The sequence below is a fragment of the Klebsiella sp. B345 genome, assembly GCF_051131735.1.
GTDB lineage: Bacteria > Pseudomonadota > Gammaproteobacteria > Enterobacterales > Enterobacteriaceae > Klebsiella.
The window spans coordinates 4756580-4814250 of sequence record NZ_CP180443.1 but is presented as its reverse complement, the minus strand read 5'-3'; the positions used below and the strand labels follow the sequence as shown (position 1 = coordinate 4814250).

General features: G+C 54.8%; 49 protein-coding genes, 1 tRNA gene and 1 pseudogene (2 of these 51 running past the window's edge). 26 read left to right on the top strand and 25 right to left on the bottom strand.

The genetic code is table 11. The features are described from left to right. Window positions 1–902 carry the 5' portion of an NAD(P)-dependent alcohol dehydrogenase gene (locus tag ACMYSO_RS22550; RefSeq protein WP_434668043.1) on the bottom strand. 148 nt of this gene lie to the left of the window's left edge, so the window shows 902 of its 1050 coding nt (coding positions 1–902); the start codon lies at window positions 900–902; its stop codon lies off the left edge, out of view. 103 nt (window positions 903–1005) lie between these two features. On the opposite strand from ACMYSO_RS22550, the gene ACMYSO_RS22545 reads away from it, so the two are divergent. The 5 genes from ACMYSO_RS22545 to ACMYSO_RS22525 all read left to right on the top strand — a co-directional run bounded on the left by ACMYSO_RS22545 (window position 1006) and on the right by ACMYSO_RS22525 (window position 5631). Then, window positions 1006–1404 carry a winged helix-turn-helix transcriptional regulator gene (locus ACMYSO_RS22545; protein WP_434668040.1) on the top strand — a complete coding sequence of 133 codons (399 nt, stop codon included), beginning with the start codon at window positions 1006–1008 and terminating at the stop codon, window positions 1402–1404. A 197-nt stretch (window positions 1405–1601) separates the two neighbouring features. After that, complete coding sequence (gene codB, locus ACMYSO_RS22540; RefSeq protein WP_434668038.1) at window positions 1602–2864, top strand: cytosine permease; 1263 nt, start codon at window positions 1602–1604, stop codon at window positions 2862–2864. A gap of 2 nt (window positions 2865–2866) precedes the next feature. Continuing rightward, the gene (locus tag ACMYSO_RS22535) at window positions 2867–4102 is read left to right on the top strand and encodes a PucR family transcriptional regulator (RefSeq protein WP_434668035.1); all 1236 of its coding nucleotides are present in this window, start codon (window positions 2867–2869) and stop codon (window positions 4100–4102) included. After that, a complete protein-coding gene (gene codA, locus ACMYSO_RS22530) occupies window positions 4099–5337 on the top strand; it encodes a cytosine deaminase (protein ID WP_434668032.1) in 1239 nt (412 codons plus the stop codon). Before ACMYSO_RS22535 ends, codA begins: the two co-directional genes overlap by 4 nt. A gap of 18 nt (window positions 5338–5355) precedes the next feature. After that, complete coding sequence (locus ACMYSO_RS22525) at window positions 5356–5631, top strand: putative quinol monooxygenase (RefSeq protein WP_434668029.1); 276 nt, start codon at window positions 5356–5358, stop codon at window positions 5629–5631. 92 nt (window positions 5632–5723) lie between these two features. Here ACMYSO_RS22525 and ACMYSO_RS22520 read toward each other — a convergent pair whose 3' ends face one another. From ACMYSO_RS22520 to ACMYSO_RS22505, 4 genes and pseudogenes are all read right to left on the bottom strand, one after another. Further along, window positions 5724–5924, bottom strand: a complete 201-nt coding sequence (locus ACMYSO_RS22520) for a hypothetical protein (RefSeq protein WP_434670859.1) — start codon at window positions 5922–5924, stop codon at window positions 5724–5726. 6 nt (window positions 5925–5930) lie between these two features. Next, a pseudogene (locus ACMYSO_RS22515) lies at window positions 5931–6458 on the bottom strand (SDR family NAD(P)-dependent oxidoreductase); the annotation flags it as partial. A 195-nt stretch (window positions 6459–6653) separates the two neighbouring features. Further along, window positions 6654–6741: transfer RNA gene (locus tag ACMYSO_RS22510), tRNA-Ser, on the bottom strand. Window positions 6742–6885: 144 nt separating this feature from the next. Beyond that, window positions 6886–8514 (bottom strand): ABC transporter substrate-binding protein, encoded by a 1629-nt coding sequence (locus ACMYSO_RS22505; protein WP_434668026.1) that lies wholly within the window; start codon window positions 8512–8514, stop codon window positions 6886–6888. A gap of 268 nt (window positions 8515–8782) precedes the next feature. Here ACMYSO_RS22505 and yccA point away from each other — a divergent pair, with 268 nt between their 5' ends. Both yccA and tusE read left to right on the top strand, forming a co-directional pair. Further along, window positions 8783–9442, top strand: a complete 660-nt coding sequence (yccA, locus tag ACMYSO_RS22500; RefSeq protein WP_123753653.1) for an FtsH protease modulator YccA — start codon at window positions 8783–8785, stop codon at window positions 9440–9442. An 88-nt stretch (window positions 9443–9530) separates the two neighbouring features. Continuing rightward, entirely contained in the window at window positions 9531–9860 is a 330-nt protein-coding gene (tusE, locus tag ACMYSO_RS22495; RefSeq protein ID WP_434585683.1) for a sulfurtransferase TusE, read from the top strand. Here the strand turns inward: tusE and yccX are convergent. From yccX to ACMYSO_RS22480, 3 genes are read right to left on the bottom strand one after another with little or no spacing between them, the layout of a single operon-like run. Continuing rightward, a complete protein-coding gene (gene yccX, locus ACMYSO_RS22490) occupies window positions 9857–10138 on the bottom strand; it encodes an acylphosphatase (protein ID WP_123753651.1) in 282 nt (93 codons plus the stop codon). The two genes, tusE and yccX, sit on opposite strands and share 4 nt — an antisense overlap. A 51-nt stretch (window positions 10139–10189) precedes the next feature. Then, window positions 10190–10978 (bottom strand): helix-turn-helix transcriptional regulator, encoded by a 789-nt coding sequence (locus ACMYSO_RS22485; RefSeq protein ID WP_434668022.1) that lies wholly within the window; start codon window positions 10976–10978, stop codon window positions 10190–10192. A gap of 30 nt (window positions 10979–11008) precedes the next feature. Next, window positions 11009–11563 (bottom strand): kinase inhibitor, encoded by a 555-nt coding sequence (locus ACMYSO_RS22480; protein ID WP_434668020.1) that lies wholly within the window; start codon window positions 11561–11563, stop codon window positions 11009–11011. A 190-nt stretch (window positions 11564–11753) separates the two neighbouring features. Here ACMYSO_RS22480 and rlmI point away from each other — a divergent pair, with 190 nt between their 5' ends. Both rlmI and hspQ read left to right on the top strand, forming a co-directional pair. Further along, the gene (rlmI, locus tag ACMYSO_RS22475; RefSeq protein WP_434668017.1) at window positions 11754–12956 is read left to right on the top strand and encodes a 23S rRNA (cytosine(1962)-C(5))-methyltransferase RlmI; all 1203 of its coding nucleotides are present in this window, start codon (window positions 11754–11756) and stop codon (window positions 12954–12956) included. A 59-nt stretch (window positions 12957–13015) separates the two neighbouring features. Further along, entirely contained in the window at window positions 13016–13333 is a 318-nt protein-coding gene (gene hspQ, locus ACMYSO_RS22470; protein WP_123753647.1) for a heat shock protein HspQ, read from the top strand. A 44-nt stretch (window positions 13334–13377) separates the two neighbouring features. Here the strand turns inward: hspQ and ACMYSO_RS22465 are convergent, their stop codons facing one another. Beyond that, window positions 13378–13791 (bottom strand): CoA-binding protein, encoded by a 414-nt coding sequence (locus tag ACMYSO_RS22465; RefSeq protein WP_123756208.1) that lies wholly within the window; start codon window positions 13789–13791, stop codon window positions 13378–13380. A 154-nt stretch (window positions 13792–13945) separates the two neighbouring features. Between ACMYSO_RS22465 and mgsA the strand changes: the two genes are divergently transcribed. After that, complete coding sequence (mgsA, locus tag ACMYSO_RS22460; RefSeq protein ID WP_123756253.1) at window positions 13946–14404, top strand: methylglyoxal synthase; 459 nt, start codon at window positions 13946–13948, stop codon at window positions 14402–14404. A 29-nt stretch (window positions 14405–14433) separates the two neighbouring features. Here mgsA and helD read toward each other — a convergent pair whose 3' ends face one another. After that, complete coding sequence (helD, locus tag ACMYSO_RS22455) at window positions 14434–16488, bottom strand: DNA helicase IV (RefSeq protein ID WP_434670858.1); 2055 nt, start codon at window positions 16486–16488, stop codon at window positions 14434–14436. Between the two features lie 247 nt (window positions 16489–16735). Between helD and ACMYSO_RS22450 the strand changes: the two genes are divergently transcribed. After that, window positions 16736–17182: a YccF domain-containing protein gene (locus ACMYSO_RS22450; RefSeq protein ID WP_123756207.1), complete on the top strand. Its 447-nt coding sequence runs from the start codon at window positions 16736–16738 to the stop codon at window positions 17180–17182. Between the two features lie 17 nt (window positions 17183–17199). Beyond that, on the top strand, window positions 17200–19335 hold the full coding sequence (yccS, locus tag ACMYSO_RS22445; RefSeq protein ID WP_434668013.1) for a YccS family putative transporter: 2136 nt from the start codon (window positions 17200–17202) through the stop codon (window positions 19333–19335). Here the strand turns inward: yccS and ACMYSO_RS22440 are convergent. Beyond that, entirely contained in the window at window positions 19323–19946 is a 624-nt protein-coding gene (locus ACMYSO_RS22440; RefSeq protein ID WP_434668010.1) for a TfoX/Sxy family DNA transformation protein, read from the bottom strand. The genes yccS and ACMYSO_RS22440 overlap by 13 nt on opposite strands. 466 nt (window positions 19947–20412) lie before the next feature. Between ACMYSO_RS22440 and sulA the strand changes: the two genes are divergently transcribed. After that, a complete protein-coding gene (gene sulA, locus ACMYSO_RS22435) occupies window positions 20413–20922 on the top strand; it encodes an SOS-induced cell division inhibitor SulA (RefSeq protein ID WP_434668007.1) in 510 nt (169 codons plus the stop codon). 352 nt (window positions 20923–21274) lie between these two features. Next, window positions 21275–22345 carry a porin OmpA gene (gene ompA / locus ACMYSO_RS22430; protein WP_434668004.1) on the top strand — a complete coding sequence of 357 codons (1071 nt, stop codon included), beginning with the start codon at window positions 21275–21277 and terminating at the stop codon, window positions 22343–22345. 107 nt (window positions 22346–22452) lie between these two features. Here ompA and matP read toward each other — a convergent pair whose 3' ends face one another. Further along, window positions 22453–22905 (bottom strand): macrodomain Ter protein MatP, encoded by a 453-nt coding sequence (gene matP / locus ACMYSO_RS22425; RefSeq protein WP_123756203.1) that lies wholly within the window; start codon window positions 22903–22905, stop codon window positions 22453–22455. A gap of 184 nt (window positions 22906–23089) precedes the next feature. Here matP and ACMYSO_RS22420 point away from each other — a divergent pair, with 184 nt between their 5' ends. Then, a complete protein-coding gene (locus ACMYSO_RS22420; RefSeq protein ID WP_434668002.1) occupies window positions 23090–24847 on the top strand; it encodes an AAA family ATPase in 1758 nt (585 codons plus the stop codon). 69 nt (window positions 24848–24916) lie between these two features. After that, on the top strand, window positions 24917–25435 hold the full coding sequence (gene fabA, locus ACMYSO_RS22415; RefSeq protein ID WP_434667999.1) for a bifunctional 3-hydroxydecanoyl-ACP dehydratase/trans-2-decenoyl-ACP isomerase: 519 nt from the start codon (window positions 24917–24919) through the stop codon (window positions 25433–25435). 67 nt (window positions 25436–25502) lie between these two features. On the opposite strand, the gene rmf is transcribed toward fabA, so the two are convergent. The 6 genes from rmf to rlmKL form a co-directional block, all read right to left on the bottom strand. Beyond that, a complete protein-coding gene (gene rmf / locus ACMYSO_RS22410; protein ID WP_004871568.1) occupies window positions 25503–25670 on the bottom strand; it encodes a ribosome modulation factor in 168 nt (55 codons plus the stop codon). Window positions 25671–25924: 254 nt separating this feature from the next. Continuing rightward, window positions 25925–26488 (bottom strand): membrane integrity-associated transporter subunit PqiC, encoded by a 564-nt coding sequence (pqiC, locus tag ACMYSO_RS22405; protein ID WP_434585696.1) that lies wholly within the window; start codon window positions 26486–26488, stop codon window positions 25925–25927. Further along, complete coding sequence (gene pqiB, locus ACMYSO_RS22400; RefSeq protein ID WP_434667996.1) at window positions 26488–28125, bottom strand: intermembrane transport protein PqiB; 1638 nt, start codon at window positions 28123–28125, stop codon at window positions 26488–26490. The genes pqiC and pqiB overlap by 1 nt, the downstream gene beginning before the upstream one ends. After that, window positions 28115–29383, bottom strand: coding sequence for a membrane integrity-associated transporter subunit PqiA (gene pqiA, locus ACMYSO_RS22395; RefSeq protein WP_434667994.1), 1269 nt, complete (start codon window positions 29381–29383; stop codon window positions 28115–28117). Before pqiA ends, pqiB begins: the two co-directional genes overlap by 11 nt. Window positions 29384–29397: 14 nt before the next feature. Then, complete coding sequence (locus ACMYSO_RS22390) at window positions 29398–31305, bottom strand: ABC transporter ATP-binding protein (protein WP_434667991.1); 1908 nt, start codon at window positions 31303–31305, stop codon at window positions 29398–29400. 12 nt (window positions 31306–31317) lie between these two features. Continuing rightward, window positions 31318–33423 (bottom strand): bifunctional 23S rRNA (guanine(2069)-N(7))-methyltransferase RlmK/23S rRNA (guanine(2445)-N(2))-methyltransferase RlmL, encoded by a 2106-nt coding sequence (gene rlmKL / locus ACMYSO_RS22385; protein ID WP_434585700.1) that lies wholly within the window; start codon window positions 33421–33423, stop codon window positions 31318–31320. Window positions 33424–33521: 98 nt separating this feature from the next. Here rlmKL and ACMYSO_RS22380 point away from each other — a divergent pair, with 98 nt between their 5' ends. Continuing rightward, window positions 33522–34631: a YcbX family protein gene (locus tag ACMYSO_RS22380; RefSeq protein ID WP_434667988.1), complete on the top strand. Its 1110-nt coding sequence runs from the start codon at window positions 33522–33524 to the stop codon at window positions 34629–34631. Between the two features lie 12 nt (window positions 34632–34643). On the opposite strand, the gene zapC is transcribed toward ACMYSO_RS22380, so the two are convergent. Beyond that, complete coding sequence (gene zapC / locus ACMYSO_RS22375; RefSeq protein ID WP_434667985.1) at window positions 34644–35186, bottom strand: cell division protein ZapC; 543 nt, start codon at window positions 35184–35186, stop codon at window positions 34644–34646. Between the two features lie 168 nt (window positions 35187–35354). Further along, window positions 35355–36365, bottom strand: coding sequence for a quinone-dependent dihydroorotate dehydrogenase (gene pyrD, locus ACMYSO_RS22370; protein ID WP_123756193.1), 1011 nt, complete (start codon window positions 36363–36365; stop codon window positions 35355–35357). Between the two features lie 250 nt (window positions 36366–36615). Between pyrD and ssuE the strand changes: the two genes are divergently transcribed. From ssuE to ssuB, 5 genes are read left to right on the top strand one after another with little or no spacing between them, the layout of a single operon-like run. Beyond that, window positions 36616–37191 (top strand): NADPH-dependent FMN reductase, encoded by a 576-nt coding sequence (ssuE, locus tag ACMYSO_RS22365; protein ID WP_434667982.1) that lies wholly within the window; start codon window positions 36616–36618, stop codon window positions 37189–37191. Beyond that, window positions 37184–38146, top strand: a complete 963-nt coding sequence (locus tag ACMYSO_RS22360; RefSeq protein WP_434667979.1) for a sulfonate ABC transporter substrate-binding protein — start codon at window positions 37184–37186, stop codon at window positions 38144–38146. The genes ssuE and ACMYSO_RS22360 overlap by 8 nt, the downstream gene beginning before the upstream one ends. After that, the gene (ssuD, locus tag ACMYSO_RS22355; RefSeq protein WP_434667976.1) at window positions 38143–39288 is read left to right on the top strand and encodes an FMNH2-dependent alkanesulfonate monooxygenase; all 1146 of its coding nucleotides are present in this window, start codon (window positions 38143–38145) and stop codon (window positions 39286–39288) included. Before ACMYSO_RS22360 ends, ssuD begins: the two co-directional genes overlap by 4 nt. Window positions 39289–39298: 10 nt before the next feature. After that, entirely contained in the window at window positions 39299–40090 is a 792-nt protein-coding gene (ssuC, locus tag ACMYSO_RS22350) for an aliphatic sulfonate ABC transporter permease SsuC (protein WP_434667973.1), read from the top strand. Beyond that, entirely contained in the window at window positions 40087–40860 is a 774-nt protein-coding gene (ssuB, locus tag ACMYSO_RS22345) for an aliphatic sulfonates ABC transporter ATP-binding protein (protein ID WP_434585707.1), read from the top strand. Before ssuC ends, ssuB begins: the two co-directional genes overlap by 4 nt. A gap of 53 nt (window positions 40861–40913) precedes the next feature. On the opposite strand, the gene pepN is transcribed toward ssuB, so the two are convergent. Continuing rightward, window positions 40914–43529, bottom strand: coding sequence for an aminopeptidase N (gene pepN, locus ACMYSO_RS22340; protein ID WP_434667971.1), 2616 nt, complete (start codon window positions 43527–43529; stop codon window positions 40914–40916). A gap of 329 nt (window positions 43530–43858) precedes the next feature. Between pepN and pncB the strand changes: the two genes are divergently transcribed. The 4 genes from pncB to ACMYSO_RS22320 all read left to right on the top strand — a co-directional run bounded on the left by pncB (window position 43859) and on the right by ACMYSO_RS22320 (window position 49829). Next, window positions 43859–45061 carry a nicotinate phosphoribosyltransferase gene (pncB, locus tag ACMYSO_RS22335; protein ID WP_434667968.1) on the top strand — a complete coding sequence of 401 codons (1203 nt, stop codon included), beginning with the start codon at window positions 43859–43861 and terminating at the stop codon, window positions 45059–45061. Between the two features lie 314 nt (window positions 45062–45375). Then, window positions 45376–46776 carry an asparagine--tRNA ligase gene (gene asnS, locus ACMYSO_RS22330; protein ID WP_434585710.1) on the top strand — a complete coding sequence of 467 codons (1401 nt, stop codon included), beginning with the start codon at window positions 45376–45378 and terminating at the stop codon, window positions 46774–46776. Window positions 46777–47366: 590 nt separating this feature from the next. Beyond that, the gene (ompK35, locus tag ACMYSO_RS22325; RefSeq protein WP_434667965.1) at window positions 47367–48452 is read left to right on the top strand and encodes a porin OmpK35; all 1086 of its coding nucleotides are present in this window, start codon (window positions 47367–47369) and stop codon (window positions 48450–48452) included. Window positions 48453–48638: 186 nt separating this feature from the next. Further along, a complete protein-coding gene (locus tag ACMYSO_RS22320; protein WP_434667962.1) occupies window positions 48639–49829 on the top strand; it encodes an amino acid aminotransferase in 1191 nt (396 codons plus the stop codon). A gap of 63 nt (window positions 49830–49892) precedes the next feature. On the opposite strand, the gene ACMYSO_RS22315 is transcribed toward ACMYSO_RS22320, so the two are convergent. The 4 genes from ACMYSO_RS22315 to mukB form a co-directional block, all read right to left on the bottom strand. After that, the gene (locus tag ACMYSO_RS22315; protein ID WP_174508505.1) at window positions 49893–50540 is read right to left on the bottom strand and encodes an MBL fold metallo-hydrolase; all 648 of its coding nucleotides are present in this window, start codon (window positions 50538–50540) and stop codon (window positions 49893–49895) included. A 13-nt stretch (window positions 50541–50553) separates the two neighbouring features. Beyond that, entirely contained in the window at window positions 50554–51105 is a 552-nt protein-coding gene (locus tag ACMYSO_RS22310) for a YcbK family protein (protein WP_123756250.1), read from the bottom strand. A 180-nt stretch (window positions 51106–51285) separates the two neighbouring features. Beyond that, window positions 51286–53076, bottom strand: a complete 1791-nt coding sequence (gene ldtD, locus ACMYSO_RS22305) for a L,D-transpeptidase (protein ID WP_434667959.1) — start codon at window positions 53074–53076, stop codon at window positions 51286–51288. Between the two features lie 183 nt (window positions 53077–53259). Further along, window positions 53260–57671 carry the 3' portion of a chromosome partition protein MukB gene (gene mukB / locus ACMYSO_RS22300; RefSeq protein ID WP_434667956.1) on the bottom strand. Its footprint extends 37 nt past the window's final position, so only the last 4412 of its 4449 coding nucleotides appear in the window; its start codon lies off the right edge, out of view; the stop codon is at window positions 53260–53262.

The following is a 57671-nucleotide window of genomic DNA, read 5'->3' as shown; positions in this document are numbered from 1 at the left end:
TGGGTCTCCTGGATGCTGCCGATGGAAGTGCCGCTGATGCTCAGGCGACGAAACACCAGCGGCGTGACATCCGGTGATGGGTGAGGACTGTCGGGGATCCCCACCAGCACCAGGCGGCCGTTGGTCTTCAGGGCCGCCAGATAGGGGTCAAGGTCGTGCGGCGCGGCGACGCAATCAAGAATGATATCAAGGCTGGCGACACTGGCTGCCATCTGTTGGCTATCGCGGGAAATCACCACCCGGCTTGCCCCGAGACGCCGCGCGTCTTCGCCTTTTTCCGGCGAGGTGGTAAACAGCGTGACCTCCGCCCCCAACGCGCGGGCCAGCTTGACCGCCATATGCCCCAGGCCGCCAAGGCCGATCACCCCGACCCGGTCTCCCGGTTTCACGTCGAAGTAGCGCAGTGGCGACCAGACGGTCACGCCGGCACACAGCAGCGGCGCAACGCCAGCCGGGTCAAGGTTTTCGGGAACGCTCACCACAAAGCGCTGGTCAACGACGATATTCTGCGCATAGCCGCCGCGAGTCAGCTCGCCGGTATAGCGGTCTGTGCCGTTATAGGTCGGCGTAAAGCCGCTGTCGCAATATTGCTCTTCCTGCTGCTGGCAAAAGGTACACTGCCCGCAGGAGTCGACCATCACCCCCACTCCCACCAACTGACCCGGCGAAAAGCGCGTTGCCGCCTTACCGCTCTGGCGAACCCGCCCCACAATTTCGTGGCCCGGCACCAGCGGATACTGGCTGACGCCCCATTCATTGCGCGCCATATGCAGATCGGAGTGGCACACGCCGCAGTAGAGAATATCGATCAGCACATCGTTATCCTGAACGTCGCGCAGGGAAATTTCCCCCACCCGTAGCGGCTGGTCGGCAGCGGTGGCCATCATTCCACGAATCTTCATCTGTACCTCAGGTCTGGCTGTAAAAAGGCCGCACACTATAGACAGGCGGTTTCCAGATTGGTAGTAGTTACCATTTGGTGACCATAAACAGAGAGGAGCAAAAATGCCGGTTATCGTCGAGGGGAAACTCTATTTCTATGCTGATTCCGCCCCGCGCAGGTTGATGGATCTTTTTTCGCTAAAGTGGTCTTCCATGGTGCTGCACGCGCTGTGGCACTGGCCGAACCATCGCTGCCGCACCGCTGAACTTCAGCGCAGCCTGCAGGGGATCTCAAAAAAGATGCTGATCCAGACCCTGCGCGAACTGGAGATGCGCGGCTTGATTAGCCGTCATGTTTACCCGGTGGTGCCGCCAAAGGTGGAATATACGCTGACCGATTTGGGCAAAACCTTCGCCCAGCCGATTGAGCAGATGTATCTGTGGGGGCTGGAGAATCAGGTCGCGCTGGATGAGATGGAAGCACATTACCAGGCGGCAACGGAAAAAAGCGCGTCGTCCTGAAAATCGCCACTCCGGAATTGCTCCACGACGGTGCAAAACTTTGCACTGTGCACACTATTCTGGCAAACACCTGCGGGTTAACGACTTTTTATGTGCACTGTGCACAGTGCATTGTGTTAACCCTGCCCCGATTTTATTGGCATACCTCTTGCTACCCCTCTGCATCGCCATTCGGATAGCCACTCAGAGGTTCCACTATGTCAAACAGCAATGATTTTCCGCTCGTCGAAGCGCCTGCCACCGGGCGCAAGGGCGTATTTTCGATCTCCATGGTCCTGTTCAGTTTCACCTTTTTTACCGGCACGATGTTCGCAGGCGGCAAGCTTGGCGTCTCTTTTTCCATCGTAAACCTGCTGTGGATTGCGGTTATCGGTAACTTTCTGCTGGCCCTGTACGCCGCATCGCTCGGCTGGATCGCCGCTCGCAGCGGGCTGAATACCGTGCTAATGGGGCGTTTTTGCTTCGGAGAAATCGGCAGCAAACTTGCTGATTTTATTCTCGGCTTCGCCGAGCTGGGCTGGTACGCCTGGGGGACGGCAACGGTCGCTATCTCACTGGTCAAAATCCTCGCCCTGCCCGAGGTCGCGACCATTCCGCTAATGATCCTGTTCGGGATCCTGTTCTGCGTGACCGCGCTGGTGGGCTATAAGGGGCTGGACGCGCTGTCGCGTATTTCGGTGCCGCTGATGTTTATTCTGCTGGTGGTGTCGATGTACCTTGCCGCCCATCATGCCGGTGGCTGGCAGGCGATGATTCACATCGAACCGAGCGAAACCATGACCTGGTCGGCCGCTATCACCATGGTGTTCGGTACCTTCGCCAGCGGCGCGACCCAGGCGACAAACTGGACCCGGCTGGCGAATTCCAGCCGCACCGCCATCATCGCCAGCATGAGCAGCTTCCTCGTCGGTAACGGGCTGATGATTGTGGCCGGAGCCTGGTGCGCCATCGTCTATCAGCAGGCCGATATCGTCGAAGTGCTGATTTTGCAGGGGCTTTCCGTTGCCGCGGTGGTGATGCTGTGCCTCAACCTACTGACGATTCAGGGACCGACAATCTATAACGTCTCTGCCGCCGCCTGCCATCTGCTGCGCAGCGAGCGCCGCCGTACGCTGACCGTCGCCGCCGCTGGCGTCGGGATTCTGCTGGCCATTGGCGGTATGTACGAAATGCTGATCCCTTTCCTGGTCCTGCTGGGCAGCATTATTCCGCCTATCGGCGGCGTGATCCTCGCCGACTATTGGTTTTATCGCGGCGGCCGCTACCCTCTGCTGCAAACCGCCCGTTTACCGCGCTTTAACTGGCTGGGGCTTGGCGCCTACGCCGTGGGTGCGGTGGTGGCTTACTTGTCGCCGTGGATTGCGCCGCTGGTTGGCATTACCGTTTCCGCGCTGGTCTACATCGCCCTGACGCGTCTGAGCAAGCGTCAACCCGCCGCTGATTCCGTCGCGGAGCAGTAACCATGAGCCTGACGGTCAGCGAAATCCTCGCCCTTGACGGCCTCTCCGCCATGCGCCTGCGAGCGGGCAAACAGGGGCTACAGCTGGCGGTTCGCTGGTACTACGTAGCGGAAAATGAAAATATCGCCGAGTGGATCATGGGCGGGGAGCTGGTGTTTATCACCGGGATCAACCATCCCCGCGATGAGGACAACCTGATCCATTTGCTGATGGAGGGTAAGCAGCGCGGGATCGCCGGGATGGTGATCCTCACCGGCGACGCCTATATTCAGGCGATCCCGCGGCGGCTGCTCGCCCTCGCCGACGAACTCGGTATTCCGCTGATCGAACAGCCCTATTTGCTGAAGATGGTGATTGTGACGGAACGCATCGGCACCGCGTTGGTACGTAGCGAGAATGCCCTGCAATCACAGCGCGATATTCTGATGCAGCTGCTCACCGGCGATTATCCCGACCTGCAAATCCTGCATCAGCGCGCGCTCCACCAGCAGCTGGATTTTACCCGTCCGCTGCGGGTCGCGGCGCTGCGCCTGGAGGGAATACAGCGGCTGTTTCGTCAGTCGCCACCTGAGCAGGCCGAAGCCTGGCTACAGCAGGCCCGCCGCACCGTGCGTCAGCGATTGCAGCAGCAACTCAACCAACAGGGCAACCCTTTCCCGCTGGTGGAGCGCAGCAATATGTTTCTGTTCCTGCTGCCGGATGAGGAAGGTGAGTTTTATCAGCAGAAAAAATGGCTAGAGCAGTGGTTGCTCGCGCTGGCACAAGGCAATGACGGGCTGTCGCTGCTGTGCGGCCTTTCCGCGCCGGTGCAGCAGCTACAGGGATATCAGCGCGCGCTCTCGCAGGCGCGTCAGGCGCTGGATCTCAGCGATAACCTGCGCCCGGCCCAGCGCATCAGCGACTATCAGCAACTGGGCTTTATCAAACTGCTTTCCGCCGTCAGCGATCCTACGCTGCTGAGCGATTTTATGCATGACACTCTCGGCTGCCTGATCGAACCCGACCGCAAAAGCCCGTGGCTGCTCATGGAGACGCTGGAAACGCTGCTTCAGGAGAACGGCAACGTGGTCAGGGCCGCCGAGCGGTTAGGTATTCACCGCAATACGCTGCATCAACGCATCCAACGCATTGAAAAACTGACCAGCTATCCGGTCAGTCATCCGCAATTTCATCTCAACGCCTCTGTCGCCTTAGCGATCTGGCGTATGTCGCAAAACCATTTACGGGAACAACCATGAAAATTATCAACGCGCGCCTGCGCCATAAAGCAGCACTGTATACCCTTGATTTACAGGATGGTGTGATTAAAAGCATCGTTTCGCAATCCGCAGCGCAGACCGCTGGCGCCAGCAATATCGACGCCCAGCAAAAGCTGGTGATCCCGCCGTTCGTCGAGCCGCATATCCATCTCGACGCCACCCTGACCGCAGGCGAACCGGAGTGGAATATGAGCGGTACGCTATTTGAGGGCATTACCCGCTGGAGCCAGCGTAAAGCGAGCGTCACGGTAGAAGACACGCGCCAGCGCGCGCTGAAAACGATCGGCATGCTGCGCGATAACGGCGTGCAGCACGTGCGCACACATATAGATGTCACCGATCCGTCTCTGACGGCCCTTGAAGCGATGCTGCAGGTGAAAAAAGAGGCGGCCCATCTTATCGACCTGCAAATCGTGGCCTTCCCGCAGGAGGGCATCGAATCCTTCCCCGGCGGGCGTGAGCTGATGACCCGCGCCATTGAGATGGGTGCCGACGTGGTAGGCGGTATTCCGCATTACGAAAACACCCGCGATAAGGGAGTCAGCTCGCTGGTCTTTCTGATGGACCTGGCCCAGCGCCACGGCTGCCTGGTGGATGTTCACTGCGATGAAATCGACGACCCGCAGTCACGCTTCCTGGAAGTACTGGCAGAAGAGGCCCGGGTTCGCGGCATGGGCGCGCAGGTTACCGCCAGTCATACCTGTGCGATGGGCTCCTACGATAATGCTTACTGTTCGAAGCTGTTCCGCCTGTTAAAGGCGTCGGGCATCAACTTTATCTCCTGCCCGACCGAAAGCATTCACCTGCAGGGGCGCTTCGATACCTGGCCAAAACGCCGCGGCGTGACACGGGTGGCGGAGCTGGATCGCGCCGGGATTAACGTCTGCTTTGCCCAGGATTCCATTCAGGATCCGTGGTACCCGCTGGGTAACGGCAACATTATGCGCATTCTTGATGCCGGCCTGCATATCTGCCATATGCTGGGGTATGAAGATTTGCAGCGCTGCCTCGACCTCATTACCGATAACAGCGCCCGGGCGCTGTGCCTGGGCGATAACTACGGTATTGCCGAGGGGCGTCCAGCAAATCTGCTGATCCTTGATGCAGAAAATGATTATGATGCGGTATGCCGCCAGGCTAAAGTGCTGACCTCCATTCGTCACGGCAACATCATTATGCAACGCCAGCCGGAGCAGGTTTGCTATTCAAACTGAATAAATAAAGGGATGCTAATGATTAAGCTGACGGGTCGTTTAGTGTGCAAAGATGCCGACGAGGCGGCGCTTGTGCGCCAGTACCTTCCGGAACACAAGAAACTGACAAAGGAAGAAAGCGGATGCGTGTCATTTGAGGTTACGGAAACGGCGGATCCTTTGATCTGGAAAGTCGAAGAGCTTTTTAGCAACCAGACGACCTTTGATGCTCATCAGACAAGAACCAGGGCTTCAGTCTGGGGAAGTGAAACCCGCGCGATTGCCCGGGAATATGACATCTCAGAGGTTGAATAGCCGTACCGCTGATGCCCTTTTCAACAAGCCGCCCATGGCGGCTTTTTACACCTGCAGCAAATTACACTTCCTCAATAGAATTTCAGGCCCTGTTATTGCAAATCTTCGCGAGTTGGTCCCTGAAAGTAGATGCTACTAATATGGCAGTGACGAGGTTGCGTCAGCACAAAACGAATCGTTTCCCAGACGGAACGGCCGTCCATTAGCCGCTCCCCCATTCTGCATTGTTCATCGCCAGGCGCGTCTAACCCAGTCAGTTCAAAATCCGGTGGATACAAACCGGTTACCCGGATGTTTTCTTTGGATAATTGTTTTGACAGTTTAGTAGTAAAACCGCTAAGCCCATGTTTACTGGCAAAAAATGCAGGATGGGCAATGGAATCTGTGAAATTCGCAATACCGCATACAGATATAATCGCAACGATGTCAGCGCGGTCCGAGTGCCTTACTCCTGGGAGCAACGCCTGTGTGAGTAGTATTGAGCCCGTCAGGCCTGAACTGATGGTATTGAGGATTTCAGTGTCCGGTTGCTCGTCTATTGTCCCTGACAACCACTGAGCAGCATTAAGGATTAAAATGTCTATGGGCTGGTCTGAATGTAAGAGTTGGGAAGCAAACTGGGCAATAGATTCAGGCTGGGTTAAATCACAGATATACCCTTTTGCAGCTCCACCTTCAGCTGTAATGATGCCGCAGGTTTTTTCAATATCAGCAAGGCGCCGCGCGCTAAACTCCACGTCGACCCCCTCTCGCGCCAACCACACGCACAATGCCTGACCAAATCCTCCGCCCCCACCAGTGATAACAGCCCTTTTACCCTTCAGCATAGTCATGCATCCTTTTTGCGATGTGTATGTATCGGGGGATATATAGCATGAGGCGGCGGGGTGACATCTTCCAGTTAGTGCCATTTGTCGCGGGATAAAAAACGCTGTCTGCCAGCTTTTTATCGTGTTCCTGGGGTGAGGAAATGTCAGAAATGAAAAAACCCCAGGATATTAACTATCCTGGGGTTTTATATTTGGCGGAAGCGTAGAGATTCGAACTCTAGAACCCTTTCGGGTCGCCGGTTTTCAAGACCGGTGCCTTCAACCGCTCGGCCACGCTTCCGGTATGGGGCGCACTATAAACACCTCTGCGTAGGCTGTAAAGCCCGATTTTGTTCAACTGCCGTAAAAACAAACAAAAATGCGTTATTCGTCTGAAATATAGGCATATTGCATAAAAAAAATACGCAAATCGGGCCGGCTACGGTCAATGTTTTTTGATGTACATATCTTTCGTGAAGTAGTACCCCAGCTTATCCGGTGTAAATCCGCCTACCCACGGCTTCACCAGGTGCGTTCTGACATAGTGATAGACCGGGATCGCGGGCACCTCTTTCCCCAGTAAATCCTCTGCCTGCTGGTAGAACTTGCCGCGGGCGACAACATCTGGCGCTTTGGCGGCGTTCTTCAACGCTTCGTCATAGGCAGGATTGCTGTACTGGCTGGTGTTTTCACTGTCGCCGGTGCGGAAGTTATTCAGGAAGGTGGCCGCATCATCGTAATCGGCAATCCACGCGTAGCGCACCGCATCAAAAGTATGCGTGTGCATGGTGTCGAGCATCGTCTTCCATTCCTGATTTTGCAGCTTCGCTTCCACGCCAAGGTTTTTCTTCCACATCGAACTGGCAGCAATCGCTACGCGCTGGTGCGATTCTGAGGTGTTGTACAACAGATTAAACACCAGCGGATGCGCATCGCTGTACCCGGCCTCAGTCAGCAGCTTTTTAGCCTCGGCAATCCGTTTATCCCGCGGCCAGCTGGCATAATCCGGGTTTTGCAGCTTTACGCCCCCAATGTCAGGCTGACTGATCAGCCAGGCCGGACGCTGCCCCTGCCCCAACACTTTTTCAGCGATGATGTCTTTATCCAACGCCATATTCAGCGCCAGGCGGACGCGCGGATCGTTAAACGGTGGTTTGGTCGTATTGAACTCGTAGTAGTAGGTCGCCAGCTGCGGCGAAACGTCCAACTGATCGCCCATGGTTTTTTTAAGCTGGGCAAACTGGTTGATCGGCACCGTATAGACAATGTCGATTTCACCGGCTTTATAACGGTTGACGTCGGCCGCTTCCGAATGAATCGGCAGATAGGTCACTTTGTTGATAACGGTATGCGCATTATCCCAATAGCGCGGGTTACGTTCAGCGACGATGCGCTCGTTAACCACCCACGCGGACAGCTTATAAGGACCGCTGGTCACCATATGCTGCGGTTTGGTCCACTGCTCGCCAAAACGGTTCACCAGCACTTTATCAATAGGCGCCAGCGAAGGGTGCGCCAGCATCGCCAGAAACGCAGCGTTCGGCTGCGTCAACGTCACTTCAAAGGTGTCATCATCAATTGCTTTCACGCCCAGCGTTTCCGGCGCTTTTTTCCCCTCGGCAATCTCCTGCGCATTCACGATGTGCATATTACCGGGATAGCTGGCGTACGGCGACGCAGTCAGCGGCGACACCAGACGTTGCCAGCTCCAGACAATATCCTGTGCGGTGATGGCGGTCCCGTCAGACCAGGTGATGCCAGGACGTAAATGGAAGGTCCAGACGGTGTTATCTTTATTATCCCACTTCTCCGCCAGACGCGGCTGAATCTCACCTGTCGGCGAGACGCTGACCAGCCCTTCGAACAGATCGCTGATGATATTAAACTCAACATCGCTTTCGACTTTATGCGGGTCCAGCGACGCCGGCTCGCTGCCGTTATTTCTGACCAGCTCCTGCTTTTCTGCCAGCACCGTACCCGGTGGCACCTGGGCGGCGAAAGCCGTTGCCGTCGAGCAGAGTAAACCGATAGCCAGTAATGCTTGTGTGATGTGATTGTATTTTTGTGATTTCATATCCCTTGCCTTTATTACGCTTCGTTTGTACCCTCTCCACACTTAGCCACAGAATGGCAATAACGCAATATCTTTCAGTGACCTATCAGATTCCGATCTGGTTCCTGATGCCAAACGCACAAACGCACCGCCTTAGCATCATTTATTAGAATAAAATGCTATGACATTGCGCTGTGAGGCAAAGTAAAGATGGGTAAAAGCACTATGGCTTCTGGCGTGGTTTTTTTATGCTTCGTTATTAATTACATCTGTCATAAGAGAGTGACTCATGGATCGTATAATTACGTCGTCGCGTGACCGTTCATCGCTGCTCAGCACGCACAAAGTTCTGCGGAACACCTATTTTCTCCTCAGTCTGACACTGGCATTTTCCGCTATCACGGCGACGGCCAGTACGGTACTGATGCTGCCCTCTCCGGGGCTGATTCTGACGCTGGTCGGGATGTATGGTCTGATGTTCCTGACCTATAAACTGGCCAACAAGCCGACCGGGATTCTGGCGGCATTCGCCTTTACCGGCTTCCTGGGATATATCCTTGGCCCGATGCTGAATGCCTACCTGTCCGCGGGCATGGGCGACCTGATCGGCCTGGCGCTGGGCGGTACCGCACTGGTGTTCTTCTGCTGCTCGGCCTACGTGCTGACCACGCGTAAAGACATGTCCTTCCTCGGCGGTATGCTGATGGCCGGCGTAGTGGTGGTGCTTATCGGTATGGTGGCGAACATCTTCCTGCAGCTGCCGGCTCTGCACCTGGCAATCAGCGCGGTGTTTATCCTGATTTCTTCCGGCGCAATCCTGTTTGAAACCAGCAACATCATCCGCGGCGGCGAAACCAACTATATCCGCGCTACCGTGAGCCTTTACGTGTCGCTGTACAACATCTTCATCAGCCTGCTGAGCATCCTTGGCTTCGCAAGCAGAGACTAACCTCTCGTACCGTAGTTCACAGGCCCTGCTTATGCGGGGCCTTATTTTTTGCTAAACTGCCGCCAGTCTGGACGGTATGTGAAGAATTATGTTTATCTTTGAAGGCAATGAAATAGAGACCGATAGCGAAGGCTATCTGAAAGATACCACGCTGTGGAACGAGGCAATGGCGGAGGTTATCGCCGAACAGGAAGGCATCACCCTCTCCGTTGAACACTGGGAAGTGGTGCGCTTCGTGCGCGATTTTTATCTGGAATTCAATACCTCGCCCGCTATCCGCATGTTGGTGAAGGCGATGGCCAATAAGTTTGGCGAAGAGAAAGGCAACAGCCGCTATCTCTACCGTCTGTTCCCGAAAGGCCCAGCAAAACAGGCGACTAAAGTTGCCGGCCTGCCTAAACCGGTGAAATGCATCTAGTACAGAATGGCAAATTTTTGCCATTCTCTGGTGGGTTGATGAGGTTCCGTATTCACCCTGTCAACCCGCGCACTACGCGGTCCGCCCGCCTGTAGCCACGTAATTAACGCCGCCACCTGTTCCTCTTCGCCGCAGGCCAGCACTTCCACACTGCCATCGTCAAGATTACGCGCGTAACCCGTCAGCCCTAAGCGTAGCGCTTCCCGCTGCGTCGAGTAGCGAAACCCCACGCCCTGAACGGAACCATAGACCCACGCCATGGTGCAGATTGTCGCCATGATTGCTCTCCTTTTGTGGCTACCTTTGATGCTGAGAATAGCAAACTTTTGCTAACGCACATGCTTCGGCAACAGGCCGTAATGCTGACGAAAGCGTGCGGTAAAACGAGAACCGGACTGATAGCCGCTGTTGCGTGCGATCTCGCCGATGGGCAGCGAGGTCGATTGCAGCTGGCCTAATGCGAAAGCCATTCGCACCTCCTCAACAATCAGGCGAAAACTTTGCGACTCCAGTTGTAAACGGCGGCGTAACGTCGATTCGCCGAGAAACAGCATCTTCGCCACCCGAGGCACGCTCCACTCGTCCGCCGGTGACAGCATAATAATTTGCCGCACCTGGCCCGTCAGATCCTGTTGCCGCTCATGCAGTAACGGCCCGGCGTAGCCCGCCTGCTGCAACGCCAGCAGCAACCCCATCGCCTGGTGATGTTGCAGCTCCGTCGATAATCCGCCGCGAACCACCTGCAGGACGTTCTGCCACATAAACGATAGTTCCGGCGTCACCGGCGCGCACAGGGACGTCAGTCGACCGGGCGGCGGCTCATTCAGATATCGCGTTTTAAAATCGGCCAACAGCTCAGGCGTCAAAGAGAGCAAATCGGAACAAAATAAGCCATTCTCCGGCTGATTAATCACTTCGAGTTCGATGTCAGCGGGCAGGATGATCAGCTGCTGCGGCGTCGCCAGCATCTGGCTGGCGCCCTGCACGATGATCTTGCTCCCACGGTTCACCCGACACAGCGCCGGTGAGAACAACCTGACGCGGTGCAGTTTATAGAGCCGACGGGAGCTAATTTCCGCCGCCGACAATGCATTATGCTGAAAGTGAATACTGCGCATCTGGACTCTCTGTATCTCGCTGTCTGTCGTTTAGCGCCCCGACATTGCCGTCAGCTGCGCGCTGGCAATAACATGGCTGCGTACCATAAACCCGACTAACGCGCCGCTGGCCTGGGCGTCGATGGGTAACGCTGGCGTGTCCAGTGCCCACACCGTAAAACGATAACGGTGTGGTTTATCGCCGGCTGGCGGGCAGGCGCCGCCAAACCCGGCGTAACCAAAGTCATTTCGGCCCTGCACCGCACCAGCAGGCAGTTTAGCGTTATTTTTAGCTCCGGCACCAGCAGACAGGTGGGAAACCGTCGCGGGGATATTCACCACCGTCCAATGCCACCAGCCGCTGCCGCTTGGCGCATCCGGGTCGTAGGCGGTTATCGCGAAACTGCGGGTGCCTGAGGGCGCATTTTCCCAGGCCAACTGGGGCGAGATATTCCCCCCTGAACAACCAAAGCCCTGAAACAACTGAGTCGCCGCCAGGCTATCACCTTCGCGCATATCACTACTGGTAACGCGAAATGGTGCTGCCGCTGCGCTGGTAATGATAGCCACTATCAACATTGCTGCTAACCGGGATCCTGTTTTCATCGTATTGTCCTCCATTGGGTGAGGAAACACTGTAAGATCGACCGCGGTTTTTTATTGTGCCGAAGCGTCTGCATTTTGTGCCGAAACGCTCAGCTGTCGCCACCGGTGGAAAGATGCTTGCGCCAGCCACTTGTGCTAACCTACGCGCCATTTTTCGGTGCCGACATTCCCGTTGCTTAAAGGTAGCCCCATGACAGATTCCATTTTCCCCCGCTTAGTGTTATCCAAAGGACGCGAGAAATCCCTGCTGCGTCGCCATCCCTGGGTGTTCTCCGGCGCCATTGCCCGTATGGAAGGTAAAGCCCGTTCCGGCGAAACCATCGACATCGTCGATTCGCAGGGAAAATGGCTGGCCCGTGGTGCCTGGTCGCCGTCATCGCAGATTCGCGCGCGCGTCTGGAGCTTCGATCGCCAGGAAACTATCGATACCGCCTTTTTCGAACGTCGTTTGCAGCAAGCGCAAACCTGGCGTGAATGGCTGGCCGCCCGCGACGGCCTCGACAGCTATCGCCTGATCGCCGGCGAGTCTGACGGACTGCCTGGCGTCACAATTGACCGTTTCGGTAACTTTTTCGTCCTGCAGCTGTTAAGTGCCGGCGCCGAGTATCAGCGTGCCGCCATCGTTAGCGCACTGCAGACCCTGTTCCCGGACTGCTCGATTTACGATCGTAGTGATGTCGCCGTACGTAAAAAAGAAGGTCTGGAACTGGCGCAGGGTCTGGTCACCGGCGACCTGCCACCCGCGTTGCTGCCAATCACCGAACACGGCATGCAGCTGCTGGTCGATATTCAGGGTGGCCACAAAACCGGCTACTACCTCGATCAGCGCGACAGCCGACTGGCAACCCGTCGCTACGTCGCCGATAAACGCGTGCTGAACTGCTTCTCTTATACCGGCGGTTTCGCCGTCTCTGCGCTGATGGGCGGCTGCCGTGAGGTGATTAGCGTAGATACCTCCCAGGAGGCGCTGGACGTTGCGAAGCAAAACGTTGAGCTCAACAAACTGGACCTTTCCAAAGCCGAATTTGTCCGCGACGACGTGTTTAAACTGCTGCGTAAATATCGCGATCAGGGTGAGAAGTTTGACGTGATTGTCATGGACCCGCCAAAGTTCGTGGAGAACAAAAACCAGCTGATGGGCGCCTGCCGTGGCTATAAAGATATCAACATGTTAGCGATTCAACTGTTGAACCCCGGCGGCATTCTGCTGACCTTCTCCTGTTCCGGTTTGATGGCGACCGATTTATTTCAGAAAATCATCGCCGATGCCGCAATTGACGCCGGACGTGATGTACAATTTATAGAACAGTTCCGTCAGGCTGCCGATCACCCGGTGATCGCAACCTACCCGGAAGGGCTGTATCTGAAAGGGTTTGCCTGTCGCGTCATGTAACTTGAAAAGTGAAACCTTGCCCGCATATAGCAGGTAATGACGTTTCCCAGGAGGTGCTTATGATTGCCAGCAAATTCGGTATCGGGCAACAGGTCCGCCATACGCTATTGGGCTATCTTGGCGTGGTGGTTGATATCGATCCACAATACTCGCTCTCCGAGCCTGAAGAGGACGAAATTGCCGCCAATGACGAACTGCGCGCATCTCCCTGGTATCATGTGGTGATGGAAGATGAGGACGGACAGCCGATCCACACTTATCTTGCGGAAGCGCAATTGAGTAGCGAAACCAGCGATGAGCATCCGGAGCAGCCGTCCATGGACGAACTGGCCAGAACGATTCGCCAGCAGCTACAGGCGCCGCGGCTACGTAACTAAGACGCCGCTAACATGAAAAAACCCCGCCGCAGCGGGGTTTTTATTTACCTCGACAGCCCCAGGCGCGGTATTTCTATCGCCGGGCAACGATCCATCACCACGTTGAGCCCCGCCTCGCGCGCCAGCACGGCCGCCTGCTCGTTAATGACGCCCAGCTGTAACCACAGGGTTTTGGCGCCAATCGCGATGGCCTCTTGCGCGACGCCCAGGGCAGCATCGGAGTTACGGAATACATCAACCATATCCACCTTCTCCGGCACATCGCCGAGCGTGGCATAGCCTTGCTGTCCCAGCAACGTGGTGCCAGCGACTTTTGGTGAAACCGGGATCACGTGATACCCCTGCTCCAGAAGGTATTTCATCACTCGATAGCTGGGCCGGTCGGGTTTGTTACTCGCTCCCACCAGCGCAATCGTCTGTGTTGAGTTCAGAATGGCTGCGATATCGTTCTCTTTCATTTTATCCTCCCGCTATTTAGCCCAAGTGTAAGCTAATCCAGGCGAACGGGCCATCCATCCTAACTTACGGATGCGTCAAAATTTTTCGCCCAGACGCTTGCAGCAGCAGTCACTTCCAGTAATCTGTCTGCAGGTCAAAATGTGGAATGAAATTATGGAACTGACGACACGTACGTTACCGGCACGCAAACATATCGCGCTGGTTGCTCACGATCACTGTAAAGATATGCTGATGAAATGGGTTACGCGCCACCAGCCGCTGCTGGCCCAGCACGAACTCTATGCAACCGGCACCACCGGTAACCTGATTTCCCGGGCGACCGGGCTTGAGGTGAACGCGATGCTGAGCGGCCCGATGGGCGGCGATCAGCAGGTTGGTGCACTGATCTCGGAAGGGAAGATCGATGTACTGATCTTCTTCTGGGACCCGCTCAACGCGGTACCGCACGATCCGGACGTGAAAGCGCTGCTGCGCCTTGCGACGGTCTGGAACATCCCTGTCGCTACCAATGCGTCAACGGCCGACTTTATTATTCTGTCGCCGACCTTCAATGAGCCGCTCGATATCCTGATCCCGGATTATCAACGTTACCTCGCCGAACGTCTTAAGTAAGTCCGGCTGGCGGCGAGTCCGCCAGCTTCTTACGGTTTTCTCGCCACCGGCACATCAAGCGCTTCTAACATTTCAACGAAAGGCGAAGGCTGAGCTTTGTTGAACAACAGCCAGACGCGCAACCGTGCGCGCGTCATCGCGACATACAGCAGACGTCGCTCTTCGGCATCCGGGAAATCCTCTGGCTGCGGCAACAACGCCTGCTCTATGATCGATTCGCGAGCTGGCGCCGGAAACGCATCGTCACCCTCCTGAAGCCCCAAAATAATCACGTAGTCCGCCTGCTGGCCTTTGCTGGCATGAATGGTCATAAAATCAAGCTGCAGGTGTGGCCAGCGGGTGGCCGCTTTTTCCAACGCCTCAGGTTTCAGGTGATGGTAACGGGCCAGTAGCAGGATCCGCTGTTCCGGTTTCGCATAGCCACTGAGTTTATCCAGTAGATCGTCGAGCTTATCGTCGGCCAATAAGGTCACCGACTTTTTGTCTCCGGCGGTCAGGCTGTTCAGCGGTTTGCTCATCTGGTGTGGGTTTTGCTGGATAAACCCGTTCGCCACCTCGCCAATGCGACCATTAAATCGGTAGGTAGTGTCCAGTGCACAGCAATCGCCCTCACCAAAATAGTGGTTGAAGGCCGTTGTCAGAGAGAGTTGAGCGCCGCTAAAGCGGTAAATGGCCTGCCAGTCGTCGCCAACGGCAAACAGCGTGGTCTGGGTATTTTGCCGGCGTAAAGCGGCAAGCAGCGCGGCACGCTGAGGTGAGATATCCTGAAACTCATCCACCAGAATATGCTTCCATGGACTAACAAACCGACCTTTATCCAGAATATTTACTGCCTGGTGTATCAGCCCGGAGAAATCGACCGCGTTTTCCTCTTTCAGCGCCGTTTTCCACGCTTTCAACAGCGGTGCCATCAGCTTAACGCGCTTGCCGAACAGATCGCGCACCGTTTCCGGCGCCCCGGCAATCATCTCAGCCTGTGAACCGCCGTGCATACGCATCAGGCTGACCCAGCGATCGAGACGGCTGGCCATTCGCCGCTGTATTTTCTTGTCCTGCCAGAAGTCGCCATCTGGCACCTGCCAGTCCATCTCTTCTTCCAGCCACTGGCGCCAGCCTTTTGCCTGTGCTTTTTTTTCCTGGCACTGCAGACGCCAGTTTTTCAGCAACAGGTCCTGCCGCGCGGAACTATCGCTCTCCAGCTTGCTGATGGCGGGCACTTTTTTGCTACCTTGCTGAATAATATGCAGCGCCAGCGAGTGAAAGGTGCGTGCTGTAATATCGTCAGAGCTCAAGCGCTCGCGGATGCGCTCGTCCATCTCCTGGGCTGCCTGACGACCAAACGCCAGCAGCAGGATCTGGTCGGGAGCGGCTTCGCCTCGCGTCAGCAGCCAGCCGGCGCGGGCCACCAGGACTGATGTTTTTCCGCTTCCAGCACCGGCCAGTACCAACAACGAGCGCTCACCGTTTACCACCGCCCTGGCCTGTGCCGGGTTTAGCGGTGAGGATTCTATCCCGGCAAAAAAGCCGCTGTACTGTTCCAGCATCGCCTGAGTAAATGCCTGGTTATGGGCAAGGCGCGCGGTTTCAGTATCGGCCAGCCAGCGTTGGCACTCCTGCCACAGCTCACGGCAGTTCTCAAAGGCATCGAGGCGGCTGGTCGGCATCGGCAACCCGGCGAGCGCCCGGCGAATCTTTCCCTGTACTTCAGCGACCTGTTGACGGGTCAACCATTTACCTTCTGCGCTGGCGCGACCCGCGTCCACCAGCAACTGGCGGAGAACATCGGCGGAAATGTTGCTCATTTCCGTACTCCACTGCTGCCAGAGCGTATTCAGATGATGAAAGAAACGTTGCGTCTCATTCCATTCGGTACCGTGCAAACGCACCACTTTGCTGTCCGGCAGAACGAACTCCAGCTCGCCCCACACCAGGCCTCGCTTGCAATGAATAGACAGTAACTGATTGAAAGGTATGATATATTCATGGTTATCACCAGATACCTTTACTCCGGCGTTAAGCAGTTGCACCCTGTCGTAAGGATGCTGTGCCATGCGCTTGCCTAATGTTGTCGCTTTAAGTTCCATATAATGCCGAATATCAATCAGGTTGGATGTTTTCAAGTTTAACCGCCTGTGACCAGGTGCTCCAGCGTAAAAAACGTTACAATGGTCGGGTCTTATACCCGGCATACTGCAAGTTGCAGCGCAGCGGCAGGTGGGCGAACCCCGATGAGCGTACTCAGATCAGTCGTTCCGGTGAGCGAGCATCGCCAGCGCACAGGCAGCCTGAAGTATGACGGGGATATTATCTCCAGGACTGAACTGAGGGTTTATGCGTACCATTCTGAATATTTTGAACTTTATCCTTGGTGGTTTCGCAACCACCCTGGGCTGGTTGCTGGCAACACTGGTCAGCATCATTCTGATTTTCACGCTGCCGTTAACCCGCTCCTGCTGGGAAATTACCCGGCTGTCTCTTCTGCCTTATGGCAATGAAGCGATTCATGTTGATGAACTGGAGCCGCAAAGAAAAAGTGCGCTGCTCAACACCGGCGGTACGCTGTTGAATATTCTGTGGTTTATCTTTTTCGGCTGGTGGCTTTGCCTGATGCATATCTTCAGCGGCATCGCGCAATGTGTGACCATCATCGGGATCCCGGTTGGTATCGCCAATTTTAAAATCGCCGCCATTGCACTGTGGCCGGTAGGACGCAGAGTGGTTTCCGTCGAAACTGCCCGCGCTGCGCGGGAAGCCAATGCGCGCCGTCGCTTTCAGTAACCGAACGGAAGAACCCCATGCTTAGCCCCTTGCTACGTCGTTATACATGGAACAGCACCTGGCTATATAACGCCAGGATTTTTATAGCACTTTGCGGCACAACCGCCGTTCCGTGGTGGCTTGGCGAAGTAAAACTCACCATTCCTCTGACGCTGGGTGTGGTTGCAGCAGCCCTGACTGACCTCGATGACCGTTTGACCGGTCGACTGCGCAACCTTGCCATCACTCTGGTGTGCTTTTTTATTGCTTCAGCGTCAGTGGAACTGCTTTTTCCGTGGCCGTGGCTGTTTGCGCTCGGTTTAACCGTCTCGACGACAGGGTTTATTCTGCTCGGCGGACTGGGGCAGCGCTATGCCACCATCGCATTTGGCGCGTTGCTGATAGCCATCTATACCATGCTGGGGACCACGCTCTACGATCGCTGGTACCTGCAACCGCTATTTTTATTGACCGGAGCGGTCTGGTACAACGTGCTGACGCTCGCCGGGCATATCATTTTTCCGATTCGCCCTCTCCAGGACAATCTGGCACGTAGTTATGAGCAACTGGCTCGCTATCTGGAGCTCAAATCCCGTCTGTTTGACCCGGATATCGAAGATGAGAGTCAGGCGCCGTTATACGATTTAGCCATTGCAAATGGCCAACTGGTTACCACGCTGAATCAGACCAAAGCCTCGCTGCTGACGCGCCTGCGGGGTGACCGTGGCCAACGCGGCACTCGCCGCACATTGCAATATTACTTCGTGGCCCAGGATATTCACGAACGCGCAAGCTCCTCCCACATTCAGTATCAAACGCTGCGCGACCATTTTCGTTATAGCGATGTGATGTTTCGTTTTCAGCGAATGCTGTCGATGCAGGCCCAGGCATGTCAAAAATTATCTCGCGCGATTCTGTTACGTGAACCCTATCAGCATGATGCCCATTTCGAACGGGCCTTTATGCATCTTGATTCCGCCCTCGATCGCGTACGTGCCAGCGGTGCCCCTGTCGAGCAAATCAAGGCTCTGGGCTTTCTGCTTAACAATTTACGAGCGATCGATGCCCAACTGGCAACCATTGAGTCGGTACAGACTATTGCGCCTTCCAACAGCAATACCGAAAATTTGCTGCTGGACGACAGGCTAAGCGGCTTCAGCGATATCTGGCTGCGCCTGCGCCGTAATATGTCGCCTGAATCAGCGCTGTTCCGCCATGCGGTGCGAATGTCACTGGTGCTCTGTGCGGGTTATGCGTTTATCCAGTTTACCGGGCTGAATCACGGCTACTGGATACTTCTGACGAGCCTGTTTGTCTGCCAGCCGAACTATAACGCCACGCGACACCGGCTCGCCCTTAGGATTATCGGTACCCTGATTGGCGTCGCTATCGGCCTACCTTTATTACTACTGGTGCCTTCCGTGGAAGGGCAACTGCTGTTGATTGTCCTGACAGGTGTACTGTTCTTCGCTTTTCGCAATGTGCAGTATGCCCACGCGACGATGTTTATCACCCTACTGGTCCTGCTCTGTTTTAATCTGTTAGGCGAGGGATTCGAAGTCGCGTTACCACGTATTTTCGATACGTTGATGGGCTGTGCTATCGCCTGGGCAGCAGTGAGTTTTATCTGGCCTGACTGGAAGTTTCGTAATCTGCCGCGCGTGCTGGATCAAGCGATCAATGCCAACTGCCGCTACCTGGATGCGATTCTTGAGCAGTACCACCAGGGACGCGATAATCGTCTGGCATATCGCGTCGCGCGTCGCGATGCCCATAGCCGGGATGGCGAACTTGCCTCAGTGGTCTCGAACCTGTCTACGGAGCCTCGGGCTAATGCCGCACTGCGCGAAACCGCATTCCGTCTGCTATGCCTGAATCATACGTTTACCAGCTATATTTCCGCCCTGGGCGCGCACCGGGAGAAACTCACTACACCAGATATTCTGGCGCTGCTTGATGATGCCGTTTGTTATGTCGATGATGCGCTGCACCACAGGCCATCCGACGAACATCGGGTGCAGCAGGCGCTCAATAGTTTGCAGACCCGGATCCAGCATCTCGAGCCCCAGCCTGATAGTAAAGAACCGCTGGTGCTCCAGCAAATTGGCCTGCTACTGGCGCTGTTACCGGAAATATGCCGCTTACAAAAACAGGTTGCGATTCAACCGGAGTAGCCATCAATATCACGGTGCTGGCCGCCAGCCCATTCTGCAAGCTCCCGCCGACATTGCACCGGGAGCGCTGCAGCATGCACACCCACAATCGCGCCCTCTAATGCATAGAGAATATTCAGTGAGAGTGCTTTATTAGATTCCCGCAATTTTAACCATACGTTTTTTGCACCCACATGACGCAATGTTTGTTCATCTGTTACCCCTACATGAATGAGCATTAGCTCCATATGAAAACTCATATTTGGCAGGTCTTTCAGACGTCCTGAAGCACGTTGCTGGTTTTTTTCGTTTTGCGCGGTATGTAATGAAAACTCTGAGAGTTTGAACAGCATTTCACTATCACACCAAAGCGCTTCATCAACTTGATAATATTTTAATAAAATCGGGCGGCCGCTTTTTTTCATAACCAGAAGCGGTGCAGCATGCTCAATGCGGTAAGCTGCGCTTTGCTCGCACACTTTTAGGTAAACCTCCCCCTCCGCCACCATGGCAAATACGGTATTATCTATTGCCAGACTATAGCCGCCAAATAGCGGTCGACAACGTATTTTCCCTAATGATGATAAGCACTCTTGAAATTGATGAAACCGTTGAGATGGCATTTTCTTCATGATTATTCCTTTGTTAATCATGTGAGCAGAATTTATTTTTTAACAGATCCGTTAATAATAGAAAATAAGTAACTTCTTTTATTTCGGCAAGATGATTTTTACACTCATCTCAATTAACACATCGTTTTGCGAGATGCTTTCAGAAATTTATCCTCGAACATATGAAATACCGTGCAATAGAATGCAGAAAGCGTCCTTATGGCTGGTGACCGAAATAAGCTGGCTACGGTACGATTGTGGTGAACGCGCGGTACGGTTAAGAAGGACAACCTGCACATGACCTGCACATGACAATCTGCTGCGCACAAAAAAGTTTGCCTTCCTCCCTCCACAGCCTGCACGGGCTGGCAGAGATTGCACCAGGAAGATGTACATTTTTCAACCAGAAAAATGATGAATGAGGTTGATCTTTTCCCCTGGTCGATATACTGTACATTCATACAGTAACTCACAGGCGGGATAGACTATGTTCACTTCAGCTTACGCAAACCGTTCATCACTGACTTCTGCTTCCGTACGTCGCCACTCGCAAGACGTCACCGAACAACCAGCCAGCGGGCTGATTAGTGAAATTGTCTATCGCGAGGATCAACCTATGATGACACAGCTACTCCTGCTACCTTTATTACAGCAGTTGGGACAGCAGTCACGTTGGCAGCTCTGGCTAACGCCGAAACAGAAACTGAGCCGCGAGTGGGTGCAGTCTGCTGGTTTACCATTAACCAAGGTGATGCAGATCAGCCAGCTGTCTCCATGCAACACCTTAGAATCAATGATCCGCGCGCTCCGTACCGGCAATTACAGTGTTGTTATTGGCTGGTTGTCAGATGAACTTACTGCTGACGAGCACGAACGCCTGGTCATCGCAGCAGAGGAAGGTCATGCCATGGGCTTCATCATGCGCCCTGTTGGGAATATGAACCAGGGTGGGAGACAACTCAGCGGCCTAAAAATTCACTCTAATTTGTATCATTAAGCTAAATTAGGATGAATCCTAGAATTTTTTTTGATCGCACCAATTCCACATTCTGAAAATGGTCATTTTTGTCGAAACGCCTGTCTGATGCGGTTTCGCAGCTTTTTTTGCCGAACGAAAATCAACCATATTTGTTAAATAATGTGTATACAACCCTTTTTTTTCATATGCCTGACGGAGTTCACACTTGTAAGTTTCGAACTAAGTTGTAGACTTTACATCGCCAGGGGTGATCGGCTTACGCTGCATGTATCAGCATAGTTAACAACAAGTCACGCCCCGGGTGAAGGATTTAACCGTGAGGTCTTTTGTACCTTCATGGCGAATTTTGGATGATAATGAGGCGCAAAAAATGAAAAAGACAGCTATCGCGATTGCAGTGGCACTGGCTGGCTTCGCTACCGTAGCGCAGGCCGCACCGAAAGATAACACCTGGTATGCAGGTGGTAAACTGGGTTGGTCCCAGTATCACGATACCGGTTTCTACGGTAACGGTTTCCAGAACAACAACGGTCCTACCCATAACAGCCAGCTTGGTGCTGGTGCGTTCGGTGGTTACCAGGTTAACCCGTACCTTGGTTTTGAAATGGGTTACGACTGGCTGGGTCGCGTTGCATACAAAGGCAGCGTAGACAACGGCGCATTCAAAGCTCAAGGCGTTCAGCTGACCGCTAAACTGGGTTACCCGATCACTGACGATCTGGATATCTATACCCGTCTGGGTGGTATGGTTTGGCGTGCAGACGCTGATGGCAACTACGGTTCTACCGGCGTTTCCCGCAGCGAACACGACACTGGCGTATCCCCAGTATTTGCTGGTGGTTTAGAGTGGGCTGTTACTCGTGACATCGCTACTCGTCTGGAATACCAGTGGGTTAACAACATCGGTGATGCAGGTACCGTTGGCGCGCGTCCGGATAACGGCATGCTGAGCCTGGGTGTTTCCTACCGTTTCGGTCAGGACGAAGCAGCTCCAGTTGTAGCTCCGGCTCCGGCTCCGGCTCCAGAAGTAACTACCAAGCACTTCACCCTGAAGTCTGACGTACTGTTTAACTTCAACAAATCTACCCTGAAACCGGAAGGTCAGCAGGCTCTGGATCAGCTGTACACCCAGCTGAGCAACATGGATCCGAAAGACGGTTCTGCAGTGGTTCTGGGCTATACCGACCGTATCGGTTCTGACGCTTACAACCAGCAGCTGTCCGAGAAACGTGCTCAGTCTGTTGTTGATTACCTGGTTTCTAAAGGTATCCCGGCTGGCAAAATCTCCGCACGTGGTATGGGTGAATCCAACCCGGTTACCGGCACTACCTGTGACAACGTGAAAGCTCGCGCTGCACTGATCGACTGCCTGGGCCCAGATCGTCGCGTAGAGATCGAAGTTAAAGGTTACAAAGACGTAGTATCTCAGCCGCAGGCTTAAGATTACTACCTATAAAAAACCCCGCTGATGCGGGGTTTTTTTTATGCTAAATTCAGATATCGAAGTAAACGGCTACTCGCCACGACACGAGCCCCCTACTCTTAACATCACTCTTTACCGAGCAGTACCTGCAAGTCGTGCTTCAGGCTGGACATTTTGCTGGCATATTTCTCTTTATGCTCTGCGTCCTCGATCAACTGCACGATGGTTTCTGACAATGTTTTGCCACGTCGATGCGCCAACCCAGCAAGACGCTGCCAGACGATGAACTCCAGGTCGATCGACTTTTTACGGGTATGCTGGTGCTCTGCGTTAAAGTGACGCTTGCGACGCGCCCGGATAGTCTGCTTCATACGGTTGGTTAATTCTGGATTCATATGCTGCTCAATCCAGGTATGCACCAGAACCGGTTCATTTTCGAGCGTCAGTAAGACATCGACCGCGGCTTTTGCTGCGCTGGCTTCAATATGGCGGGTAATCAGCTCACCTTCCCGGTGCTTCTTTACCAGATAATTCCATTTCCAGCCGCTTTCAAGATTTTCCAGTTGTTGATATTTCATTGCGATCTCAATGTGACCGTGTAACTCATTTCAGGATATCAGTTTTTTCCCGATGTGCTGAGAATAAATCATCATTCGTGATGCAGGTAACCCGCTTATCATCGCTGCACATGTAATCCTCCGTGTGCTCGGACGCAGCATAAGGTATAATCGCGCGCTTTACATCTGACTAAAAACAGCGACTTTGACCATTACGAAACTGACCCGAAAAGACCTTGCTCCTGATACGGAAAGTTATCAGGCGCTGTTTGCACAAGCTGATTTAGCCCATGCTGAGGAATCCCTCGCAGGCGAGCTACAGCCCCGCTTATTCTATGGTCTGGAACAACTTCTTGTGACCCCGACCATCTCGCCATTCATGCTGGTTAAAGCCCCTGAAGAAGCGGAATACCTGCAATGGCTGGCGACAGAAACCCGCACGTTATTTGAACCGACGGACCCACTGTATGGCGTTCGCTACCAGGTCAACGGCGGAAACGTCACCCTGACACCGGCAACGCACGCTGACGATAATTTTGCCAGCACCGCCCCGGTTGAAACTGCCGATTGGGTCGAAGCAGAACAGCTCTTTGGCTGCGTACGGCAATTTAACGGCGAAATCTCGCTGCAGCCGGGCCTGGTGCATCGCACAAACGGCGGCGTCTTAATTATTTCCCTGCGGGCATTACTGACACAGCCGCTGCTGTGGATGCGCCTGAAAAGCATGGTTATTCGCCAGCGTTTTGACTGGCTGTCCCTTGACGAGTCCCGTCCTCTGCCGGTCAGCATTCCCTCGATGCCGCTCAACCTGAAGGTCATTCTGGTCGGTGAACGCGAATCACTGGCCGATTTCCAGGAGATGGAACCTGAGCTCTCTGCACAGGCAATTTACAGCGAATACGAAGACAATCTGCAGATTGCTGATGAAGACGCCCTGAAACAATGGTGCCAGTGGGTCTGGAAGAATGCGCAGCAGCTCGAGTTGCCTGGCCTGGCGGCGGACGCCTGGCCCCTGCTGATTCAGGAAGCGGCCCGCTATACCGGTGACCAGGAGATGCTGCCACTCTGTCCGCAATGGATCGCTCGTCAGCTGCGTGAGGCGGCCGCCTTCTGTGAAGGTGAGCAGATCACCGCCGAAGAGATGCAAACCATGCTGGCACGCCGTGAGTGGCGTGAAGGCTATCTTGCCGAGCGTATCCAGGATGAAATCTTGCAGGAACAGATCCTGATTGAGACCGAGGGCGAATGCATTGGTCAGATCAACGCCCTGTCGGTCATCGAATTCCCGGGCCATCCTCGCGCATTTGGTGAGCCATCACGCATTAGCTGCGTCGTACACATCGGTGACGGTGAGTTTATTGACGTGGAGCGCAAGGCGGAGCTGGGCGGTAACATTCACGCCAAAGGCATGATGATCATGCAGGCGTTTCTGATGTCCGAGCTGGAGCTCGAACAACAGCTGCCTTTCAGCGCCTCACTGACCTTCGAGCAATCCTACAGTGAAGTGGACGGCGACAGCGCCTCGATGGCCGAGCTGTGTGCCTTAATCAGTGCACTGGCGGGAGTCCCCATCAATCAAAGCATCGCCATCACCGGCTCCGTGGACCAGTTTGGTCGCGTACAGCCGGTCGGCGGACTCAATGAAAAGATCGAAGGCTTCTTTACCATTTGCCAGCAGCGCGAGCTGACCGGCAAACAGGGCGTGATCATTCCTGCAGCTAACGTCCGCCATCTGAGCCTGTCTGCAGAGATCCAGCAGGCCGTCGCCGATGAGCAGTTTTTCATCTGGGCAGTCGAAGATGTCACTGAAGCAATACCCATTTTGACCCAGTTGCTATGGGATGGCGAAGGGCAAACGTTACGGCAAACCATTCAGGAACGGATTGCACAGGCGACGCAGCAAGAGAGTCGCCACCGTTTTCCGTGGCCGCTACGCTGGTTAGGCGGTTCAGGTTCGAACTGATCGGACTTGTTCAGCTTACACGTGTTAGCTATCCTGCGTCCCGAACTCAAAATAAGGCTTACTGAAAACATGGTAGATAAACGCGAATCCTATACAAAAGAAGATCTTCTTGCCTCTGGCCGTGGTGAACTGTTTGGCGCGAAAGGCCCGCAGTTGCCAGCGCCAAATATGCTGATGATGGACCGCGTCATCAAAATGACCGAAACCGGTGGTAACTACGATAAAGGTTTTGTTGAGGCAGAACTCGATATCAACCCGGACCTGTGGTTCTTCGGTTGCCACTTTATTGGCGATCCGGTGATGCCTGGCTGTCTGGGTCTGGATGCCATGTGGCAGCTGGTTGGTTTTTATCTGGGCTGGCTCGGCGGCGAAGGCAAAGGCCGCGCGCTGGGCGTAGGCGAAGTCAAATTCACCGGCCAGGTTCTGCCAACGGCGAAGAAAGTGACCTACCGTATTCACTTCAAACGTGTCGTTAACCGTCGTCTGATCATGGGCCTGGCGGATGGCGAAGTGCTGGTTGACGATCGTCTGATCTACACCGCAAACGATCTGAAAGTGGGCCTGTTCCAGGACACATCTGCGTTCTGATAAGCAGAGATAAGTTAAAAAAGGCGAAGCCCCCGCTCGGCGGAGGCTTCTTTTTTTAAAGAGACAGTCAGGCAGTTTGTACCCTGTCCTCCATGGCTTCTCGCCAGCCTCCTAGCCAGTAGGACCTTTGGTTCAAGGTCTGGTAGGGACACATTTCTTTCGATCTACCGGTGATCCCGGCCTGATATCCACGTTGATGTGCCCGTTCCAGGCGATCTCGTTTTTGTCTCTTCATGCCTCGTTTCCCTCATTATTTGATCTGGTGGAAAAGAAAACAGTGGTCACTAAATATGCAACCACGGTTAACGAATACCGCGAATCAGAGGGAACGTCAATGCGCAAAATTCACGCCATTGTCATAATTGTGAGCTATATGAAAGTTCATTTGTACAAAAAATGTGAACCGGCACAAGTAACGGTCTGACGTGGCAAATAAAAAAGCCGCGGGTGTTTTTCGCCCCCGCGGCTTTAAATCTGTATTCATTTTACTTATGGCAAGCGATTCAGCTCACTGGCAATCGCCGTCGCTTCCTGGGACCAGGCCTGCGCCATAGTCTTCACCATCGCGTCATAGCCGTCCTGCTGCTGCTTCAGTTCAATATTGAACGGACGCTTAATCAGCTGTCCCTGATGCTTCAGCAACCACTCCCCGCTGACAATCACCCGTCCATCGTAACGTCCATGGAAACCATTCACCGCCACGTTGAGAGTATCCTGGTCGCTGCCCAGAGGCTGCGAGGAAACCACCCACCCCGGCAGTTGATTACTTAAATTCGCCACCAGCGTCGTTCGCAGTTGCTGATCGAGCGGGCTCGCCCACAGATTATTGCTCGCAATAACATACTGCACGTCCGTCGTTTGATAGACCACGCCGTTGCCCGCCAGATAATCCGGGATGCTCACCTGCTCAACCCACAGCAGGTTTTTGCTTTGGTGGGCGGCGCTTTGCGCGCCGCTCTGTGCAACCGGAAGCTGATAGTAGGTTTTATTTTCCCCACTGCTGCTGCACGCTGCCAGCGCACATGCCGCGGCAACCACTAACCATTTTTTCATTATTTCGCTCCCTTCGGCTGAGGATCTTTTTTATCCTTGGCCTCAAATACCAGCGCGTTGCTCTTATCATTGAGCGTTTTCAGTACTGGCTGCAGTTCGCGAAGAACCTGATCCAGTCGCTGCATATCCGCAACCATCTTGTTGTATGCCGCAGAACCAGGCTGGAAGCCCTGCATACTACGGTTCAGTTCACGCAACGTATTTTGCATATCTCCCGGCAGCTGCTGCATTGACGGACTTGCCGCAATCTTATTCAGGCTATCCAGTGTCGTCTGAACACGCTGCATGGTTTTTTCACTCTGCGCCAGCGTGCTGGTTGCTTGCTCCAGCAGCGGGTTAATCGGTAGATTGTTGATCTTATCCAGTGCCTCCATCAGGCGCTGCTGGATCTGTGCCAGGCCACCGCTAATGGTAGGAATGATCGGATAGCTTCCAAATTCCTGAATTTGGCCGCGCGGCGGCGCTTTTGGATAGAAATCGAGATCGATGTACAGCGCCCCGGTCACCAGGTTACCGGTTTTCAGCGATCCGCGTAATCCGCGATTGATCAGATCGTCAATATGCGTACGGATGTTAGGATCCCCGCCCAGCTGGTTGATCAAGCGCTGCGGCTCAATACGTACTTCAACCGGAATGCGATAGTCATCATTCAGACGCTGATGTAAGCCAGGAATAAAGAACGGGACCTTACCGACGGTACCTAAACGTATCCCACGGAACTCGACAGGCGCTCCGGGTTGCAGACCGCGAACGGAATCTTTAAAGAACATCACGTAATCGATGTGCTGGGTATAGATCGAATCCTGAATGCTCTTTTGATCGTCAAAAAGATGGTAGCCGGTTTTATTCGCCGCAGGCTCACCCAGGTCGAGACCTTCCGGAATGTCAAAGCTGACGCCGCCGCCAAACAGGGTTGCTAATGACCCCATTTCTACACGCATCCCCGCCGAGGTTAAGTCGACCGCAATGCCGCTGTCTTTCCAGAAACGCACGTTGGTCGTCACCAGACGATCGTTAGGCGCGTTGATAAACAGCTGATAGGTGATGCTGCGTTTTTGCGGGTCGAAGGTGCTGGTTTCCACCGAGCCGACACGATAGCCGCGGAAAAGCACCGGGTCGCCCGGAGAGAGCTGTCCGGCTTTATCGCTTTCCAGCAGTACCCGAATACCTTTCGCATCAGGTGACGCCAGCGGCGGTGAATCCAGCAGCGGATATTGCGCAGAATCTCCGCCTTTGGTGCCCGGCTGAAGCTCAATATAAGCACCAGAAAGTAAGGTCCCCAGACCACTGATCCCTTCACGTCCAACCTGCGGCTTCACGACCCAAAAGACCGAGTCTGAATGCAGGAGCTTCTTCATGCCGGAATTGAGACGCGCTTTAATCTCAACGTGCGTCAGGTCGTCAGTCAGGATAGCGCTTTCCACCACCCCGACGTCCACGCTGCGGCTTTTAATCCGGGTTTTGCCCCCTTCAATACCTTCCGCATTGGTGGTGATCAGCGTCACTTCCGGCCCTTGATGGCTGTAGTGATAAAAAAGGATCCACGCGCCGATTAGCACAGTGACGATGGGGAAGATCCACACGGGTGACCAGTTCTTCACCTTTTGCACCTTTGCTTCTCCGCTCTTATTTTCCATGCTGCTGCATTTCCTCATGGCTTGAATCTGGTTCACGGTCCCACAACAAACGAGGGTCAAAGGTCATGGCTGAGAACATTGTCATAACAACAACGAGCGCAAACATCACCGCCCCGATCGCAGGATAGATACTCATCAACCCTCCCATGCGCACCAGCGCCGAGAGGACCGCGATGACAAAAACATCAATCATTGACCAACGGCCAACAAACTCCACTACTTCATAAATCAGGTGCATGCGCTCTGAATCGCGTTGACCATTGCCATTAGCGTTCCAACAGAGCCAGGCAATTGCCATCATTTTTAGCGTCGGCACCATAATACTGGCAATAAAAATCACCAATGCCACCGGATACGACCCTTCGCTCCAGAGCAGTATCACCCCAGCCATAATCGTGGAGGGTAGTTTATCCCCGAGTAAATCGGTGATCATGATCGGCAGAATATTTGCCGGGAGATACAGGACGAAAGAGGTGATTAGCAGGGCCATAGTCCACTGCAGACTATGCTTACGTCGGACCGTGCCTTTGGTCTGGCAGCGCGGACAAACCGCCTCATCAGCAGGCAAAATGGCAGTACAGCACGAACATGAGCGTAGACCCTGGCGGATCCCGGTCTGGCCGATCTTCAGCGGTTGTCTGAGTGCAGGCATTGGTGCAATATCGTCCCATAGCCAGCGTCGGTCGACGCATTGCAGCGCCCGCAGCTGGAGCAAACAGAATAAACACCAGGGCACAAAGCTTAAGCCAACACCAATATCGCCGTAGGCCATCAGTTTGACGAAGCTCACCAGCACGCCGGCGAGGAAAATCTCCGCCATTCCCCAGGTCTTAAGATGGAACAGAATACGCGCCAGAAACGCCTTGAGCCGCGCCGGCAGATGCACCCGATTAACCAGTAACAGAATCGTCACCAGGCAAAATGCCGGCACCAATTGTACAAAGAGGAGAAAGAAGGTGCCCAGGCTGGCGTAATTTTCGCTGAACAAAATGCCAGGGATTTCCAGCAGCTTAATCTCACTGCGGATCCCCCCAACGCTCATATCGACGAAGGGAAACAGATTCGCCAGCAGCAGCATAAACAGCGCCACCAGCGCATAGGCCGTGGGACGCTGCCGAGGCGCGTCCCACGTGGTTGTCAGCGTCGTACCGCAACGCGGACATACGGCTTTCTGGCGATGCTCCAGCTGCGGCAAAGCCACCAGCAAATCACATTGTGGGCACAGGATATGCCGCCCAGCATGATGATGATCGCACATGAAAACTCCTCAGCTTAGGCGCCGTTTTTTAATCCTTCGAGATATTCCCAGCGTTCAAAGGCAGTTTCCAGTGCCTGTTCCGCTTCGGCCAGCTGAGCCAGCACTTGCTGCGTATGGTCATGGGACTGGCCAAAGAAAGAAGGATCGGCAACCTGTTCCTGCAGATTCTGCAGTTGGGTTTCCAGTTCTTCAAGTCGTTGTGGCAACTGTTCCAGTTCGCGCTGCAGGTTATAGCTTAGTTTGTTAGGTGCACGTTTGACACTTTCTGCTTTTGATTGAGCAACTTCTGCTGATTTTTTGGCAGCAGTCTGTTTTAGCGCCAGATGCTGCGATTGTTGGCCGCGCGCATCATGGTATCCGCCGACATACTGACCAATTTTCCCGCCGCCTTCGAAGATCCAGCATTCGGTAACGGTGTTATCGACAAACTGACGGTCGTGGCTGACCAGCATGACGCTGCCCTGATACCCATCGACGAGCTCTTCCAACAGCTCCAGCGTTTCCACATCCAGATCGTTTGTCGGTTCATCGAGGATCAACAGGTTGCTTGGCTTCAGGAAAAGACGTGCCAGCAACAGTCGGTTACGCTCTCCGCCAGACAGCGCCCGCACAGGCGTCATCGCACGTTTTGGATGGAACAGGAAGTCCTGCAAATAGCCCAGCACATGGCGCGGTTTACCGTTTACCAGTACTTCCTGTTTGCCTTCGGCCAGGTTATCCATCACGGTTTTATCCGGATCTAGCTCGGCGCGGTGCTGATCGAAGTAGGCCACTTCCAGCTTGGTGCCGACATGAACCCGACCGCTATCAGCCTTCAGCTGACCGAGCATCAGTTTCAACAGCGTGGTTTTCCCACAACCGTTAGGACCGATCAGCGCGATTTTGTCACCGCGCTGGATTTGCGCCGTGAAATCTTTTACCAGCACCTTACCGTCAATCTGATAGTTAACATCTTCCATTTCGAAGACGATTTTGCCGGAACGTGCCGCCTCTTCGACCTGCATCTTCGCACTGCCCATTACTTCGCGACGTTCGCCACGTTCACGACGCATCGCTTTAAGGGCGCGAACACGACCTTCGTTGCGGGTACGGCGCGCTTTAATACCCTGGCGAATCCACACCTCTTCCTGGGCCAGCTTGCGGTCAAACTCGGCGTTTTGCAGCTCTTCAACACGCAGGGCTTCTTCTTTTTCCAGCAGATACTGATCGTAGCTACCCGGATAGGTCACCAGCTTACCGCGATCGAGATCGACGATACGGGTGGCCATATTGCGAATGAAGGAACGGTCGTGCGAGATGAAAATGATGGTTCCTTTGAAGGTTTTGAGGAAGCCTTCAAGCCAGTCAATGGTTTCGATATCCAGGTGGTTGGTCGGTTCATCCAGCAGCAGCACGCGCGGGCCACTGACCAGCGCACGCCCGAGAGCGGCTTTACGTAACCAACCGCCGGAAAGAGAAGCCAGCTCGGCATTCGCATCCAGACCCAGCTGTTCCAGGACTTCGTTAATACGGTTTTCAAGCTGCCACAATCCCAGGTTATCCAGCAGATCCTGCAGGCGCGCCAGCTCATTTAAATTTTTAGTGCTCGGATCGGTCATCACCAGGCGAGAGACATCGTGATATCCCTTCAGATAAGCCGCCTGCTCGGCGATCCCTTCAGCCACAAAGTCGTATACCGTACCGGCGATATTGCGCGGTGGATCCTGCTGCAAACGAGCCACAACCAGATCCTGCTCATAGATGATCCGTCCGTCATCCAGCCCCTGCTCCCGGTTGAGGATCTTCATCAGGGTGGATTTGCCCGCACCGTTGCGCCCGACCAGACAGACGCGCTCGTTATCTTCGATATGCAACTCGGCGTTATCCAGCAGCGGTGAATCGCTAAAGGAAAGCCAGGCACCATGCATACTAATTAATGACATTCTTTATTCCTTTCAGGCTGCGGTAATCAGCCAGCAGTTGTGAATCTGACGGTTACGGGCGAAATCCTGAGACAGCGTTTTTTGCGTAATTTCTTGCGCCTTCAGCCCCAGCTGTGCCAGTCCGTCATGATCCATACGGAAACCGCGTTTGTTGTTCGAGAACATAATGGTGCCGCCTTTGCGCAGCAGACGTTTAAGATCCGTCATCAGACGCAGGTGGTCGCGCTGCACGTCGAAGGCATCATCCATGCGTTTTGAGTTGGAGAACGTCGGCGGATCGATAAAGATCAGATCGAACTGTTCATCGCTTTCACGCAGCCAGCCCAGCACGTCGGCCTGCATCAGACGATGTGCACGCCCGGTCAGCCCGTTGAGGCGCAAGTTGCGCTCGGCCCATTCGAGATAGGTACGGGACATATCCACGGTAGTGGTAGAACGTGCGCCGCCGAGGCCAGCGTGGACGCTGGCGCTGCCGGTGTAGGCGAAGAGATTCAGGAAGTCTTTCCCTTTGCTCATCTGGCCCAGCAGACGACGGGCGATGCGGTGGTCAAGGAACAGGCCGGTATCGAGATAATCCGTCAGGTTGACCCACAGACGAGCGTTATACTCCTGAACTTCCAGGAAATCGCCCTTCTCGGCCATTTTCTGGTACTGATTCTTACCTTTCTGCCGTTCACGGGTTTTCAGCACCAGTTTGTTCGGCGCAATGCCCAGCACGGAGATCGTCGCCGCGATAATGTCAAACAGACGCTGGCGTGCTTTATGCGCATCAACCGTTTTCGGCGGCGCGTATTCCTGCACCACCACCCAATCGGCGTAGCGGTCAATCGCCACGTTGTATTCCGGCAGGTCGGCATCATACAGGCGGTAGCATTCGATCCCTTCCTGACGCGCCCATTTCTCAAATTTCTTCAGGTTTTTACGCAGACGGTTGGCGAAATCATCCGCCATGGATGCCACGCTGCTGCCATCGGTTTCCGCCAGATGGTAGTTTTTCTGCACGCAGTCCAGCGGGCCATTTTTCGCTTTAAACTGTTTGTCCGCACGCAGCTGCAGGCAGCTGAGCAGTTCCGGCGAGGCGCTGAACAGTGACAGATTCCAGCCGCCAAACTGCGTTTTCATCGCCCGACCCAGCAGGCTGTGCAGAGCAATCAGCGCCGGCTCGCTTTCCAGACGTTCACCGTATGGTGGATTGCTGATAACGGTCCCATAAGGGCCTTTCGGCAGCGGATTGCTCAACTGGGCTACATCTTTGGCTTCGAAGGCGATCAGCTCGCCTACTCCGGCGCGACGAGCGTTGCTCCGCGCACGCTCAATCACACGGGCATCGACGTCAGAGCCGTAGAAACGTGACTCATAGGCAGCCAGCCCTTTGCGGGCGCGGGTCTGTGCTTCGGCTTTGACCTCTTTCCACACCGCATCATCATGCTGCAACCAACCGTTAAAACCCCAGTGACCACGATGCAGACCCGGCGCACGATCGGTTGCCAGCATGGCAGCTTCAATCAGCAGCGTACCGGAACCACACATCGGATCGAGCAACGGCGTACCCTGAACCCAGCCAGAGCGCATCACAATCGCTGCCGCCAGGGTTTCTTTGATCGGCGCCATACCGGTACCATCGCGATAGCCGCGAAGATGCAGGCCTTCTCCGCTGAGATCCAGCGAGATGTGCGCGGTTTCTTTATTCAGCCAGACGTTAATACGCAGATCGGGTTGCTCACGATCGACGTTTGGACGTGGCAGATTTTTACGCGTGAAGCTGTCAACGATCGCATCTTTGACCTTTAACGCGCCGTACTGGCTGTTACGAATTTCGTCGTTCAGCCCGCTAAAATGGACGGCAAAAGTGGCGTCTGGGGTGAAAATCTCCGTCCATGGAATGGCCTGCACGCCGAGGTACAGATCCAAATCGCTGTACACGCTACACTGGCCCAGCGGCATCATGATGCGCGAAGCCAGTCGGCTCCACATCAGGCTTTGATAGCGTACTCGCGTATCTCCCTGAAAATGGACACCGCCCTGGACTACCTGGCAGTCCAGCGCGCCAAGCCCTTCCAGTTCAGTTTTTAACAGCTCTTCAAGGCCACGAGCCGTACTGGCAAACAGAGAATTCATATCGTCACTTTTACTAAAAGAAAATTGTTGCGCATTATAGCCAATATGCGCCCCATGTCATAAAGTTAAAGGCTTATTTTTAAGCCTGGAGGCAGCGCATGCTAACGCTATCGCGACTTTTTATTCATCCCGTCAAATCCATGCGTGGAATTGGCCTGACGCACGCGTTTGCCGATATCAGCGGTCTGGCCTTCGATCGAGCCTTCATGGTGACGGAAACCGATGGCACCTTTATTACTGCCCGCCAGTTTCCTCAAATGGTCAAGTTTACCCCCTCGCCTTTACATGATGGTATTCACCTGACGGCAGTTGACGGCAGCAGCGCGATTATCCGCTTTACGGATTTTGCCCCTCAGGGCGAACCGACCGAAGTGTGGGGTAACCACTTCACCGCGCTAATCGCGCCAGCATCAGTGAACCAGTGGCTCAGCGGCTTCTTTAATCGTGACGTTCAGCTCCGCTGGTTAGGGCCACAGCTGACCCGACGGGTGAAGCGCCATGACGCGGTTCCCCTGACCTTCGCCGATGGCTTTCCCTATTTATTAACCAATGAAGCCTCATTGCGTGACCTGCAAAGCCGCTGTCCGGCAAGCGTGCGCATGGAACAGTTTCGCCCCAATTTGGTGGTGACCGGTGCCGCGGCCTGGGAAGAAGACAGCTGGAAAGTGATTCGTATCGGCGAGGTGGTGTTTGAGGTGGCAAAGCCCTGCAGCCGCTGCGTGCTGACCACCGTCAGTCCGGAACGTGGGCAAAAGCATCCCTCCGGCGAACCGCTGGCCACCCTGCAGCGCTTCCGTACCGCGCTGGATAACGGCGATGTGGATTTCGGTCAGAATCTGATCGCCCGCAACAGCGGCGTCGTGCGGGTTGGCGATGAAGTGGAAGTGCTAACGCGCGGCCCGGCAAAAGCCTACGGTGCTGGCGAGAGCGACGAGACGCTGGCGGTAGACCAGCAGCAAAATTCCGTGGTAGAGATAGCGTGGCAGGGGCTGAGTTTTAACGGGAATACGCAGCAGGTACTGCTGGAGCAGCTAGAACAAAAAGGTATTCGCATTCCCTACTCCTGTCGGGCCGGCATCTGTGGCAGCTGCCGTATCCGGCTGGAAGAGGGCGAAGTCAGCCCGCTGAAGAAAAACGCGGTGGCGGCAGATGGCACGATTCTGTGCTGTAGCTGTGTACCCAAAACCGCTTTACGGCTGGCGCCCTAAGCAACGGGCGATTTACACTGCCTGACCCAGACTGTAGCTGGCGGCACCTGCTGCCGGTTGCAGTCTGTCGTTCATAATTTTAATCACGTCACCAAGCTGCAAAATACGCCCTGCGACCGTCACTCCCGGCTGCGCCAGCAAACACAGGGCCGCATTTTCCCCCGGTTCAACCACCAGCAAATTCACCTGTTGCCCGGTATCGCTGAGCCAGGCACTGGCGGCGTCACCAGTGACCGGCTGCCAGCTGGCATCATGAGAGGTGAAATGCCAGCTCTTCGGCATTTGTGGTTTCAGGAAACGAATCGCGACCAGAGCATTAAGGACTAATTCCGCACGCTGTTCTTTCGATAATTCTATATCGCGACATTTCTCTTCGAAGGAAAAATAAAGCGCAGCGTCGTCAACGCAGAATCCGGATGGCGCGAATGCGTCCGGGGTTAACATCCGACGCGCAAAACGCGAACGGAACAACATACCATTGGCCAAATCGAGCATCATACGATCGTGCTCTTCATCGTAATACCAACGCCAGTTATCGTCAGGTTTAATTCGCATCGTATCCCGGTCCTCTTTTGCGTCCAGCTCTAATTGCAATGGCATCCTGCAACAAAATTATTTCCAAAATTAAGAAAAGACTAAAATGTCTAAATAAGCAACAATGAAGGAATATAAAACAACCAGGGCCGGAAATAAAGCCCTGGGTGGGATCAGAGGGGGAAAAGATTAGATATGGGTAACAATTTCTTTAATCAGGGGTGGCCCTTTAAAAATAAACCCGGAATAAATCTGGACAAGACTCGCCCCCGCGGCCATTTTTTCTCGTGCGGCAATCACTGAATCAATCCCGCCGACACCGATAATCGGTAACCGACCATTTAATTCGGCCGCCAGCATGCGAATAATTTCTGTACTCTTCAGCTGCAACGGACGACCGCTAAGACCACCGGTTTCATCGCAGAATTTCATTCCCTGTACCAGTGAACGATCGAGGGTAGTATTGGTCGCAATGACGCCATCAATATTATGGCGAACTAAACTATCAGCAACCTGGATCAGTTCTTCGAGAGAAAGATCCGGCGCGATCTTTACCGCCACTGGAACATATTTTTGATGCTTCTGCTGGAGCTCCAGTTGCTTATTTTTAATACCGGAAAGCAGATCGTCGAGGGCCTCACCATATTGCAAGGTACGCAGCCCTGGCGTATTCGGCGAAGAGATATTAATGGCGATATAACCGGCATAAGGATAGATTTTTTCCATACAAATCAGATAATCATCTTTACCCTGCTCGACCGGCGTATCTTTATTCTTGCCGATATTAATACCGAGGATACCGTCAAAATGCGCCTTTTTGACGTTCTCAACCAGGTTATCAACGCCGTGGTTATTAAAGCCCATGCGGTTGATCAAACCTTCCGCATCAACCAGACGGAAGATCCTCGGCTTGTCGTTACCCGGCTGCGGGCGTGGCGTCACGGTACCAATTTCAATGGAGCCGAACCCCATTGCACCGAGCGCGTCGATGCACTCGCCATTCTTATCCAGCCCTGCGGCCAGACCCAGTGGATTCTTAAATGTGAGACCCATGCAGGTGACCGGTTTGGTCGGCACCTTCTGGCGAACCAGCATTTCCAGCGGCGTACCTGATACTCGGCGTAATTGTTGAAAAGTAACTTCATGAGCGCGCTCAGGATCGAGCTGAAAAAGGGCTTTACGAACGAAGGGGTAGTACATGAACTCTCCTGGATTCCCGGTGGCAAACCGGGGGCGTATTATGTTCGATCGGCGCCAGAAAGGGAATTGACCTACAACAAAAAATCTCGCATCCGACGCAAACGTTTTCTTCTCTCCCCTTCCATTATGCAAATTCTGACAAAACAAGGGTGGAAAAATCATTTAGGGAAATAAATCGCCTCTGTCACACTGCTCGCAAATGTTATCAATTATAGATAAATGCAAACATTTGGTTATAAGGAGAGAGACGATGCGTGTCATTACACTTGCGGGTAGCCCGCGCTACCCTTCCCGTTCCAGTGCGCTTCTGGAATATGCCAGAGCAACCCTCTCCGCGGCTGATATTGAAGTTTGCCACTGGCACCTGCAAAACTTTGCCCCGGAAGATCTGCTTTATGCCCGCTTCGATAGCCCGGCGCTGCAGACCCTGAATGAACAACTGTCCGGCGCAGACGGGCTGATTATCGCCACCCCGGTCTATAAAGCGTCGTTTTCCGGTGCTCTGAAGACCCTGCTCGACCTGCTGCCGGAACGAGCGCTGGAGGGGAAAATCGTCCTACCGCTGGCCACCGGCGGCACTATCGCCCATATGCTGGCAGTGGATTATGCCCTGAAGCCGGTCCTCAACGCCCTAAAGGCCCAGGAGATCCTCCACGGCGTCTTTGCTGACGATAGCCAGATAACCGACTATCAACACAAGCCGCAGTTTACGCCGAACCTGCACGGGCGCCTCGATCAGGCGCTGGAAACCTTCTGGCAAGCGCTGCACCGCACCTCCAGCCGCGCGCCTGCCCTCAAGACCATTCGCGGGGTGGAACATGCGTAATATCCTGCGAACCCTGACCCTCAGCGGATTACTGACGTTATCCGCCCTGAGCCACGCGGCGGAACCCGCACCGGAAGCGCTGCGCATCGGCTACCAAAAAGGCAGCGTCAGTATGGTGCTGGCCAAAAGCCACCAGCTGCTGGAAAAACGCTATCCAAACACCGCCATCTCCTGGGTGGAATTCCCGGCAGGACCGCAGATGCTCGAAGCATTAAATGTCGGCAGCATCGATCTGGGCAGTACCGGCGATATTCCACCGATATTTGCCCAGGCTGCCGGGGCCGATCTGGTTTACGTCGGTGCCGAACCGCCGAAGCCCAAAGCGGAAGTGATTCTGGTGGCCCAGGACAGCCCGATAAAAAGCGTAGCGGAACTCAAGGGACGCAAAGTAGCATTCCAGAAAGGTTCCAGCTCCCACAACCTGCTATTGCGGGCTTTACAGCAAGCTGGCCTGAAAATCAGCGATATTCAACCGGTCTATCTGGCGCCTGCCGACGCTCGCGCGGCGTTCCAGCAGGGCAACGTGGATGCCTGGGCTATTTGGGATCCTTACTATTCTGCAGCGCTACAGCAAACCCACGCCCGGGTATTGAAAGATGGCAGCGACCTGAAACAAACCGGCTCTTTCTATCTCGCTGCACGCCCCTATGCCGATAAAAACCCGGCCTTTATTACCGGCGTACTGGAAACATTCAGCCAGGCGGATGCCCTGACCCTGAGCCAGCGTCCGCAAAGCATTACCTTACTGGCAAAAACCATGGGTGTGCCGGAAGCGGTGATCGCCAGCTATCTTGACCATCGCCCACCCACCACTATCACCCCGGTCAGTGCCGAAACGGCCGCTCGCCAGCAGCAAACCGCCGACCTGTTCTATGAGAACAAACTGGTACCGAAAAAAGTCGATATCCGCACCCGAATCTGGCAGCCCGCCGTGGCACAAGGAGCAAAATCATGAGTTTAAATATGTTCTGGTTTTTACCGACCCACGGCGATGGCCGCTACCTTGGTACTGACGAAGGCGCTCGTCCGGTGGATCATGGCTATCTGCAACAGATCGCACAAACCGCCGACCGTCTTGGGTTTACCGGTGTGCTGATCCCGACCGGCCGCTCCTGCGAAGATGCCTGGCTGGTTGCCGCCTCAATGATCCCGGTGACGCAACGGCTGAAGTTTCTCGTGGCCCTGCGCCCCAGCGTGATGTCCCCGACGGTTGCCGCTCGCCAGGCCGCAACGCTCGACCGCCTGTCCAACGGCCGGGCGTTGTTTAACCTGGTAACCGGTAGCGATCCCCAGGAGCTGGCCGGCGACGGGGTATTCCTCGACCATACCGAGCGCTACGAAGCCTCCGCAGAATTCACCCATATCTGGCGCCGCCTAATGGAAGGAGAAACGGTCACCTATAACGGTAAACACCAGCGGGTGCGCAGCGCGAAGCTACTGTTTCCACCACTACAACAGCCACGGCCACCGCTCTATTTTGGCGGATCCTCTGACGTCGCGCAGGAGCTGGCGGCGGAACAGGTCGACCTGTATCTGACCTGGGGAGAACCGCCGGAACAGGTGGCGGAAAAAATTGCCCAGGTGCGGGAAAAAGCCGCGCGTCATGGTCGTCAGGTACGCTTCGGGATCCGTCTGCATGTGATTGTCCGGGAAACCAATGAAGAGGCCTGGCAGGCGGCTGACAGCCTTATTTCGCTCCTTGATGATGAGACCATTGCCCGCGCGCAGGCGGCCTTTGCCAAAACCGACTCGGTCGGGCAACAGCGGATGGCAGCGCTGCATAACGGTCAGCGCGACAAGCTGGAAATCAGCCCCAACCTGTGGGCCGGCGTCGGGCTGGCACGTGGCGGTGCCGGAACCGCACTGGTTGGCGACGCGGCCACCGTGGCCGAGCGCATCAATGAATACGCGGCACTGGGTATCGATAGCTTTATCTTCTCCGGCTACCCACATCTTGAGGAAGCTTATCGCGTCGGAGAACTGCTGTTCCCGCTGCTGGATGTCAATATTCCGTCGGTCCCGCAGCCGCAGAGCCTGCGCCAGCAGGGCGAGGCGGTCGCCAATGAGTTTATCCCGCGTAAAGTCGCGCAAAGCTAAGGAGTACATCATGGCAAAGTCTGCGCAAAAACTGCTGATGCGGATAGCTCCCTGGCTGCTGCCGGTGGGAACCGTCATCATCTGGCAACTCGCGTCGTCGGTTGGCTGGTTATCCACCCGTATTCTCCCCTCTCCGGAGGGGGTACTGAAAGCCTTCTGGACGCTCTCCGCCAGCGGCGAGCTGTGGCAGCATCTGGCCATCAGCTCGTGGCGTGCGCTGTTGGGCTTTGCCATCGGCGGCTCTATCGGGTTGGTCCTCGGGCTGATCAGCGGCCTCTCGCGTTGGGGCGAACGCCTGCTGGATACCTCAATTCAGATGTTGCGTAATGTGCCGCACCTGGCCCTGATTCCGCTGGTGATTTTATGGTTCGGCATCGACGAAAGCGCCAAAATTTTCCTCGTCGCACTGGGGACCATGTTCCCGATTTACATCAATACCTGGCACGGCATTCGTAACATCGACCGCGGGCTACTGGAAATGGCGCGGAGCTACGGCTTATCCGGTTTTGCCCTCTTCCGTCATGTGATTCTGCCCGGCGCCCTGCCCTCCATCATGGTGGGGATCCGCTTCGCCCTTGGCCTGATGTGGTTGACGCTGATCGTGGCCGAAACCATCTCCGCCAACGCCGGCATTGGCTATCTGGCCATGAATGCCCGTGAGTTTTTACAAACCGACGTGGTGGTGGTAGCCATCATTCTTTACGCCATTCTTGGCAAACTGGCCGACGTCAGCGCACAGCTGCTCGAACGCGTGTGGTTACGCTGGAACCCGGCTTATCATCTTCAGGAGGCCAACGCATGACTACTGCCCGTCTCAACCCAGGGATCCCGCTGTTACTGAACGGCGTAAGCAAACGCTACGGCGACAATACCATTCTGAACGCGCTGGATTTACATATTCCTACCGGGCAATTTGTCGCGGTGGTTGGGCGCAGCGGCGGCGGCAAAAGCACCCTGCTGCGTCTGCTAGCCGGGCTGGAAAAACCCAATGACGGTGAACTGCTGGCCGGTGCCACCCCGCTGGCGCAAATCCAGGACGATACGCGAATGATGTTTCAGGATGCGCGATTGCTGCCATGGAAAACGGTGATCGACAACGTCGGCCTGGGACTGAAAGGCGCCTGGCACGACGCGGCCCGCCAGGCATTGGCCAGCGTAGGTCTGGAAAGCCGCGCCGGCGAGTGGCCGGCGGCGCTCTCCGGCGGGCAAAAACAGCGTGTGGCGTTGGCCCGCGCGTTAATTCATCGCCCGGGCCTGCTGTTGCTCGATGAACCTCTGGGCGCGCTGGATGCGTTAACCCGGCTGGAAATGCAGGATTTGATTGTGTCGTTGTGGGAACAACACGGATTCACCGTGCTGCTGGTGACGCACGACGTGAGTGAAGCGGTCGCCATGGCCGACCGGGTGCTGTTGATTGAAGACGGTAAAATTGGACTGGATTTAGGGGTGGATATTCCACGCCCGCGTCGGACCGGTTCGGCGCGCCTGGCCGAGCTGGAAGCCGAGGTGCTGGACAGAGTCATGAAGCGCGGCACGAGCGAGTCTGCGCCGCGCTTGTTGAATCACGGTTAACCACCTTCTGGATTTCCCCGGTTGCGCTGCGCGTACCGGGGCTCTCCTGACCGTTACGCCAGAGCTTTACTGATTTTTTCGAACAGATCGCCGGAGAGATTCTCCAGACCTTTCAGCTGCTCCAGCGCCGCGCGCATCAGCGCCTGGCGTTTGGCATCGTAACGTTTCAGACGAATCAACGGTTCAATCAGGCGAGACGCCACCTGCGGGTTACGGCTGTTGAGTTCGGTCAGCATTTCAACCAGGAACTGATAGCCGCTGCCGTCTTCCGCATGGAACGCAGCCGGGTTGCTGCCGGCAAAGGCGCCAATCAGCGAACGAACGCGGTTCGGGTTGCTGATGCTGAAGGAGCGGTGATTCAGCAAGCCGCGCACCGTTTCCACAACATTCGCCGCCGGGCTGGTGGACTGCAGGATAAACCATTTATCCATCACCAGACCGTCCTGATGCCACTTATCGTCATACTCCTGCATCAAGGCATCACGGCAAGGCAGTTCCGCCGCCACCGCCGCCGACAGTGCCGCCAGCGCATCGGTCATATTGTCCGCCTGATGATACTGCGCGACGACCAGCTTATTCGCCAGCTCAACGTCGCCGAACGCCAGGTAACGCAGGCAGGTATTGCGCAGTGAACGCTTGCCGATATCGGTATGTTCCACGCGATAGCTCGAGAGCTTGTTGGCGTTGTAGATCGCCAGGAACTCGTCCGCCAGCTCTTTCGCCAGCGTGCGGGTCAGCGCTTCCCGTACCGCCGCAATGGCGATCGGGTCGATGATGGCAAACAATTCAGCGATTTCGTTGGCGGAAGGCAGCGTCAGAATTTCTGCCGCCAGCGCCGGGTCAATCTTCTCATCCAGCAGGATCGCGCGGAACGCGTCGGCCACATGAATCGGCAGTGACAGCGGCTGACCCTGCTGATGGCGATTGACGTTGAGCTTGATGTAGGTTGCCAGCAGGCTCTGCGCAGCATCCCAGCGGGAGAAGTCGTTACGCGCATGGCGCATCAGGAACGTCAGCTGCTGATCGCTCCATTTATACTCCAGCTTCACCGGAGCGGAAAACTCGCACAGCAGCGCCGGGACCGGCTGGAAGTAGACGTTGTCGAACACAAACGTCTGCTCGGCCTGGGTCACGTTCAGCACGTGATGCACTGGATGACCGCCCTTCTGCAGCGGGATAACCTTGCCTTCGTTGTCATACAGTTCGATGTCGAACGGAATGTGCAGAGGCTGTTTTTCCGGTTGTTCCGCCGTCGGCGGCGTACGCTGACTGATGGTCAACGTATACTGTTCGGTTTCCGGATTGTAGTCATCATGGACGCTCACCACCGGCGTACCGGACTGGCTGTACCAGCGACGGAAATGGGACAGGTCGACATTGGAAGCATCTTCCATCGCCTGGACAAAGTCATCACAGGTGGCAGCGCTGCCGTCATGACGTTCGAAGTACAGCTGCATCCCTTTCTGGAAGTTGGCTTCACCCAACAGGGTGTGCAGCATGCGGATCACTTCGGCCCCTTTTTCATATACCGTCAGGGTGTAGAAGTTGTTCATCTCAATGACCATATCCGGGCGGATAGGATGGGCCATCGGGCTGGCATCTTCGGCGAACTGCATGCCGCGCATGGTGCGAACGTTGCTAATCCGGTTGACCGCACGTGAACCAAGGTCAGAACTGAACTCCTGATCGCGGAATACGGTCAGCCCCTCTTTGAGGCTCAGCTGGAACCAGTCGCGACAGGTGACGCGGTTACCGGTCCAGTTATGGAAATATTCGTGACCAATGACTCGTTCGATATCAAGGTAGTCTTTATCGGTCGCGGTATCGGTACGGGCCAGTACATATTTGGAGTTAAAGACGTTCAGTCCTTTGTTCTCCATGGCGCCCATATTAAAGAAGTCGACGGCGACGATCATATAGATGTCGAGGTCGTACTCGAGGCCGAAACGGGTTTCGTCCCATTTCATGGAGTTTTTCAGCGACGTCATCGCCCACGGCGCGCGATCGAGGTTGCCGCGGTCAACGAACAGCTCCAGCGCCACTTCGCGCCCGGAACGGGTTTTGAAGGTATCGCGTAGCACGTCGAAATCACCAGCCACCAGCGCAAACAGATAGCATGGTTTCGGGAACGGGTCCTGCCACTGGATCCAATGACGCCCCTGATCCAGCTCTCCCTGAGCAACGCGGTTGCCGTTGGAAAGCAGGTACGGATACTTCGCTTTATCGGCGATAATTTTGGTGGTGAAACGCGCGAGGACATCCGGGCGGTCCAGGTACCAGGTAATATGCCGGAACCCTTCAGCTTCACATTGGGTGCACAGCGCTTCGCCAGACTGATACAGGCCTTCCAGCGCGGTATTAGCCGCCGGGCTGATTTCATTGACGATAGTCAGGGTGAAATGTTCCGGTAATCCTTCGATCACCAGCTGGTTATTTTCTTCTTTATAGTGGCTCCACGGCTGGCCATCTACTTTCAGGGAGACCAGCGTCAGGTCTTCACCATCCAGACGCAACGGCACGTCAGACGCCGCCGCGTGACGGGAGACTTTACTCTCTGCCGTAACAACGGTTTTCTCGGCATCCAGGTCAAAGGTCAAATCGATATCGCTAATCAGATAATCCGGCGCACGGTAATCGTGGCGGTATTTGGCTTGGGGCTGTTGTGTCATAAAAAACCTTTAGCATGTTCCATAAAGTGTCGAACCCAGTCTATTCCTGTTGTGTAGATCGCGCTACGCAGAATCTTCATCTTTTCAATGCCAAACACGAAATTTGCTACATATTGATAACATTAGAGGCACGAAATGCACTCGACCCGCTATAAAGCTTGTGGTGTGATCCCTGTTCAATATATTAAACTAGGCCTCGCAAATGACCGCCAGCGTCGCCATCGATCGCCACTGCGGGACAGAGTCGGGTAATAAAGGTATACTCCGCCTCCTTTTTTCTGCTTCGGTTTTGATGGAAACGCTCCAGTGAGAGGACGCTACTGCGCACCATGACACAATTCACTTCTCCTGTACTGCACTCGCTGCTTGATACGGATGCCTACAAGCTGCATATGCAGCAGGCTGTCTTCCACCGCTACAACGATGTGCACGTTGCGGCGGAGTTCCGCTGCCGTGGTGACGATTTACTCGGTATCTACGCCGATGCGATCCGCGAGCAGGTTGAGACCATGCGTGACCTGACGCTGCAGGACGATGAATATCACTGGCTGTCTACCCTGCCGTTCTTTTCTCAGGATTATCTCGACTGGCTGCGCGACTTCCGCTACGACCCGAGCCAGGTCAGCGTCAGAAACGACAACGGCAAGTTGAATATTCGCCTGTCCGGCCCGTGGCGCGAAGTGATCATGTGGGAAGTCCCGCTGCTGGCAGTAATCAGCGAACTGGTTCACCATTATCGCTCGCCGGAGATCAGCGTCGATTTGGCGCTGGACACGCTCGAACACAAGCTGGTCGATTTCACGCAGATGACCGCAGACCTCGATCTCAGCGGCTTCCGTCTGATGGACTTCGGGACCCGCCGGCGTTTCTCGCGTGAGGTGCAGCAGGCCATCGTTGAACGCCTGCAGCAGGAGCCGTGGTTTGTCGGCACCAGCAACTACGATCTGGCCCGCCGTCTGAATCTGACGCCAATGGGCACCCAGGCACACGAATGGTTCCAGGCGCATCAGCAAATTAGTCCTAACCTGGCCAGCAGCCAGCGCGCAGCACTGGCGGCATGGCTGGACGAGTATCCCGACCAGTTGGGGATCGCCCTGACCGACTGCATTACCATGGATGCGTTCCTGCGGGATTTCGGCCCGGAGTTTGCTACCCGCTATCAGGGCCTGCGCCATGATTCTGGCGATCCGGTTGAGTGGGGAGAGAAAGCCATCGCGCACTACCACAAGCTGGGGATCGACCCGTTGAGCAAAGTGCTGGTGTTCTCCGATAATCTCGATCTGGCCAAAGCGGTGGATTTGTATCGCCACTTCGCATCACGGGTTAATCTCAGTTTCGGTATTGGTACGCGCTTAACCTGCGATATTCCTCAGGTGAAACCGTTAAATATCGTCATCAAGCTCGTGGAGTGTAACGGCAAGCCAGTCGCCAAACTCTCTGACAGCCCCGGCAAAACCATCTGCCACGATAAAGCCTTTGTCCGGGCGCTGCGTAAAGCTTTCGATCTGCCGCCGGTGAAAAAGGCCAGTTAGAGCCTATCCCAGTAGGCGTAGATTGATGCGGCCAGTTTGGCCACGGACAGCGCGGAACCACCGGAGCGTACACGCAGTACGTGAGGATGGTGAGCACTGCCCAGGGCCAAAATGGCAAATAAAATAGCCTAATGGGATAGGCTCTTAATCATCATAAGGAGCCGTTCTGGCTCCTTTCCTTTATTTATTTCCGAAATCTCCCCTTCACGGTGCGAAATCTACTTGTCTGACGGAAGATGACAGGTAACATAGATGTCCCCCCATCACCGGGGGATACCGATTTTTTTTATTGGACTACGAATAGAGAGACTATTATGAGCGTTGTGCCTGTAGCCGACGTACTCCAGGGCCGTGTTGCCGTTGACAGCGAAGTCACCGTGCGCGGATGGGTGCGTACTCGCCGAGATTCAAAAGCTGGCTTTTCCTTCCTGGCCGTCTATGACGGTTCCTGCTTTGATCCTGTACAGGCCGTTATTAATAATTCTCTGCCCAATTACAATCAGGAAGTGCTGCGCCTGACTACTGGTTGCTCGGTTATCATTACCGGCAAAATCGTTGCCTCCCAGGGCCAGGGTCAAAGTTTTGAAATCCAGGCCAGCCACGTTGAAGTGACCGGTTGGGTAGAGGATCCGGATACCTATCCGATGGCCGCCAAGCGTCACAGCATTGAGTACCTGCGTGAAGTCGCGCACCTGCGCCCGCGTACCAACCTGATTGGCGCCGTTGCCCGTGTTCGTCATACCCTGGCGCAAGCATTGCACCGTTTCTTTGACGAGCAAGGTTTCTTCTGGGTATCGACGCCGCTGATCACCGCATCCGATACCGAAGGTGCCGGCGAAATGTTCCGCGTCTCTACGCTGGATCTGGAAAACCTGCCGCGCAACGATCAGGGCAAAGTGGATTTCGATAAAGACTTCTTCGGCAAAGAGTCGTTCCTGACCGTATCCGGCCAGCTGAACGGCGAAACTTATGCCTGTGCGCTGTCCAAAATCTACACCTTCGGCCCGACCTTCCGCGCCGAAAACTCCAACACCAGCCGCCACCTTGCGGAGTTCTGGATGCTGGAGCCGGAAGTGGCATTCGCTAACCTGAACGACGTTGCCGGCCTGGCGGAAGCCATGCTGAAGTACGTCTTCAAGGCGGTACTGGAAGAACGTGCCGACGATATGAAATTCTTCGCCGAACGCGTAGATAAAGAAGCCGTATCGCGTCTGGAACGCTTTATTGATGCCGATTTCGCCCAGGTCGATTACACCGATGCCGTCACCATTCTGGAAAACTGCGGCAAGCAGTTTGAAAATCCGGTGTATTGGGGCGTAGACCTCTCTTCCGAGCATGAGCGCTATCTTGCAGAAGAGCATTTCAAAGCGCCGGTCGTCGTCAAAAACTACCCGAAAGACATCAAGGCGTTCTATATGCGCCTTAACGAAGACGGTAAAACCGTCGCGGCAATGGATGTTCTGGCACCGGGTATCGGCGAAATCATCGGTGGTTCTCAGCGTGAAGAGCGTCTGGACGTGCTGGATGCCCGTATGGCGGAGATGGGTCTGAATAAAGAAGACTACTGGTGGTATCGCGATCTGCGTCGTTATGGCACCGTTCCGCACTCTGGCTTCGGTCTGGGCTTCGAGCGTCTGATCGCCTATGTCACCGGCGTACAGAACGTGCGTGATGTTATTCCGTTCCCGCGCACGCCGCGTAGCGCCACATTCTGATTGTTTTTCCTGATTGCCCTAAAGGCCAGCGTATGCTGGCCTTTTTTTATGTCAAGATTTGTTAACAAGTCTTAATTAATCTAAACATCAAGCCTTCCGCGTCACATTTATGTTACTCACTATTACGACTCATTGAGTAAGGATAAATCGCACCTTATGTTCATTCCGCGATGAAACACCTGATAATTTTGTTCATTTTTTAACCTCTCGCAGCACAAGATGCAAAGACAAACGCTGAGCGAAAAAAAAGCGAAATGCACACATAAAATACACAATTGTAGCTTTATCTAAATTAATCATAATTAATTCATATAGATATATATGGGTGGATGATTTAGTGAGCAAAGTGGAACGGAATTTTGATTGAGTTCACAAAGTTCCCCAAAAAACACATTTTGTTACATACTCTTTCTTATTGTTACTCATATGCGACATTGGTAGCATTTTCAGGCTAGCGAAACGCTGGCGCGGATGGAAAGATGCCTTCAGACACCAAACTATCATCAATGGTTCTGTAAGTTTTTATTGACAGAATGTATTGGCGGCAGTGGCAAGTGTTCATATAAAAATATTAATGAGGGTAATAAATAATGATGAAGCGCAATATTCTGGCAGTGGTAATCCCTGCCCTGCTGGTAGCCGGCGCAGCGAATGCTGCAGAAATCTATAACAAAAACGGCAACAAACTGGATTTCTACGGAAAAATGGTTGGCGAGCACGTCTGGACCACCAACGGTGACACCAGCAGCGACGACACCACCTATGCTCGTATCGGCCTGAAAGGCGAAACCCAGATCAACGACCAACTGACCGGTTACGGCCAGTGGGAATACAACATGGACGCGTCCAACGTTGAAGGTTCCCAGGGGACTAAAACTCGTCTGGCATTCGCCGGTCTGAAAGCGGGTGAATACGGTTCATTCGACTACGGCCGTAACTACGGTGCGATCTACGACGTTGAAGCGGCAACCGATATGCTGGTTGAGTGGGGCGGCGATGGCTGGAACTACACCGACAACTTCATGACCGGTCGTACCAACGGCGTTGCAACCTACCGTAACTCTGACTTCTTCGGTCTGGTTGACGGCCTGAGCTTCGCGCTGCAGTACCAGGGTAAAAACGACGCCAGCTCTCGTAACGTTCACAAACAGAACGGCGACGGTTTCAGCACCGCCGCAACCTACGCGTTTGACAACGGTATCGCGCTGTCTGCTGGCTACGCAAGCTCTAACCGTAGCGTAGACCAGAAAGCTGATGGCAACGGCGACAAAGCTGAAGCATGGGCAACTTCTGCGAAGTATGATGCGAACAACATCTACGCGGCAGTGATGTACTCCCAGACTTACAACATGACTCCGGAAAACCAGGACAACTACTTCGCAGGCAAAACTCAGAACTTTGAAGCCGTTGCTCAGTACCAGTTCGACTTCGGTCTGCGTCCGTCCATCGGCTACGTTCAGACTAAAGGTAAAAACCTGCAGGGCCGTACCGGCTTCTCCGGCGGCGATGCTGACCTGGTTAAATACGTCGAAGTGGGTACCTGGTACTACTTCAACAAGAACATGAACGTCTACGCAGCATACAAATTCAACCTGCTGGACGACAACGATTACACCAAAACTGCTGGCGTTGCTACCGACGACCAGGCAGCTGTTGGTATCGTTTACCAGTTCTAATCTGCAGTACACCCCTTCGTGATATGCCTAAAAAGCAGGACTTCGGTCCTGCTTTTCTCATTTAGTAAGATAAAGATCGTAACTTTCGAAAACCTTCTCGCTTTTTGTCGCAAACGGTTGGCAATTTGTAAATCTCCCGTTACCCTGATAGCGAAATTCCCTCAGTAATCACAATGGAACCTCGTCATGTTTGAGAACATTACTGCCGCCCCTGCTGACCCCATTTTAGGCCTGGCCGATCTGTTTCGTGCCGATGACCGTCCGACTAAAATTAACCTCGGAATTGGTGTTTACAAAGATGAAACGGGTAAAACCCCGGTCCTGACCAGTGTCAAAAAAGCAGAGCAGTACCTGCTGGAAAATGAAACCACTAAAAACTATCTGGGTATCGACGGTATTCCGGAGTTTGGCCGCTGCACCCAGGAGCTGCTGTTTGGTAAAGGCAGCTCAATCGTCAGCGATAAGCGCGCACGTACCGCTCAGACTCCAGGCGGCACCGGCGCTCTGCGCGTTGCCGCAGACTTCCTGGCGAAAAATACCTCGGCGAAACGCGTCTGGGTAAGCAATCCAAGCTGGCCGAACCACAAGAGCGTGTTCAACTCCGCGGGTCTGGAAGTATGCGAATACACCTATTACGATGCGGCCAACCACGCGCTGGATTTTGACGGCCTGCTGGCAAGCCTCAGCGAAGCCCAGGCGGGTGACGTTGTTCTGTTCCACGGTTGCTGCCATAACCCAACCGGTATCGATCCGACGCTGGAGCAGTGGCAACAGCTGGCACAGATGTCCGTCGAAAAAGGCTGGCTGCCGCTGTTCGATTTCGCCTACCAGGGCTTTGCCCGTGGTCTGGAGGAAGACGCTGAAGGTCTGCGTGCATTCGTTGCACTGCATAAAGAGCTGCTGGTTGCCAGCTCCTACTCGAAGAACTTTGGTCTGTATAACGAGCGTGTGGGTGCCTGTACGCTGGTGGCCGCCGATGCTGATACCGTTGACCGTGCTTTCAGCCAGATGAAGTCGGTGATCCGCGCCAACTACTCCAACCCGCCAGCTCACGGTGCTTCTGTGGTCGCCACAATCCTCAGCAATGACGCACTGCGTGCAATCTGGGAGCAAGAGCTGACCGATATGCGCCAGCGCATTCAGCGCATGCGTCTGCTGTTTGTTAATACGCTGCAGGAAAAAGGCGCCAGCCGTGACTTCTCTTTCATCATCAAGCAAAACGGCATGTTCTCGTTTAGCGGCCTGACCAAAGAGCAGGTGCTGCGTCTGCGTGAAGAGTTCGGTATCTACGCCGTGGCTTCCGGGCGTATCAACGTAGCGGGTATGACCCCAGACAACATGGCACCGCTGTGTGAAGCGATCGTCGCCGTGCTGTAATCTCGCCGGCAGAAAAAATAAAGGCCGCTGATGCGGCCTTTATTACATTCCCCACACGATAAATTACCAGACCGGCATTTCATCCTGCAGGAAGGGGTTGTGCAGGCGCTCATAGCCAAGCGTCGATATCGGACCGTGACCGGGAATAAACGTCACATCATCACCCAACGGCAATAATTTACGTTTAATCGCATCGATCAGTTGCCCGTGATCGCCGCGCGGGAAATCGCTGCGCCCGACGCCCCCTTTGAAAATCACATCGCCGGAAATCAGCAAGCGTGAAGCATCATCAAAAAAGACAACGTGTCCAGGCGTATGCCCCGGGCAGTGCAGTACCTGCAAAGAGACATTCCCTACGCTGACCACGTCGCCTTCATTGAGCCAGCGATCCGGCTGCAGCGGCTGGCAATCTTCCAGACCGAACATCCGGCTTTGCGCTGGTAGCCCTTCCAGCCAGAACTCATCTTCTTTTTCCGGACCGATAACTGGCACACCATAATGCTGCGCCAGTTCAGCCGCCGCACCAACGTGATCGAGATGACCATGGGTGAGCAAAATCTGCATCAGGCTAACGCCCGCGGCGGTCACTTCCTGTTTGATTCGCTCGGCGTCGCCGCCCGGATCGACCAGTGCGGCGAGCCGGGTTTGTTCACACCAGATTAAAGAACAGTTCTGAGCGAACGCGGTGACCGGAATAATACGATAGTTCATGATGCTCCTTTCGTTACCAGTGCCTGACCGGACCGGTATCAATATGCACAAAATTGCTACGTGGGTAGTATCCTACACCACCTGCGCCCATAGATAACGCCGCTTTGCGAACATTGCTTAACGAAATGCCTTCAATATGAAAATCCATGGCCTGCCCCTTGGTGTGATAGCTATGTTTAGCTACACCACGGCTTCGTGCGCGAAGCTCATCATTGGTATCGAGTGAACGATAGCCCGAGATGAGCTGGACAGGTTTATTCGTGCCAAGTAATCCCTGCAGACGATAGAGGTGATCAAACAAACTCGGATCGATAGTCTTAATTTTATTCGCGCGGAAATCGCGGAAGAAATGATTAAGTCTTGCTAATTCATCCTGAATATAGCCTCTGCCATCGAAAAACTCCGCCTTGAGTGATTCACCAGTATGCAGGTTATTCAACGTCAGGATACGCGGTCGGGGGGTCGAGAGGGTGGCAAATGCCGGCGCAGGCAGAATGGCTGCAGCACCGAGTGCAGCCCCGCCTAACGCCAGCAGTTTGCGGCGATTAGCGTCAAATTTGTCCATGATAATCAGGTCTACAAGTAAATGAATCGAATATATGCACTTCTGGCGCACGAAAGGCACCTTACCGGGCATTATTGCCAACGTCAAGGTAGCCTAACCCCAGTAAACACAGGCCCTGTAGACGCACAGAGCCTGTTTTTACCACGTATTAGGACAACAAATTTGGTTGAACTACTTCATTTACCTGATTAATTGTTCCGCTTTTGGCAGAATTTGTGCGCCAGATCGCGCGGTGAGATCGTAATTGTAAATATCTGTACGATATTGCATGCGTCCATCGGCCCCGACGAACGCCGTTAAATAGTAGAGGTTAACCGGAATATTTTGACGGATATTCACATAACGGGTATCGCCCTGCTTCAGCGCATCGGAAATCCGCGAGTCGTTCCAGCCTGCATCCTGCAGCAGCATATTCGCCAGTTCAGAGGCTTTATTTACCCGCACGCAGCCGGAGCTTAACGCCCGGACATCTTTCTGGAACAGGTTATGGTTCGGCGTATCGTGCAGATAGATGGCATCAGAGCTTGGCATGTTGAACTTATAGCGGCCCAGTGAGTTACGTGCTCCTGGCGCCTGCTGGAAGCGGAACGGCAAATTGTTTTCGGTGATCGTCGACCAGTCAACCCGATACGGATCAACCGCCTCTTTGCTGTTCCAGCCGCGCATCACGGTATAACCGTGCTGTTCAAGATAGCCGGGGTCGTTACGCACCTTCGGCAGAATATCTTTGCGCGCCAGCGTCGGCGGGACGTTCCACGGTGGGTTAACCACCACGTTATTCAGCGCACTGCTCATCATCGGCGTTTTACGATCCGGGCGACCGACGATCACCCGCGATGCCAGAACCTGGCTGCCATCCTGATAGTAGACCAGTGAAAACGCCGGGATATTCACCATAATGCCGGTCGACAGTTTGCCCGGCAGCAAACGTAAGCGTTGAATATTTAACGCCAGCACTCCAGCGCGTTGGGCCGCCGAAACGTTCAGCCAGTCGCGTGTCGATTGACCAATGACGCCATCGGCGCCCAGCCCCTGCCATGCCTGAAAACGTTTCACCGCGTCGACGAGCTGACGGTCGTAGGCCCCGCGCGTCGCTGCTTTACCCTTCTTCACCGCCGACGGGCTGACGACATCTCCCGGCAAGGCAATGTTAGCCGCATCGTCGAGCATACCGTTGCGCTGTAAGATTTCACGCAACGCGCCAATATCGTTACTCCACTCGCCCGGTCGCAGCGAGGTCGTGCTGGTCAACTGCGGCCACGGACGCGAATCCGCCACCAGCGACAGCAGCGCGCGGTGCATTGCCTCATATTGCGGATGCGTTGGTGCCAGCCCGGCAATAAACGGCACCAGCGCGCCGTTATCCAGTGCCAGCTGCCACTGATTAATCACCGACAGCGGCGGCGTCGCCATCGTGTACGGTTTGGTGCCATACAGCCAGCGATTCCCCTGCACCGGAATGCCGCTGATAAAATGCAGGTAGCCCATCATGGCGTCAGACAGCACGATATCACGTGCCATGCCGCTGACCGCCGGATCGGTCAACAAGCTCACCCAGGTGGTGAACTGCGGTTGAAACCCGGCGATAGCCACCTCAGCCAGTTGCTGCTGGAAGGCCTGAACCGCCTCGCGGTTCTCCCACATCGGCTTCATGTCCCTGGCCGCATACAGCGCCACCAGCGGATTCATAAACACTGGTTGATAGCCTGCCGGCAGCAGTGCTGTCATATCGGCGCGACTTTTCTCTACGGCACCGGCAGCCTGAGGCTGCTCGCCGGCCATTTTAGCGACCGCCGCCGACTGGCCGACGCTCTGGCTTAGCGCAGACGACAGCTCTCCTAAAGTTGCAGAGCTGTCCGTTGGTACGACTTCAGGCTCTTCGGCCTGGGCATTGAACAGTGGAGCAAATGCCAGAGCCAGGCTCAAACTCAGCGCTGACAATGAACAACCATATCGTTTCTTTAGCAACATCCCTTGCCCCCCTGTTGACACATTGCTGCCCACAAATTAGGGCTTACTCTCAGTATATGAAGGCGAAAGCGCTTTTGCTTTCCCAAATGTAAAGAAGTTTAAAGATTATACAACGTTACGGTAGCAGATCCGACAACAAAAAGGGCGACATCATGTCGCCCTTTTATCTATCAATCATCCCTTTCAGGAAGCATCCGCCGTTCCCGGCAGCGTTTCCGGCAGCTGGGCGGCGAAACCGCGCAGCCCAACCACGTGGACGTGTTCGTGATTATTAAACACTTTACGCACGAGTTTGTAGGTGGTGCCTTTTTCCGGACTGATGTTTTCCGGCGCGGCAATGATCAGCTGCATCTCGAGACGTTCGCACAGCTCAAACAGCGTGGCGATAGAGCGGGCATCGAGACGCGCCGCTTCGTCGAGGAACAGCAGACGGCATGGCGACAGGTCTTTTCCGCGCAGGCGGCGAGACTCGTCTTCCCAGCTCTGCACAACCATCACCAGAATTGACATCCCGGTACCGATCGCTTCCCCGGTCGACAGCGCACCGGATTCCGCGCGCAGCCAGCCGTCTGAACCACGGTTGACTTCCACTTCCATCTCCAGATAGTTGCGGTAGTCGAGCAGCTCCTCGCCGATGGTCTGCGGCGTGCGTTGCCCCATATCAATCTGCGGATTCAGGCGTTGATACAGTTTCGCCAGCGCTTCGGAGAAGGTCAGACGGTTACTGTTAAACAAATCCTGATGCTGTTCATGCTGTTCAGACAACACGTCAAGCAGCGTCGAATGGGTTTCCCGCACGTTGACATTCAGCCGCACGCTGTTGACCTGCCCGAAGGAGACGCTCTGCAGACCCTGGTTGAGCATACGGATACGGTTCTGCTCGCGCTGGATGGTCTTACGAATGATGTTGGCGACGCTGCGGGAGCTAATGGCCAGCTTCTGTTCGCGGTTAGTCAGTTCTTCCGTCAGACGGTTGAGCTCAATCTCCATCTGTTCAATCGCTTCAACCGGGTCATCGGTGCGAATAATATCCTGACGGATACGCTCGCGCAGATGCTGATAAACGGCGACGAAGAACTGAATTTTACGCTCAGGACGTTTTGGATCTTCCGAAACACGCAGCACATCGCGCAGGTGTTCGTTATCCGACACCGCCAGACGCAGCGCACCGAGGGCTTTATCCGACATCGAACGCAGTTCATCCGCAGAGAGATAGGCCAGCTCGCGACGGTGCAGGCGGCGTTCGACGCCGTTGTCTTTCACCAGACGCATGACCGCACACCAGCCCGCTTTGGCGCTCACTACCTGCTCACGCATTTCACAGTAGTCACGCTCAAGCTTACGCAGCTTGCGGGTCAGGTTGTCCATTTCCGCTTCGCAGAAGGTCAGTGCTTTCTCGAGCTGGTTACGGCGTGCGCGGTTGTTGCTTAACTGCGTATGCAGCTCATCGCGACGCGAACGGGCACGTTCTTCCGCACCGCTATCGGCACGAACGCCGATCTCCTGCAGCTCTTTATACAGATCGCCCAGCAGCTCTTTTTTGGTGTCATAAGAGCTTTTCAGCGAGGCCAGTACCTGATTGTACTGGTTGAGCTGCGCAGAATGGCTGCGCATTGCCTCACGGGCGCGGCTACGTTCCGTTTCAGCCTGCTCCAGACGCTGGCGCAGTTTTTCGTTCAGATCGCTGTTGCCACTCAGCATTTCCGCCGAGTCGGAGTAACTGAAGTGGGCGCGACGCTGCACCACTTCGCTCAGCGCAAACGCCTGCTGACGCGCATCACGCTGCGTCTGCTGCGAATAGAGATAGTCTTCTTTCAGCTGTTCAAACTGTTCCGGATCGCTTTGCAGTACCGAAACGATCGGCTCCAGCTTCGCCAGCTGATTACCGTGCTGCTGAATAAAGCGCGCCGCTTCCTGGGCTTCATCCAGACGTTCCTGGATTTCGTCCACCCGGTCAGCCAGGGTATCGTCTGCCAGCAGGCTAAGACGCGGCAACAGACGGTTAAGGGCTGACACGCCCTCTTTCGCCTGCTCAAACTGTACCCGGTTCTGCTGATTATCACTTTCGTGCGTCGTCAGCGCGCGCTCCAGCTCACCACGGCGGCTGTTAAGCTTGCGGATTTCTTCTTCCGGATCGTCTTCAAAGGCTACCGCCAGATGGCTGCCGATAAAGCGGCTGAAGGCCTGATGCTGACGCTGCGTTTTCTGCACATCAAAAGAGAGGGTCGCAAAACGCTCGGATAAATCTTCACGTTCGGCGTGCAGGCTCTCGATACGGCTTTCACGTGCGGCGCGACCAAACAGCGGCAGCGTCGGGAAGCGTGAATAACGCCATTGGCGATCGGCGACCTTAACCACCACCGCTTTTTCCATCTCATCGACGCTGAATACGCTGTCATCGAATGACTGCGGATCGCCTTCGATCAGATAGAGATCTTCCGGACAATCTTCCAGCCCTTCAAGATGTTCGGTGATCTGCGACAGATCGGGTACTACGATCGCATGGCGTGACGGGCCGTACAGTGCGGAGAAGTACGGCGCATCTTCGAGGCTGACATCGTCATAAATTTCCGACAACAGCACGCCGCCAAAACGTTCCGCCAACGCATTAAGACGCGGGTCTTCAGAACCGCCAGGCTGACTGAGACGTTCGATCTCTTCGTCAATGGCCCGTTTACGTGCACCAACTTCGTCACGCTCAACAATCGCTTCGCGCTCGCGCTCCAGCAGCTGCTGCAGATATTCGGTGACGTCCTGGCTCGATTCAAACTGTTCGCCGCTCTGCTCGCAGAGCTGGTTAAGGCTGTTCTGTGCAGCCAGCCAGACCGGCGCACGACGCAGCAGAGACTGGGTGCGCGATTGCAGCTGCTCCAGCTCCTGACGCAGGTTCATGCGCTGCTCGCTGGCAGAAGAGACGCTATCGGACAACGAGGCGATACGCGCTTCCAGCTCCTGATGCAGGGCTTCCAGCTCGTCAAAGTCGTAGCGTTTACCCTGGCGCTTGCAGAAATCGCTCAGCTGACGTTCGGCGTCCTGCTGTTCGCGCAGGCGCTGTTCCAGCTCGGTCAGGCGGCTACGCAGCCCTTGCGCTTGCTCGGCATGATGTCGCTGATTCACGCCATCACGCAGCAGTTCGCGCGCGATGTCCCAGGCTTCATTTCGCGCCAGTGGGCCATTAATCGCCGCCACCAGCTGATAAGCCTGTTCAAACTGACCGTGCGCCGTTTGCGCGACGCTCATTTTTTGTTCCAGCGACAGCATTTTCTCCGTCGCTTCTTGCTCTTTCGCCTGGAAAGTTTCCAGCCATTCACTGGCGCTTTCCGGGGTTAAATCCGGCAAATGGCACAGCGCTTTCGCACGCTCCAGCGCCTGTAGCGCCTGGTTGTACTGAATCGCCCGGGTCTGCTGCACGTCCAGCGCCTGCTGGTAGTCAGCAAGCTGGCTTTTCAGCTCATCCACTTCCAGTTCAGCGGCTTCTGCGCGGGCTTCGTTCTCTTCTTGCAGATCGGTCGCTTCTGCGACCACTTCATTCTGCTCTTCAAGACGAATCTGCAGCTCTTCGAGGTCCGCTTCATAGCGCTCGATTTTTTCCTGCTGGCGCAGTGCGGTTTGCACCAGATTCAGATGGTCGCTGGCCGCCTGATAATCGGCTTCCAGATCGCCCTCTGCGCCGTTATGCTCCTGCAGTTCGCGGGCCATATCGACGTGCTTATACTGCTCTGCCGCCAGCTGCGCCCGTGAGGTAAACAGGTCGCGACGGTACTCCAGCGCTTTGTCCAGATGCACCCGACGTTCGTTGGCGTGACGCATGTAGTCCGCCGCCACGTAGTTCGTCGCTTCGCTGATCAGGTGTTTAAACAGATCACGATCGGACTGCGTCACCCGGATCGCTTCAAGGGTCATGCGGTTTTCACGCAGCGCGGCTTCCATATCCTGGAACGCCTTACGCACGCCGCTGTTTTCCGGCAACAGATAGTCGCGCAGCGAGCGGGTAATGGTGTTGGAGATGCCGCCATACAGCGAAGCTTCAATCAGGCGATAGTATTTACTACGATCAGAGGCCGAGCGTAAACGACGGGCGACCACGCCCAGATCGAACATCAGCGAGTGATAATCGGTGATCGAGTTGAACTGCTTGAACTGCACCCCTTCCATCGCTTCGAGCTTTTCTTTCAGCTCATTGAGACTCAGAACACGCGCCTGGCGTTCGTTCAGGGTCTCGGTCAGCAGCTGGGTTGGCTGAATCGCCATCGGCAGCCCCTGGATCGCGAAGGGCTTGATATCCACTTTACGATCGCGACCGGCGATCTGCTGCAGGCGCACGCCCACGACCACGCGCTGATGATGGGAGTTGATAACGTCCAGCACCGAATAACAGACCCCGGCGCGCAGCTTACCGTGCAGGCCTTTATCGCGCGAACCACTGGTGGCGCCGGCCTCGGTGGTGTTACGGAAGTGCAGCAGGGTCAGGTCAGGGATCAACGCCGTGACGAAGGCCGCCATAGTGGTTGATTTCCCGGCCCCGTTACCGCCGGAGAGGGTCGTGACCAGCTCATCCAGATCGAAGGTTCGGGCAAAAAAGCCGTTCCAGTTAA

Excerpts from the sequence above, each read along its gene's own strand:
- ACMYSO_RS22545 (WP_434668040.1), top strand. The coding sequence starts at position 1,006 with ATGCCGGTTATCGTCGAGGGGAAACTCTATTTCTATGCTGATTCCGCC.
- codB (WP_434668038.1), top strand. The coding sequence starts at position 1,602 with ATGTCAAACAGCAATGATTTTCCGCTCGTCGAAGCGCCTGCCACCGGG.
- ACMYSO_RS22535 (WP_434668035.1), top strand. The coding sequence starts at position 2,867 with ATGAGCCTGACGGTCAGCGAAATCCTCGCCCTTGACGGCCTCTCCGCC.
- codA (WP_434668032.1), top strand. The coding sequence starts at position 4,099 with ATGAAAATTATCAACGCGCGCCTGCGCCATAAAGCAGCACTGTATACC.
- ACMYSO_RS22525 (WP_434668029.1), top strand. The coding sequence starts at position 5,356 with ATGATTAAGCTGACGGGTCGTTTAGTGTGCAAAGATGCCGACGAGGCG.
- ACMYSO_RS22505 (WP_434668026.1), bottom strand. The coding sequence starts at position 8,514 with ATGAAATCACAAAAATACAATCACATCACACAAGCATTACTGGCTATC.
- yccA (WP_123753653.1), top strand. The coding sequence starts at position 8,783 with ATGGATCGTATAATTACGTCGTCGCGTGACCGTTCATCGCTGCTCAGC.
- tusE (WP_434585683.1), top strand. The coding sequence starts at position 9,531 with ATGTTTATCTTTGAAGGCAATGAAATAGAGACCGATAGCGAAGGCTAT.
- yccX (WP_123753651.1), bottom strand. The coding sequence starts at position 10,138 with ATGGCGACAATCTGCACCATGGCGTGGGTCTATGGTTCCGTTCAGGGC.
- ACMYSO_RS22485 (WP_434668022.1), bottom strand. The coding sequence starts at position 10,978 with ATGCGCAGTATTCACTTTCAGCATAATGCATTGTCGGCGGCGGAAATT.
- ACMYSO_RS22480 (WP_434668020.1), bottom strand. The coding sequence starts at position 11,563 with ATGAAAACAGGATCCCGGTTAGCAGCAATGTTGATAGTGGCTATCATT.
- rlmI (WP_434668017.1), top strand. The coding sequence starts at position 11,754 with ATGACAGATTCCATTTTCCCCCGCTTAGTGTTATCCAAAGGACGCGAG.
- hspQ (WP_123753647.1), top strand. The coding sequence starts at position 13,016 with ATGATTGCCAGCAAATTCGGTATCGGGCAACAGGTCCGCCATACGCTA.
- ACMYSO_RS22465 (WP_123756208.1), bottom strand. The coding sequence starts at position 13,791 with ATGAAAGAGAACGATATCGCAGCCATTCTGAACTCAACACAGACGATT.
- mgsA (WP_123756253.1), top strand. The coding sequence starts at position 13,946 with ATGGAACTGACGACACGTACGTTACCGGCACGCAAACATATCGCGCTG.
- helD (WP_434670858.1), bottom strand. The coding sequence starts at position 16,488 with ATGGAACTTAAAGCGACAACATTAGGCAAGCGCATGGCACAGCATCCT.
- ACMYSO_RS22450 (WP_123756207.1), top strand. The coding sequence starts at position 16,736 with ATGCGTACCATTCTGAATATTTTGAACTTTATCCTTGGTGGTTTCGCA.
- yccS (WP_434668013.1), top strand. The coding sequence starts at position 17,200 with ATGCTTAGCCCCTTGCTACGTCGTTATACATGGAACAGCACCTGGCTA.
- ACMYSO_RS22440 (WP_434668010.1), bottom strand. The coding sequence starts at position 19,946 with ATGAAGAAAATGCCATCTCAACGGTTTCATCAATTTCAAGAGTGCTTA.
- sulA (WP_434668007.1), top strand. The coding sequence starts at position 20,413 with ATGTTCACTTCAGCTTACGCAAACCGTTCATCACTGACTTCTGCTTCC.
- ompA (WP_434668004.1), top strand. The coding sequence starts at position 21,275 with ATGAAAAAGACAGCTATCGCGATTGCAGTGGCACTGGCTGGCTTCGCT.
- matP (WP_123756203.1), bottom strand. The coding sequence starts at position 22,905 with ATGAAATATCAACAACTGGAAAATCTTGAAAGCGGCTGGAAATGGAAT.
- fabA (WP_434667999.1), top strand. The coding sequence starts at position 24,917 with ATGGTAGATAAACGCGAATCCTATACAAAAGAAGATCTTCTTGCCTCT.
- rmf (WP_004871568.1), bottom strand. The coding sequence starts at position 25,670 with ATGAAGAGACAAAAACGAGATCGCCTGGAACGGGCACATCAACGTGGA.
- pqiC (WP_434585696.1), bottom strand. The coding sequence starts at position 26,488 with ATGAAAAAATGGTTAGTGGTTGCCGCGGCATGTGCGCTGGCAGCGTGC.
- pqiB (WP_434667996.1), bottom strand. The coding sequence starts at position 28,125 with ATGGAAAATAAGAGCGGAGAAGCAAAGGTGCAAAAGGTGAAGAACTGG.
- pqiA (WP_434667994.1), bottom strand. The coding sequence starts at position 29,383 with ATGTGCGATCATCATCATGCTGGGCGGCATATCCTGTGCCCACAATGT.
- ACMYSO_RS22390 (WP_434667991.1), bottom strand. The coding sequence starts at position 31,305 with ATGTCATTAATTAGTATGCATGGTGCCTGGCTTTCCTTTAGCGATTCA.
- rlmKL (WP_434585700.1), bottom strand. The coding sequence starts at position 33,423 with ATGAATTCTCTGTTTGCCAGTACGGCTCGTGGCCTTGAAGAGCTGTTA.
- ACMYSO_RS22380 (WP_434667988.1), top strand. The coding sequence starts at position 33,522 with ATGCTAACGCTATCGCGACTTTTTATTCATCCCGTCAAATCCATGCGT.
- zapC (WP_434667985.1), bottom strand. The coding sequence starts at position 35,186 with ATGCGAATTAAACCTGACGATAACTGGCGTTGGTATTACGATGAAGAG.
- pyrD (WP_123756193.1), bottom strand. The coding sequence starts at position 36,365 with ATGTACTACCCCTTCGTTCGTAAAGCCCTTTTTCAGCTCGATCCTGAG.
- ssuE (WP_434667982.1), top strand. The coding sequence starts at position 36,616 with ATGCGTGTCATTACACTTGCGGGTAGCCCGCGCTACCCTTCCCGTTCC.
- ACMYSO_RS22360 (WP_434667979.1), top strand. The coding sequence starts at position 37,184 with ATGCGTAATATCCTGCGAACCCTGACCCTCAGCGGATTACTGACGTTA.
- ssuD (WP_434667976.1), top strand. The coding sequence starts at position 38,143 with ATGAGTTTAAATATGTTCTGGTTTTTACCGACCCACGGCGATGGCCGC.
- ssuC (WP_434667973.1), top strand. The coding sequence starts at position 39,299 with ATGGCAAAGTCTGCGCAAAAACTGCTGATGCGGATAGCTCCCTGGCTG.
- ssuB (WP_434585707.1), top strand. The coding sequence starts at position 40,087 with ATGACTACTGCCCGTCTCAACCCAGGGATCCCGCTGTTACTGAACGGC.
- pepN (WP_434667971.1), bottom strand. The coding sequence starts at position 43,529 with ATGACACAACAGCCCCAAGCCAAATACCGCCACGATTACCGTGCGCCG.
- pncB (WP_434667968.1), top strand. The coding sequence starts at position 43,859 with ATGACACAATTCACTTCTCCTGTACTGCACTCGCTGCTTGATACGGAT.
- asnS (WP_434585710.1), top strand. The coding sequence starts at position 45,376 with ATGAGCGTTGTGCCTGTAGCCGACGTACTCCAGGGCCGTGTTGCCGTT.
- ompK35 (WP_434667965.1), top strand. The coding sequence starts at position 47,367 with ATGATGAAGCGCAATATTCTGGCAGTGGTAATCCCTGCCCTGCTGGTA.
- ACMYSO_RS22320 (WP_434667962.1), top strand. The coding sequence starts at position 48,639 with ATGTTTGAGAACATTACTGCCGCCCCTGCTGACCCCATTTTAGGCCTG.
- ACMYSO_RS22315 (WP_174508505.1), bottom strand. The coding sequence starts at position 50,540 with ATGAACTATCGTATTATTCCGGTCACCGCGTTCGCTCAGAACTGTTCT.
- ACMYSO_RS22310 (WP_123756250.1), bottom strand. The coding sequence starts at position 51,105 with ATGGACAAATTTGACGCTAATCGCCGCAAACTGCTGGCGTTAGGCGGG.
- ldtD (WP_434667959.1), bottom strand. The coding sequence starts at position 53,076 with ATGTTGCTAAAGAAACGATATGGTTGTTCATTGTCAGCGCTGAGTTTG.